Source organism: Pseudomonas sp. GD04158 (assembly GCF_029834875.1).
In the GTDB taxonomy this organism is placed as follows: Bacteria; Pseudomonadota; Gammaproteobacteria; order Pseudomonadales; family Pseudomonadaceae; genus Aquipseudomonas; species Aquipseudomonas hydrolytica.
Map to the genome: position 1 here is coordinate 1 of NZ_JAODYT010000001.1, position 54,680 is coordinate 54,680.

General features: G+C 64.7%; 59 protein-coding genes, 2 tRNA genes and 1 pseudogene (1 of these 62 running past the window's edge). 43 read left to right on the plus strand and 19 right to left on the minus strand.

Going from position 1 to position 54,680, the window contains the following annotated elements; genetic code table 11:
• From N7333_RS00005 to N7333_RS00025, 5 genes and pseudogenes are all read right to left on the minus strand, one after another.
• Positions 1-415 (minus strand): annotated as a pseudogene (locus N7333_RS00005) (hypothetical protein); the annotation flags it as partial.
• 92 nt (positions 416-507) lie between these two features.
• A complete protein-coding gene (locus N7333_RS00010; protein ID WP_096825711.1) occupies positions 508-1,272 on the minus strand; it encodes a transporter substrate-binding domain-containing protein in 765 nt (254 codons plus the stop codon).
• Between the two features lie 154 nt (positions 1,273-1,426).
• Positions 1,427-2,767, minus strand: coding sequence for an OprD family porin (locus N7333_RS00015; RefSeq protein WP_012017779.1), 1,341 nt, complete (start codon positions 2,765-2,767; stop codon positions 1,427-1,429).
• Between the two features lie 62 nt (positions 2,768-2,829).
• Positions 2,830-3,150 (minus strand): hypothetical protein, encoded by a 321-nt coding sequence (locus N7333_RS00020; RefSeq protein ID WP_003246324.1) that lies wholly within the window; start codon positions 3,148-3,150, stop codon positions 2,830-2,832.
• A 78-nt stretch (positions 3,151-3,228) separates the two neighbouring features.
• On the minus strand, positions 3,229-4,992 hold the full coding sequence (locus tag N7333_RS00025; protein ID WP_129481772.1) for a cyanophycinase: 1,764 nt from the start codon (positions 4,990-4,992) through the stop codon (positions 3,229-3,231).
• A gap of 376 nt (positions 4,993-5,368) precedes the next feature.
• On the opposite strand from N7333_RS00025, the gene N7333_RS00030 reads away from it, so the two are divergent.
• The 9 genes from N7333_RS00030 to N7333_RS00070 all read left to right on the plus strand — a co-directional run bounded on the left by N7333_RS00030 (position 5,369) and on the right by N7333_RS00070 (position 12,843).
• Positions 5,369-6,145: an ABC transporter substrate-binding protein gene (locus N7333_RS00030; RefSeq protein ID WP_129481773.1), complete on the plus strand. Its 777-nt coding sequence runs from the start codon at positions 5,369-5,371 to the stop codon at positions 6,143-6,145.
• A gap of 65 nt (positions 6,146-6,210) precedes the next feature.
• A complete protein-coding gene (locus N7333_RS00035) occupies positions 6,211-6,900 on the plus strand; it encodes an ABC transporter permease (RefSeq protein ID WP_012017777.1) in 690 nt (229 codons plus the stop codon).
• Positions 6,901-6,911: 11 nt separating this feature from the next.
• Positions 6,912-7,607: an ABC transporter permease gene (locus N7333_RS00040; protein WP_003246332.1), complete on the plus strand. Its 696-nt coding sequence runs from the start codon at positions 6,912-6,914 to the stop codon at positions 7,605-7,607.
• A 12-nt stretch (positions 7,608-7,619) separates the two neighbouring features.
• Positions 7,620-8,732 carry a succinylglutamate desuccinylase/aspartoacylase family protein gene (locus N7333_RS00045; protein ID WP_012017776.1) on the plus strand — a complete coding sequence of 371 codons (1,113 nt, stop codon included), beginning with the start codon at positions 7,620-7,622 and terminating at the stop codon, positions 8,730-8,732.
• Positions 8,733-8,756: 24 nt separating this feature from the next.
• Positions 8,757-9,521, plus strand: coding sequence for an ATP-binding cassette domain-containing protein (locus N7333_RS00050; protein WP_011921146.1), 765 nt, complete (start codon positions 8,757-8,759; stop codon positions 9,519-9,521).
• 68 nt (positions 9,522-9,589) lie between these two features.
• Positions 9,590-10,519 carry a MurR/RpiR family transcriptional regulator gene (locus tag N7333_RS00055; RefSeq protein ID WP_003246955.1) on the plus strand — a complete coding sequence of 310 codons (930 nt, stop codon included), beginning with the start codon at positions 9,590-9,592 and terminating at the stop codon, positions 10,517-10,519.
• A gap of 99 nt (positions 10,520-10,618) precedes the next feature.
• The gene (locus tag N7333_RS00060; protein ID WP_129481774.1) at positions 10,619-11,383 is read left to right on the plus strand and encodes a phytanoyl-CoA dioxygenase family protein; all 765 of its coding nucleotides are present in this window, start codon (positions 10,619-10,621) and stop codon (positions 11,381-11,383) included.
• A gap of 86 nt (positions 11,384-11,469) precedes the next feature.
• Positions 11,470-12,315, plus strand: coding sequence for an EamA family transporter (locus N7333_RS00065; protein ID WP_129481775.1), 846 nt, complete (start codon positions 11,470-11,472; stop codon positions 12,313-12,315).
• 54 nt (positions 12,316-12,369) lie between these two features.
• Positions 12,370-12,843: an LEA type 2 family protein gene (locus N7333_RS00070; protein ID WP_129481776.1), complete on the plus strand. Its 474-nt coding sequence runs from the start codon at positions 12,370-12,372 to the stop codon at positions 12,841-12,843.
• Here the strand turns inward: N7333_RS00070 and N7333_RS00075 are convergent.
• A complete protein-coding gene (locus tag N7333_RS00075; RefSeq protein WP_129481777.1) occupies positions 12,837-14,264 on the minus strand; it encodes a PLP-dependent aminotransferase family protein in 1,428 nt (475 codons plus the stop codon). The genes N7333_RS00070 and N7333_RS00075 overlap by 7 nt on opposite strands.
• A 140-nt stretch (positions 14,265-14,404) precedes the next feature.
• On the opposite strand from N7333_RS00075, the gene N7333_RS00080 reads away from it, so the two are divergent.
• Positions 14,405-14,836, plus strand: coding sequence for a carboxymuconolactone decarboxylase family protein (locus N7333_RS00080; RefSeq protein WP_129481778.1), 432 nt, complete (start codon positions 14,405-14,407; stop codon positions 14,834-14,836).
• 23 nt (positions 14,837-14,859) lie between these two features.
• The gene (locus N7333_RS00085; RefSeq protein ID WP_129481779.1) at positions 14,860-15,813 is read left to right on the plus strand and encodes a DMT family transporter; all 954 of its coding nucleotides are present in this window, start codon (positions 14,860-14,862) and stop codon (positions 15,811-15,813) included.
• Between the two features lie 28 nt (positions 15,814-15,841).
• Here N7333_RS00085 and N7333_RS00090 read toward each other — a convergent pair whose 3' ends face one another.
• Complete coding sequence (locus tag N7333_RS00090) at positions 15,842-16,621, minus strand: type 1 glutamine amidotransferase (RefSeq protein ID WP_011921140.1); 780 nt, start codon at positions 16,619-16,621, stop codon at positions 15,842-15,844.
• 468 nt (positions 16,622-17,089) lie between these two features.
• Here N7333_RS00090 and N7333_RS00095 point away from each other — a divergent pair, with 468 nt between their 5' ends.
• Both N7333_RS00095 and N7333_RS00100 read left to right on the plus strand, forming a co-directional pair.
• A complete protein-coding gene (locus tag N7333_RS00095; protein ID WP_003246962.1) occupies positions 17,090-17,431 on the plus strand; it encodes a zinc ribbon domain-containing protein YjdM in 342 nt (113 codons plus the stop codon).
• A gap of 79 nt (positions 17,432-17,510) precedes the next feature.
• The gene (locus N7333_RS00100; RefSeq protein WP_129481780.1) at positions 17,511-18,236 is read left to right on the plus strand and encodes a transporter substrate-binding domain-containing protein; all 726 of its coding nucleotides are present in this window, start codon (positions 17,511-17,513) and stop codon (positions 18,234-18,236) included.
• Positions 18,237-18,242: 6 nt separating this feature from the next.
• Here the strand turns inward: N7333_RS00100 and N7333_RS00105 are convergent, their stop codons facing one another.
• From N7333_RS00105 to N7333_RS00120, 4 genes are all read right to left on the minus strand, one after another.
• Positions 18,243-18,935: a hypothetical protein gene (locus N7333_RS00105; protein ID WP_100219185.1), complete on the minus strand. Its 693-nt coding sequence runs from the start codon at positions 18,933-18,935 to the stop codon at positions 18,243-18,245.
• 209 nt (positions 18,936-19,144) lie between these two features.
• Complete coding sequence (locus N7333_RS00110) at positions 19,145-20,476, minus strand: MFS transporter (RefSeq protein ID WP_003246965.1); 1,332 nt, start codon at positions 20,474-20,476, stop codon at positions 19,145-19,147.
• A gap of 164 nt (positions 20,477-20,640) precedes the next feature.
• Positions 20,641-21,663 carry a ferrochelatase gene (gene hemH, locus N7333_RS00115; protein WP_129481781.1) on the minus strand — a complete coding sequence of 341 codons (1,023 nt, stop codon included), beginning with the start codon at positions 21,661-21,663 and terminating at the stop codon, positions 20,641-20,643.
• A 12-nt stretch (positions 21,664-21,675) separates the two neighbouring features.
• Positions 21,676-22,578, minus strand: coding sequence for a TIGR01777 family oxidoreductase (locus N7333_RS00120; RefSeq protein WP_003246967.1), 903 nt, complete (start codon positions 22,576-22,578; stop codon positions 21,676-21,678).
• Positions 22,579-22,781: 203 nt separating this feature from the next.
• Here N7333_RS00120 and N7333_RS00125 point away from each other — a divergent pair, with 203 nt between their 5' ends.
• The 11 genes from N7333_RS00125 to N7333_RS00175 all read left to right on the plus strand — a co-directional run bounded on the left by N7333_RS00125 (position 22,782) and on the right by N7333_RS00175 (position 32,567).
• A complete protein-coding gene (locus N7333_RS00125; RefSeq protein ID WP_129481782.1) occupies positions 22,782-23,768 on the plus strand; it encodes an NAD(P)/FAD-dependent oxidoreductase in 987 nt (328 codons plus the stop codon).
• A complete protein-coding gene (locus N7333_RS00130) occupies positions 23,765-23,995 on the plus strand; it encodes a TIGR02450 family Trp-rich protein (RefSeq protein ID WP_003246969.1) in 231 nt (76 codons plus the stop codon). Before N7333_RS00125 ends, N7333_RS00130 begins: the two co-directional genes overlap by 4 nt.
• 245 nt (positions 23,996-24,240) lie before the next feature.
• Complete coding sequence (locus tag N7333_RS00135; RefSeq protein ID WP_003246970.1) at positions 24,241-25,191, plus strand: DUF523 and DUF1722 domain-containing protein; 951 nt, start codon at positions 24,241-24,243, stop codon at positions 25,189-25,191.
• Between the two features lie 5 nt (positions 25,192-25,196).
• On the plus strand, positions 25,197-26,153 hold the full coding sequence (locus N7333_RS00140; RefSeq protein ID WP_129481783.1) for a MerR family transcriptional regulator: 957 nt from the start codon (positions 25,197-25,199) through the stop codon (positions 26,151-26,153).
• Complete coding sequence (phrB, locus tag N7333_RS00145; protein WP_129481784.1) at positions 26,141-27,574, plus strand: deoxyribodipyrimidine photo-lyase; 1,434 nt, start codon at positions 26,141-26,143, stop codon at positions 27,572-27,574. The genes N7333_RS00140 and phrB overlap by 13 nt, the downstream gene beginning before the upstream one ends.
• A complete protein-coding gene (locus N7333_RS00150; RefSeq protein WP_003246973.1) occupies positions 27,571-27,993 on the plus strand; it encodes a nuclear transport factor 2 family protein in 423 nt (140 codons plus the stop codon). Before phrB ends, N7333_RS00150 begins: the two co-directional genes overlap by 4 nt.
• The gene (locus tag N7333_RS00155) at positions 27,990-28,745 is read left to right on the plus strand and encodes an SDR family NAD(P)-dependent oxidoreductase (protein ID WP_129481785.1); all 756 of its coding nucleotides are present in this window, start codon (positions 27,990-27,992) and stop codon (positions 28,743-28,745) included. Before N7333_RS00150 ends, N7333_RS00155 begins: the two co-directional genes overlap by 4 nt.
• Positions 28,742-29,989 (plus strand): FAD-dependent oxidoreductase, encoded by a 1,248-nt coding sequence (locus tag N7333_RS00160; protein WP_129481786.1) that lies wholly within the window; start codon positions 28,742-28,744, stop codon positions 29,987-29,989. Before N7333_RS00155 ends, N7333_RS00160 begins: the two co-directional genes overlap by 4 nt.
• Entirely contained in the window at positions 29,989-30,789 is an 801-nt protein-coding gene (locus tag N7333_RS00165) for a DUF1365 domain-containing protein (protein ID WP_129481787.1), read from the plus strand. Before N7333_RS00160 ends, N7333_RS00165 begins: the two co-directional genes overlap by 1 nt.
• Positions 30,776-32,050: a cyclopropane-fatty-acyl-phospholipid synthase family protein gene (locus N7333_RS00170; RefSeq protein ID WP_003246977.1), complete on the plus strand. Its 1,275-nt coding sequence runs from the start codon at positions 30,776-30,778 to the stop codon at positions 32,048-32,050. The genes N7333_RS00165 and N7333_RS00170 overlap by 14 nt, the downstream gene beginning before the upstream one ends.
• Entirely contained in the window at positions 32,043-32,567 is a 525-nt protein-coding gene (locus N7333_RS00175; RefSeq protein ID WP_011921128.1) for a DUF2878 domain-containing protein, read from the plus strand. Before N7333_RS00170 ends, N7333_RS00175 begins: the two co-directional genes overlap by 8 nt.
• 81 nt (positions 32,568-32,648) lie before the next feature.
• Here the strand turns inward: N7333_RS00175 and N7333_RS00180 are convergent, their stop codons facing one another.
• From N7333_RS00180 to hemA, 6 genes are all read right to left on the minus strand, one after another.
• Positions 32,649-33,164: an acyloxyacyl hydrolase gene (locus N7333_RS00180; protein WP_003246979.1), complete on the minus strand. Its 516-nt coding sequence runs from the start codon at positions 33,162-33,164 to the stop codon at positions 32,649-32,651.
• A gap of 102 nt (positions 33,165-33,266) precedes the next feature.
• A complete protein-coding gene (murI, locus tag N7333_RS00185; protein WP_129481788.1) occupies positions 33,267-34,058 on the minus strand; it encodes a glutamate racemase in 792 nt (263 codons plus the stop codon).
• Between the two features lie 33 nt (positions 34,059-34,091).
• Positions 34,092-34,841 (minus strand): molybdopterin-synthase adenylyltransferase MoeB, encoded by a 750-nt coding sequence (locus tag N7333_RS00190; protein WP_129481827.1) that lies wholly within the window; start codon positions 34,839-34,841, stop codon positions 34,092-34,094.
• 4 nt (positions 34,842-34,845) lie between these two features.
• Entirely contained in the window at positions 34,846-35,679 is an 834-nt protein-coding gene (gene prmC, locus N7333_RS00195) for a peptide chain release factor N(5)-glutamine methyltransferase (protein ID WP_129481789.1), read from the minus strand.
• A gap of 292 nt (positions 35,680-35,971) precedes the next feature.
• Positions 35,972-37,054, minus strand: coding sequence for a peptide chain release factor 1 (prfA, locus tag N7333_RS00200; protein WP_129481790.1), 1,083 nt, complete (start codon positions 37,052-37,054; stop codon positions 35,972-35,974).
• Positions 37,051-38,331 carry a glutamyl-tRNA reductase gene (gene hemA / locus N7333_RS00205; RefSeq protein ID WP_129481791.1) on the minus strand — a complete coding sequence of 427 codons (1,281 nt, stop codon included), beginning with the start codon at positions 38,329-38,331 and terminating at the stop codon, positions 37,051-37,053. The genes prfA and hemA overlap by 4 nt, the downstream gene beginning before the upstream one ends.
• A 209-nt stretch (positions 38,332-38,540) precedes the next feature.
• Here hemA and N7333_RS00210 point away from each other — a divergent pair, with 209 nt between their 5' ends.
• The 10 genes from N7333_RS00210 to N7333_RS00255 all read left to right on the plus strand — a co-directional run bounded on the left by N7333_RS00210 (position 38,541) and on the right by N7333_RS00255 (position 46,576).
• The gene (locus N7333_RS00210) at positions 38,541-40,268 is read left to right on the plus strand and encodes a tetratricopeptide repeat protein (RefSeq protein WP_129481792.1); all 1,728 of its coding nucleotides are present in this window, start codon (positions 38,541-38,543) and stop codon (positions 40,266-40,268) included.
• Positions 40,268-40,882 carry a lipoprotein insertase outer membrane protein LolB gene (lolB, locus tag N7333_RS00215; RefSeq protein ID WP_177491016.1) on the plus strand — a complete coding sequence of 205 codons (615 nt, stop codon included), beginning with the start codon at positions 40,268-40,270 and terminating at the stop codon, positions 40,880-40,882. Before N7333_RS00210 ends, lolB begins: the two co-directional genes overlap by 1 nt.
• A 246-nt stretch (positions 40,883-41,128) precedes the next feature.
• Positions 41,129-42,004 carry a 4-(cytidine 5'-diphospho)-2-C-methyl-D-erythritol kinase gene (gene ispE, locus N7333_RS00220; protein WP_129481828.1) on the plus strand — a complete coding sequence of 292 codons (876 nt, stop codon included), beginning with the start codon at positions 41,129-41,131 and terminating at the stop codon, positions 42,002-42,004.
• A 26-nt stretch (positions 42,005-42,030) separates the two neighbouring features.
• A tRNA-Gln gene (locus tag N7333_RS00225) sits at positions 42,031-42,105 on the plus strand.
• A gap of 56 nt (positions 42,106-42,161) precedes the next feature.
• Positions 42,162-42,236 (plus strand) — tRNA-Gln (locus tag N7333_RS00230).
• A gap of 45 nt (positions 42,237-42,281) precedes the next feature.
• On the plus strand, positions 42,282-43,223 hold the full coding sequence (locus tag N7333_RS00235; RefSeq protein ID WP_003244667.1) for a ribose-phosphate pyrophosphokinase: 942 nt from the start codon (positions 42,282-42,284) through the stop codon (positions 43,221-43,223).
• Positions 43,224-43,328: 105 nt separating this feature from the next.
• Complete coding sequence (locus tag N7333_RS00240; protein WP_003244665.1) at positions 43,329-43,934, plus strand: 50S ribosomal protein L25/general stress protein Ctc; 606 nt, start codon at positions 43,329-43,331, stop codon at positions 43,932-43,934.
• Positions 43,935-43,997: 63 nt separating this feature from the next.
• Positions 43,998-44,588, plus strand: a complete 591-nt coding sequence (gene pth / locus N7333_RS00245; RefSeq protein WP_129481794.1) for an aminoacyl-tRNA hydrolase — start codon at positions 43,998-44,000, stop codon at positions 44,586-44,588.
• A 25-nt stretch (positions 44,589-44,613) separates the two neighbouring features.
• Complete coding sequence (gene ychF, locus N7333_RS00250; RefSeq protein ID WP_129481795.1) at positions 44,614-45,714, plus strand: redox-regulated ATPase YchF; 1,101 nt, start codon at positions 44,614-44,616, stop codon at positions 45,712-45,714.
• 217 nt (positions 45,715-45,931) lie between these two features.
• Positions 45,932-46,576 carry an MBL fold metallo-hydrolase gene (locus tag N7333_RS00255; protein ID WP_129481796.1) on the plus strand — a complete coding sequence of 215 codons (645 nt, stop codon included), beginning with the start codon at positions 45,932-45,934 and terminating at the stop codon, positions 46,574-46,576.
• A 261-nt stretch (positions 46,577-46,837) separates the two neighbouring features.
• Here N7333_RS00255 and N7333_RS00260 read toward each other — a convergent pair whose 3' ends face one another.
• Complete coding sequence (locus N7333_RS00260; RefSeq protein WP_279857996.1) at positions 46,838-48,577, minus strand: ATP-binding protein; 1,740 nt, start codon at positions 48,575-48,577, stop codon at positions 46,838-46,840.
• A 15-nt stretch (positions 48,578-48,592) separates the two neighbouring features.
• Positions 48,593-49,738: a DNA cytosine methyltransferase gene (locus tag N7333_RS00265; RefSeq protein ID WP_279857998.1), complete on the minus strand. Its 1,146-nt coding sequence runs from the start codon at positions 49,736-49,738 to the stop codon at positions 48,593-48,595.
• Between the two features lie 517 nt (positions 49,739-50,255).
• On the opposite strand from N7333_RS00265, the gene N7333_RS00275 reads away from it, so the two are divergent.
• From N7333_RS00275 to N7333_RS00315, 9 genes are all read left to right on the plus strand, one after another.
• Positions 50,256-50,528: a DNA-binding protein gene (locus N7333_RS00275; RefSeq protein WP_279858001.1), complete on the plus strand. Its 273-nt coding sequence runs from the start codon at positions 50,256-50,258 to the stop codon at positions 50,526-50,528.
• A gap of 89 nt (positions 50,529-50,617) precedes the next feature.
• Positions 50,618-50,833, plus strand: coding sequence for a DUF5447 family protein (locus N7333_RS00280; RefSeq protein WP_347815281.1), 216 nt, complete (start codon positions 50,618-50,620; stop codon positions 50,831-50,833).
• A gap of 4 nt (positions 50,834-50,837) precedes the next feature.
• Positions 50,838-51,479: a DNA cytosine methyltransferase gene (locus tag N7333_RS00285; protein ID WP_279858003.1), complete on the plus strand. Its 642-nt coding sequence runs from the start codon at positions 50,838-50,840 to the stop codon at positions 51,477-51,479.
• On the plus strand, positions 51,476-51,787 hold the full coding sequence (locus N7333_RS00290; RefSeq protein ID WP_279858004.1) for a hypothetical protein: 312 nt from the start codon (positions 51,476-51,478) through the stop codon (positions 51,785-51,787). Before N7333_RS00285 ends, N7333_RS00290 begins: the two co-directional genes overlap by 4 nt.
• A gap of 252 nt (positions 51,788-52,039) precedes the next feature.
• A complete protein-coding gene (locus N7333_RS00295) occupies positions 52,040-52,408 on the plus strand; it encodes a hypothetical protein (protein WP_279858006.1) in 369 nt (122 codons plus the stop codon).
• Positions 52,409-52,423: 15 nt separating this feature from the next.
• Positions 52,424-52,603, plus strand: coding sequence for a hypothetical protein (locus N7333_RS00300; protein WP_090433365.1), 180 nt, complete (start codon positions 52,424-52,426; stop codon positions 52,601-52,603).
• 9 nt (positions 52,604-52,612) lie between these two features.
• Positions 52,613-52,861 carry a hypothetical protein gene (locus tag N7333_RS00305; protein WP_090426982.1) on the plus strand — a complete coding sequence of 83 codons (249 nt, stop codon included), beginning with the start codon at positions 52,613-52,615 and terminating at the stop codon, positions 52,859-52,861.
• A gap of 5 nt (positions 52,862-52,866) precedes the next feature.
• Positions 52,867-53,127 carry a capsid protein gene (locus tag N7333_RS00310; protein WP_279858010.1) on the plus strand — a complete coding sequence of 87 codons (261 nt, stop codon included), beginning with the start codon at positions 52,867-52,869 and terminating at the stop codon, positions 53,125-53,127.
• 149 nt (positions 53,128-53,276) lie between these two features.
• Positions 53,277-54,680 carry the 5' portion of a hypothetical protein gene (locus N7333_RS00315; RefSeq protein WP_279858012.1) on the plus strand. It continues 126 nt past the right edge of the window, so only the first 1,404 of its 1,530 coding nucleotides appear in the window; the start codon lies at positions 53,277-53,279; its stop codon lies off the right edge, out of view.

Below are 54,680 nucleotides of genomic sequence, written 5' to 3' on the forward strand. Positions count from 1 at the left end.
TCTGGGTCAGGCGCGCCTGGTCGCCGCCGCCGAAGAAGAAGCCGGTCATGCCGTTGATCTGCGCGATCACCTGCGGGTTGCTGTTGTTGCCGATGCTGTCCAGGTCGATGGGGATCCACTGGGCATCCTGGGCGCCGTAGGTCTTCAGCAGCTGCGCGTAGAACTCGCCATTGGACTTGGAGTTGCGCGCGTTGGCCGTGCCGGCGTCGGGGTCCTGGCTCGGTGGAATCGAGGCGGCGGTGATCACGCCGATGCGCGCCTGACTGCCGCCGGCCAGCTGCACCAGACGTTGGTAGATGACCGCGTTGTCGTCCTTGAGCCCGCCGCCCACCAGCAGCAGCGGGCCGGCCGCCAGGGCCGGCAGCGGTAACAGAAGAGCCAGCATGAGGGTGTAACGAATAACCGATCCGATCATTTCGATTTCTCCGCAGGTGCCGCACGGGCACGGTTGGTGACGCTGGTTGGGGAACGGTGATTGGGAGCCAGAGCGCAGTCGGCGGGCCGGCCTCAGTAAACGGAAAACTGTTTGAAGTAGCGTTTCTCGATGCGCTTGTGGGTGCCGTCGGCAAGGATCGCGGCCAGCGCCCGATCGAGCTGTTCGCGCAGCTCGTCGTCGCCCTTGCGCACGGCGATGCCCTGCCCCTGGCCGAAGAACTGCGGCGCCACCACGGGGCCGCCGACCTGCTCGAAGTCGCGGCCCAGTTCGGTCAGGAGGAAACCGAAGTAACCGGAAACGGCGTCGTCGAGCACCAGATCCAGCTCGCCGCCGGCGAGCGCCCGGTAGGCCTGGGCGGCACTGGGATAGCGCAGCAGCTGCACATGCTCGGCGAAGCGGGCCTCGAGAAAGCGCTCGTAGGTGGTGCCCTGCTGCACGCCGACGCGCTTGCCGGCGATGCGCCGCGGGGTGATCAGCATCTGATTGATATGGCCCTTGCGGGCAAAGAAAAAGGCCGGGGTCTGCGCATAGCGGGCGGTGAAGTCCACCCGTTCGGCGCGCGCCGCGGTGATCGACATGGACGCCAGGATCAGGTCCGTGCGTCCCGCGTCGAGTGCCGGGATCAGGTCATCCCAGGCGAAGCGCTGCAGTTCGCATTCGCGCTGCATGCGCTGACACAGGGCATTGGCGATGTCGACGTTGAAGCCGACCAGATTGCCCTGCGCATCGAGTTCTTCGAAAGGCGGGAACTGTCCCTCCATGGCGACCCGCAACGGTCCTGCCGTGCCCGGTTGGGCGAGCAGCACAGCGAACAGACACAACAGCATGCGTAGCATTTCGACTCCTTGCCCGCGCGGGGCCAGGGGGTCAGGTCTCCTGGCGGAAAAGAAGGCGCCGCTGGCGACGCCTTAAGGCCAAAGGAGCGTGGGAGCTGACCTTGAAGAAAAAGCTCCGGACGGCCCGGGATCTGTCGCCGCCCGGAGAATGCCGTTACAGGATGCTCAGCGGGTACTCGATGATCAGGCGCACCTCGTCGAGGTCGTCGTCGAATGCCGTGGAGCGGTGAGTGGCGTGACGCAGACGCAGCGACAGGTCCTTGGCCGCGCCTTCCTGGAACACGTAGCGCGCTTCCAGATCGCGTTCCCAATGCTTCTCGTCGTCACCGGCCCAGCCGGCGAAGGCGCCATTCGGATCGGCCTTGGTGCCGTCGATGTCGTCGCCCTTGATGTAGCGCGCCATGAAGGTCAGGCCGGGAACGCCGTAGTGCTTCATGTTCAGGTCGTAGCGGATCTGCACCGAGCGCTCGTTGGGGGCGTTGAAGTCGGAGTACTGCACCGAGTTGGCCAGCCAGATGGAGTCGCCGCCGATGTAGTCGAAGAACTCGTCGCCACGCACCTTCTGATAGGCCAGGCTGAGCTTGTGCGCGCCGAAGCTGTAGGCACCCTTGAGCGACCAGGTCAGGGTGTCCAGCTCGCCGGCACGCGCCTCGCCCTCGTCGCGGGTCTTGTACGCCACCAGGTCGAAGTTCAGCGCCTGGCTATCGGCCAGCGGGATGTTGTAGTTCAGGTTGGCGAAGTACTGACGCCAGACGTCCTTGGCCTCGCTGGCATAGAACATCAGGCTCAGATCGTCATTGACCGCGTAGCTGAGGCCGGCGAAGTCGACGCTGCGCGCCTCCACCTCGGCGTATTCGCTGGTCATGTCGTCATCGGAGTTGGTGGAGTTGCGGCGGTTGATCGAGGTGAAGTGGCCGGCCTCGAAGGACAGCGCGTCGAACTCGTTGCTGGAAATCTGGAAGCCGGTGGCGGTCTCCGGCAGCAGACGCGAATCGCCGGTGGCGAACACCGGTGCGGTCGGGCGCATCTCGCCGTACTTCAGCTCGGTGGAAGAGGCGCGCATCTTCACCGCACCGCCGATCTGGCCGTAGCTGTCCGGCACCTCGGCATCGGCGGTGCGGTTGTTGCTGATCGGCAGCAGGCCGTTGCCCACGCGACCGCGGCCGGTATCGAGCTTGACGCCGCCATAGGCGAAGGCATCGGCGCCGACACCGACGGTACCCTGGGTGAAACCGGAGCTGAAGTTCAGTTGCGCACCGTGTGCCCACTCTTCGCGATAGCCATTACGCTCGTTGGCCGGCTTGGCGCGGTTGATGCCCTGGCTGTTGCTGCCGCCATGACGGTAGTCGCGGTTCATGTAGAAGTTGCGGTTGATCAGCTGCAGGCTGCTGTCCTCGATGAACCCCTTGGCTTCCTGCTGCTGACCAGCGACGGCAGCCTGCGAGGCCACGGCACCGATGGCCAGGGCGAGACAGCTGAGTTTGAGAATGTTCATGCCTTACTCCATTGGTTTTATTGGTATGGGTTGCCCGCAGTGCGGGCGGTGTTCGCAGCCGCTCAGGTGAACAGCTCGGGAACCAGATCGGCGGGGCATTCGCCGCGTTCGATGACGGCCTCGAGGCACAGCGAACTGTCCTCCAGCCAGCACACGAAGTAGCCGGCGCCGCGCCGGCGCTTGAGGCGAAACGGCCAGCGCCGCTCGCGCAGCTCGCTGCTCACCTCCAGCCGGCGCGGCAGACGAATCACCGAGAAGAAGCCGGCGCCGGTCTGCACCCGCTCCAGCACCCGCACGCTCGGTGCGGTCGCGGTCAGCGCCACCTGGGCGTTGCCCTGCAGCAGCTTGTGCAGGGCGAAGACTTCCACTCGGTTCAATTGCATGGCTCGTTTCTCCGGCGCAGCCGTACCCACCCCGCCTGAACGCTGCAGGCGGGCTGGGGGTAGAGGTAGAAAAAGGCTCTAGAGGCCGATGATGCGCGCCAGGGTCTCGGCGACCTCGGCGCGCTTGACCGGCGCAGCGGGCTCGAAGCGTCCCTGGTTGGCGCTCAGCCAACCTTCGGCCACGGTCTGCGCGGCAGCCTCGGCGTTCGGCGCAGCGAGGCCGGCGACGTCCTGCAGCGCCACGGTCTTGTTCAGCGTGGTCCCGCTGAAGCGCTCGACCAGCGTCTTGCAGGCCAGCGCCCAGTCCGCGCGGCTGGCCGGCCGCTGGGCATCGAAGCGCTCGGCACCATCCATCCAGCCGTTGGAAACCACCACCTCGATATGCTCGCGCAGCGGATGCTCGGCCGGTACGTCGCTCAGCGTCGGCAGGGCCTTGAGGTTGGGCTCCGCAGCCAGGGTCATCTGCAGGGCATTGGCCAGCTCGCCGCGGGTGATCGGGCGCTCCGCCTCGAAGGCGCCCTCGGCGTTGAGGGTCATCAGGCCGCGGAAGGTCACCGCACGAATGGCGTCGCCGCGGCGGCCGTTGCCGGCATCACGCGGGGCGCCGGCGGCCGGCTCGCGCAGATCGGCGGTCACCGGACGGATGTCCAGGCGCACGCCGCTGACGCTGTAGTTGGTCTGCGAATCGTGGAAGCGGCTGTGGGCGGCAAAGTCCGCACGCTTGCTGAACTCGAAGCGATAGCCGTAGTGGTAGCCGTTGGCCGGGTTGTAGCGGGTCATCAGCCCGAGCTGACGGCTCGCCGTGTTGTCGGCCAGGCCATAGAGCACCGCCCGGTTGATCGCCGACACGGCCGACAGGTCGGTGAGCAGGCGGTTGCCCACCAGGTACTCGTTGCCAGGCTCGATCGGCTGCTTGCCGGCATCCGGCCGGATCTCGCCCGAGGCCAGGTCGTAGCGATCGCCATGACCGAGCATGGCCAGGCGCATGTCGTCGATGCGCGTGCCGTAGAGCCCGAAGCTCTTCTTCGCCGCGGCAGGGTCCATGATGGTCAGGTAGCCCTCGCCCAGTACCTCCAGCTCGCCACTGGGCTTGATCCACATGGCGGTGTTGGTATCCAGACCGAAGCCCTTGCCCGGAGCCGGCTGCTCCAGCAGGTAGCTGGCCATGCGCGCCGCGCGCCCGCTGCTGGTTTCCTCGATCTTGTCGAAGTGCTGGTCGATCACGCCGGCCTTGAACAGGCCAGCGCCCCTGAGCAGGGCGGTGCCGCGTCGCCCCTCGGCAGTGGCCACGCCGAAATCCAGGGTATCCATGACCACCCCGTAGGCGGTGGGCATGCGCGCACCGAGGATGCTGGCCCCGGCGCTGGTACCGGCCACCACGCCGCCCTTGTCGTAGATCGCCTGCACGGCCTGCATGGCCAGCGACGGACTGCCGTCGGCGTTGAACAGCGCGCGGGCGATGCGCGCCTGATCACCGCCGACGAACCACACCGCACTGGCCTCGCGCAGCGGCGCGACCACGGCAGGGTCGTTCATGGTGTCCTGATAGTTGTGGCGGTCGATGCCGACGATGCGGATGTGCTCGGCGGGCACGCCCAGGGCTTCCAGTTCGGCCTGAAAGCGCTTGCTGGAGCCCAGGCTGCCGCTGGCGGTGGGCATGATGGCGATGCGCGCCTGCTCGGCGCCGCCCGCCAGTTCGATGAGTTTCTCGTAGACCAGGCTGTTGCTGGCTCGCAGCATGCCGCCGACCGCGAGGAGATTGCCGTCGGCCAGTACCTGCTCGGCACTGCCGCAGAGGATGAGCGCGGCGAGAAGGCCACGAAGGTTGCGCTGCTTGTTCATTGTTATTGCTCTTATTAGAAGTCGAAAGCGGTGTGCCCTGCTCGCCGGCCAACTGAAACGGGGTGACAGCAGGCGCAGCGGGATGAAATGTTTTTTTCACTATCGAGCCACGTGAAAATTTATATACCAGGCATAATCGAGGCACAAGCACCTCAAGCCAGGTTTGACAGAAATATTTCTTAAACGTAGATTCGTGAAAAAAAACACGTCAAAGGTATTCATGCATCTGCCCGGGCGTTCTACCCCATCGCCCACCGGTCAAGGCTCACAAGGCCTTGCCGGCGCCGCCTGGCAACAGTCGGCGTAACGTTCAACCAGCCGCCGCCTGTCGCGACGGAAGCTGTCTCAACCAACCGCCATCCACTGGAGTAACAAGATGAACAAGATCGCTCTATTCGGCGCCCTGGCGCTGTCCACCTTCGGCACCTTCGCCGTCGCCGCCGAGCCGGCGCTGCGCATCGGTATCGAAGCGGCCTACCCGCCCTTCGCGTTCAAGACCGCCGACGGCAAGATCGCCGGCTTCGACTACGACATCGGCAACGAGCTGTGCGCGCAGATGCAGGTCAAATGCCAGTGGGTCGAGCAGGAGTTCGACGGTCTGATTCCCTCGCTCAAGGTGCGCAAGGTCGACGCCGTGCTGTCCTCCATGTCCATCACCGAAGACCGCCTGAAGTCGGTGGACTTCTCCAAGAAGTACTACCACACCCCCGGCAAGCTGGTGATGAAGGAAGACAGCCAGATCCAGGACCCGAGCGTCGACCTCAAGGACAAGAAGGTCGCCGTGCAGCGCGCCTCCACCTACGATCGCTACGCCACCGCCGAACTGACCCCGGCCGGCGTCAACGTGGTGCGCTACGGTTCCAACAACGAAGCCTTCCTCGACCTGCTGGCAGGCCGTGTGGACGCGGTGCTGGCCGATGTGGTGAACATTGACGAGGGCTTCCTGAAAACCGACGGCGGCAAGGGTTTCGCCCTGGTCGGCCCGGACTTCAATGACCCGCGCTACTTCGGTCGCGGCGCCGGCATCGCCGTGCGCAAGGGCGATGCCGCCACCGCCGAGAAGCTCAACGCCGCCATCGACGCCATCCGCAGCAACGGCAAGTACGCCGAGGTACAAGCCAAGTACTTCGACTACGACATCTACGGCCGCTAATCCGCCGCTCTCACCGGCGCCCGCCTCGGGCGCCGGCTTTCCTGCGCTCCACGAGGTTTCCCACCATGCTGCAAGGCTACGGCCCGATCATTGTCGAGGGCGCCTGGCTGACCCTGACCCTGGCTCTGTGTTCCATGGCGCTGGCCATCCTGCTCGGCCTCACCGGCGCGGCGCTGCGCCTCTCGCCACTGCGCTGGCTGGCCAATCTGGGCGACGCCTACGCCACGCTGATCCGGGGCATTCCCGACCTGGTGCTGATTCTGCTGATCTTCTACGGCGGTCAGGACCTGGTGAACCGCATCGCGCCCAGTCTGGGCTACACCGCCTACATCGACATCAACCCCTTCGTCGCCGGCGTGTTCACCATGGGCTTCATCTTCGGCGCCTACCTGTCGGAGACCTTCCGCGGCGCCTTCATGGCCATCGCGAAAGGTCAAGCGGAGGCTGGTGCGGCGTACGGCATGAGCAGCGCCCAGGTGTTCTTTCGCATCCTGGTGCCACAGATGATCCGCTTCGCCATTCCCGGCTTCACCAACAACTGGCTGGTGCTGACCAAGGCCACCGCGCTGATCTCGGTGGTCGGCCTGCAGGACATGATGTTCAAGGCCAAGAACGCCGCCGATGCCACCCGTGAACCCTTCACGTTCTACCTCGCCGTCGCCGCCCTCTACCTGCTGCTGACCAGCGTTTCGCTGCTGGCGCTCAGGGCCGTCGAACGACGCTATTCGGTCGGCACCCGCCTGGCCGAACTCTGAAGGACTGCCCCATGCTCGACTTCAACCTGATCCTCTCCAGCCTGCCGCTGTATGCCAGCGGCCTGCTGGTCACCTTCGAGCTGCTGCTGATCGCCCTCGCCCTGGGCCTGCTGCTGGCTCTGCCGCTGGCCCTGATGCGGGTATCGCGCTCGCCGCTGGTGAACTTCCCGGCCTGGCTCTATACCTATGTGATTCGCGGCACGCCGATGCTGGTGCAGCTGTTTCTGCTCTACTACGGCCTGGCCCAGTTCGACGTCATCCGCGACAGCTTCATGTGGCCGTACTTTTCCAGCGCCACCTTCTGCGCCTGCCTGGCCTTCGCCATCAACACCAGCGCCTACACGGCGGAGATTCTGGCCGGCAGCCTCAAGGCCACACCGCCCGGCGAGATCGAGGCGGCCAGGGCCATGGGCATGTCGCGCGCTCAGCTCTACCGGCGCATCCTGCTGCCTTCGGCCATGCGCCGCGCGCTGCCGCAATACAGCAACGAGGTGATCATGATGCTGCACACCACCTCGCTGGCCTCGCTGGTGACGCTCATCGACCTCACCGGCGCAGCCCGCACCATCAGCTCGCAGTACTACATGCCGTTCGAAGCCTTCATCACCGCCGGCCTGTTCTATCTGGTGCTGACGGTGGGCCTGGTGCGTCTGTTCAAATACGCCGAACTGCGCTGGCTGGCCCACCTGACCCCACGCAAGCATTAACAAGGAAGCCCTATGCAACGTATCGACCACCCACTGCCCTGGAGCCCGACCGGAACCAGCCGTCACCTCAGCGTGCTGCGTTACGGCAGCGGCCCGTGCAAGGCCTACATCCAGGCCAGCCTGCATGCCGACGAGCTGCCGGGCATGCGCGTGGCGGTGGAGCTCAGGCGTCGCCTGCAGCAGCTGGAAAGCGCCGGACGCCTGACCGGCGTGATCGAGCTGGTACCGGTGGCCAACCCCATCGGCCTGAGCCAGCTGTTCCAGGCGGCGGTCCAGGGCCGCTTCGAATTCGCCAGCGGCAGAAACTTCAATCGCGACTTCGTCGATCTGGCCGCCGCGGTCGCCGCGCATGTGGAAGGCCACCTGGGCAGCGACGGGCCGAGCAACGTACGCCTGATTCGCCGCGCCATGATCGAGGCGCTGGACGCCCTGCCCGCGCCGGCCTCGGAGCTGGAAGGCATGCAGCGTCTGCTGCTGCGTCACGCCTGCGATGCCGACGTCGTGCTCGACCTGCACTGCGACTTCGAGGCCGCGGTGCACCTGTACAGCGCGCCGCAGCACTGGCAGGCGCTGCGCCCTCTGGCGGCGCGCCTGCAGGCCGGTGCGGTGCTGCTGGCCGAGGATTCCGGCGGCAGCTCGTTCGACGAGGCCTGCGCCATGCCCTGGCAGCGCCTGCGCCAGCGTTTTCCCGAAGCCGAAATTCCCCTGGCCTGCCTGGCCACCACCGTGGAGCTGGGCGGCATGGCCGACACCGAAGCCGAACGCGCGGTAGCCAGCGCCGAGGCGATTCTGGCCTTCCTCGCCGAGCAGGGACTGATCGCCGGCGACTGGCCGGCAGCGCCGGAACGCTGCTGCGAGGCCACGCCCTTTGCCGGCGCGCAGTACGCCCTCGCCCCGCATCCGGGCGTGGTCAGCTTCTTCAAGCAGCCGGGCGAGTGGGTCGAACGCGGCGAGGCGCTGTTCGAGGTGATCGACCCCTTGAGCGAGCAGCACAGCATCGTCCGCGCCGAAACCTGCGGCGTGCTCTATGCCCGCGAGCGCATGCGCTTCGCCCGCCCCGGCCTGTGGCTGGCCAAGGTCGCCGGGGCAACGCCCATTCGCCAGGGTCGCCTGCTCAGCGACTGATTCATGCCTTAAGAGAACAACAACATGTACAAACTCGAAGTTCAGGATCTGCACAAACGCTACGGTAGCCACGAGGTGATCCGCGGCGTATCGATGGCTGCCAAGGCCGGCGACGTGATCAGCATCATCGGCTCCAGCGGCTCGGGCAAGAGCACCTTCCTGCGCTGCATCAACCTGCTGGAGCAGCCGCATGCCGGCCGCATCCAGCTCAATGGCGAAGAGCTCAGGCTGGTCGCCAATCGCGGCGGCGCGCTCAAGGCCGCCGACGCCAAGCAGCTGCAGCGTATGCGCTCGCGCCTGTCGATGGTGTTCCAGAACTTCAACCTGTGGTCGCACATGAGCGCCCTGGACAACGTCATGGAAGCGCCGGTGCACGTACTCGGCCAGAGCAAGGCCGAGGCGCGCGACAGGGCCGAGCACTACCTGGCCAAGGTCGGCGTGGCGCACCGCAAGGACGCCTACCCGGCGCACATGTCCGGCGGCGAGCAGCAGCGCGTGGCCATCGCCCGCGCCCTGGCCATGGAGCCGGAGGTGATGCTGTTCGACGAGCCCACCTCGGCCCTCGACCCGGAGCTGGTCGGCGAGGTGCTCAAGGTGATGCAGGACCTGGCCAGCGAAGGCCGCACCATGGTGGTGGTGACCCACGAGATGGGCTTTGCCCGCGAGGTGTCCAACCAGCTGGTGTTCCTCCACAAGGGCCTGGTGGAAGAACAGGGCCACCCGCGCGAGGTGTTGGCCAACCCGCAGTCCGAGCGCCTGCAGCAGTTCCTCTGCGGCAGCCTCAAGTAAGCGAAACAGCGCACGGCGGGCGGCTTCGGATACACTGCGCGCCATCGCCAGACCGGATCAGCCCAGCCATGCCGAGCAGCTCGTCGTCTTCCGCCACCGTTTACAGCGCCCCCATCCTGCGCAAGCTGGCCGAGGTCGCGCCACAGCTGCAGCCCTCGCTGCGCAAGGTGGCCGACTTCATCCTGCGCCATCCGCTGAAGGCCGCAACCCTGACCATCGAAGAGCTGGCGCAGGCCACGCACACCTCGCCGGCGGCGGTCAATCGCCTGGCCAAGGCCATGGAGCTGCGCGGCTACATCAGCCTGAAGGCCGAGCTGGTCGCCACCCTGCAGGACATGGTGTCGCCGGTGGACAAGCTGCGCGACGAGCTGGCGCAGCGCCCGGACGGGGCCTTCGGCCTGCACGAACAGCTGCAGATCGCCAGCAGCAATCTCGGTGCGGCGGCCAGCAACAATGACGCCGCCGTGTTCGAGGCGGTGATCGGACGCCTGCTCGGGGCGCGCCGCATCTACATTCTCGGCTTCGGCAACAGCGCCTACATGGCCGGCCTGGCTGCGGCCAACCTGGTGCCCTTCTGCGATGACGCCACCGCCATCAGCATGGAAGGCGGCAACGAAAACGCCGCCTACCGCCTGGCCGCCATCACCGAGCGCGACGTGCTGCTGACCATCTCCCTGCCGCGCTATTCGCTGGACACCCTGCAGCTGGCGCGTTTTGCCCGCGAACGCGGCGCCTGCGTGCTGGCCATCACCGACTCGCCCGCCTCGCCGCTGGTGGAGATCGCCGAGTACAGCCTGTTCGCCCCCGCCGAACACCCGGTGCTGATCAGCTCCAATGCCGCCGTGCTGGCCCTGATCGAAGCCCTGGTGGCAGGTGTCATGGCGCGCAACAAGGAGGCGGTGAGCCTGGCTCAGGAACTGACCGAGAGCGTCATGGCCTACCTGCACGTCCCGGGCACCGAGCGCGCGCCGCGTCGCCCACGCAAACGCCGCCCCTGAGCCGCGCCGCACCGCCAGTCGAATCGCAGACAGCGGCACGGGCTTGCAGCGCCGCCACACGGATGCCAGCCTGGACGGGCCAGATGCCGGAGCGCTGCGATGAGCGAAACCACCGACAGCCAGACCGCCGAACGACTGCAGGCCCTGCACCAGCAGGGCTTCGTGCTGTTGCCCGGCGTGCTGGATGCGCCGCGCGTCGCGGCAGTGCGCGCCGCCATCGACGCCCTGCGCCCCATCCACTGGGACTACCAGGGCAGCCTCGATCACTACAAGTGCGTGTTCAACCGCAACCCGTTCTGGCTGCCCTACCTCGACCTGCCGCCGGTGATCGAGCTGGCCGAAGCGGCGCTGGGCGACGACTGCCACGTGATCGGTCAGACCGCCTGGCGCTGTCATCCGGGCTTCGTCGGCAGCGAGCTGCATCTGGACCATCTGCCCATGGCGTTGCCACCAAGCCTGCTGGACGACCCGGCCTTCGAGCTGCCGATGCAGATCTGCACCGCCCAGCTCTACCTGAACGACATCGACGCCGAGCTCGCCCCCACCCGGGTGATTCCCGGCAGCCACCGCGCCGGACGACCGCCCGTGGCCGGCGAGCGTGACTGGCGCGGCCGCGAGCCCGAGCCGATCTTCTGCCGCGCCGGCGACCTGCTGTTCTTTCGCAGCGAGCTGTGGCATGCCGGCAGCCCCAACCTGAGCCCCACGCGCAGCCGCTACATGCTGCAGATCCACTATGGCCGGCGCATGGTGGCGCAGAAGTTCTCGCCCTATCTCGCGTTTCGCTTCGACCCGGCGGTGCTGGCCGCCTGCACGCCGCGCCAGCGGCGCCTGCTGGGCGAACATGCCGAGGCCGAGTACGACTGATCGCCGTCACGTTTGCGACCTTCGGCCAATCCCAGCCGGCCCAGCGCTGTGTTTAGCTGACCGCCATCCCCACACAAGGACGGTCGATGTCGCCGCGCATACTGCTGCTCACTGCCCTGGCCATGCTGGCCTTCGCCGGCAACTCGCTGCTGTGCCGCCTGGCCCTGCGCGAGACGGCCATCGACGCCGCCAGCTTCACCGCCCTTCGCCTGGTCTCCGGCGCCCTGGTGCTATGGCTGCTGCTGCGCCTGCGCAACCCAAGGCCGGCGCTGGCGGGCAACTGGGCGGGCGCGCTGGCCCTGTTCACCTACGCCGCGGCGTTCTCCTTCGCCTACCTGCAGCTGGAAACCGGCGTGGGCGCCCTGCTGCTGTTCGGTGCCGTGCAGCTGAGCATGCTGGCCTGGGGCCTGTGGCGCGGAGAACGCCTCGGCCTTGCCGCCGCGCTGGGTACCGCCCTGGCAGCAGGCGGCCTGCTCGCCCTGTTGCTGCCAGGTGCCAGCGCACCGCCGCTGACGGCCGCGCTGCTGATGCTGCTGGCCGGTGTCGCCTGGGGTGGCTACTCGCTGCTTGGCCGTGGCCAGGGCGACGCGCTGGCGATGACCGCCGGCAACTTCCTGCGCGCCGCACCGCTGGCCGCGCCGCTGGTGCTGGCGCTGCTGCCGCAGCTGAACTGGGATGCCCCGGGCCTGCTCTACGCGCTGCTGTCCGGCGCGGTCACCTCGGGCGTCGGCTACGCCATCTGGTACAGCGCCCTGCCCGGTCTGCGCGCCAGCCAGGCTGCCACCGTCCAGCTCAGCGTGCCGATCCTGGCGGCGCTCGGCGGCAGCCTGCTGCTGGGCGAGAGCCTGACGCTGCGCCTGACGCTCAGCGCCGCCGCGGTGCTCGGCGGCATCGCCCTGGTGCTCGGCAGCCGGCAACGCGCCGGGAGCTAAAGCGGCTGACCGCGGTCTTCTATGCTGTAGTCCAATCCGCCAGGGAAGATCGCCATGCCTCGCCTGCTTCGTCTGTGTTTCGTCGTCCTGCTCGCCGCTGCGCTGGGTGCCTGCGCCAGTTTCACCGAGCGCGACCCGCTGCGTATCGACCTGGTCGGCCTTGAGCCCCTGCCCGGCCAGGGCCTGGAGGTACGCTTCGCGGTCAAGCTGCGGGTGCAGAACCCCAACGACCGTGCAGTGGACTTCAACGGCGTGGCGCTGGATCTGGAGGTCAACGGCCGGCCGCTGGCCAGCGGGGTGAGCGACCAGCGTGGCAGCGTGCCGCGTTTCGGCGAAACCCTGGTCAGCGTGCCGGTGAGCATTTCCGCCTTCTCGGCCATGCGCCAGGCCTGGGGCGCCAGCGGCTACCAGCCGGGCCAGGGCCTACCTTACGTGCTGCGCGGCAAGCTGGCCGGCGGCCTGTTCGGCACCCGCCGCTTCAGCGACAGCGGCACCCTGGACTGGCCGGAGCCGCCGCGCGGCTACTGACAGGCCGCCTGCAGCGCCAGACGCAGCTCGTCCAGCCCGGCCTGCAGGTCGTCGAGTTCGATGCAGCCGAAACCGAACAGCAGTCCGGCCTGCGCCGGCCCCTGATAGAAGGCGGCCAGCGAATCCAGGCCAATGCTGCGGCTGCGCATCTCGCTCGCCAGCCGCTCGGGATCGACACCTGGACGCAGCAGCGCCGCCAGATGGATGCCGGCCATCGGTACTATGGGCTGCAGCCAGGTCGCCAGATCGCCCTGCAGACGCAGCAGCAGATGCTCGCGGCGCTCGGCATACAGCCGCTGCATGCGTCGGGTATGCCGGGCGAACTCGCCACGTTCCATGAAATGCGCCAGCGCCAGTTGCTGCAGGCTGTCGCCGTGCCGGTCGCCAAGCAGTTTGGCCTGCACCAGCGCCTCGTGCAGCCCGGGCGGCATCAGCAGATAGCCGACCCGCTGCTGGGGATAGAGGGTCTTGGAGAAGGTCCCCAGATAGGCCACCAGTCCGTGACGATCCAGGCTCTGCAGCGCCTCCAGCGGCCGCCCCTGAAAGCGGAACTCGCCGTCGTAGTCGTCCTCGATGATCAGCACCCGGTGCTCGCGCGCCCACTCCAGCAACGCCAGGCGCCGCGCCAGGCTCATCGGCATGCCCAGCGGAAACTGATGCGAAGGTGTGACGTAGACCAGGCGCACGTTGGCCGGCAGCAGGTCCACGCGCAGCCCCTCGTCATCCACCGGCACGCCGATCACCTCGGCCCCGGCACTCTGGAAACAGCTGCGCGCAGGGGTGTAACCGGGTTCCTCCATGGCCACCCGATCGCCGGGCTCGAGCATCACCTGGGCCAGCAGGCTGAGGCCCTGCTGCGCGCCCTGGGTCACCAGCAGATCCTGCCAGTCGCAGCGCACCGCGCGGTTGAGCGCCAGATAGCGGGCAATGGCCTGGCGCAGCGCCGGCTGGCCCTGCACGCCGGCATAGAAGCCGCTGCCCTGGCTCATCTGGCGCAGCGCGTACTGCAGGCTGGTGCGCCAGGCAGCGAGGGGAAAGCGGCGCATGCTCACCGTGCCGCCGGCGAAGTTGTAGCGCCAGCCCTGCACCGGGCTGTCGAACGGCGCCACGGGCAGACGCCGCCAGCGCGCCGCGGGTTGCAGCAGGCTGGTGGCGGCACTGCGCGTGGGTGCGGCCGACTGCGCCAGGCTGCTGACGAAGGTGCCACTGCCGACCCGGGTGCTGGTGAAACCCTCGGCAAGCAGCTGCTCGTATGCCTCGCTGACCGTCTTGCGCGACACCTGCAGGCGCTCGGCCAGGTAGCGGCTCGGCGGCAGGCGTTCCCCCGCCTGCAGGCGGCCGCCAAGAATGGCCTCGCGCAACTGGCGATACAGCTGGGCGGCGAGGGGCTGGTCAGGGTCGATGCTCAGGTGCAGGTCCATGTCGGGCTCCGGTGTGACGGCCCTAGCACAACAGATTGGCCTCCTGAATTTCAACGAAATTGGCTATTTCTGCAGTCCGTAGCGCCCACTACCCTGGCTGCAGTGCTCGCATGGCGCGAGCGGGATCAAGGAGACAGCTGATGCGACTGAACTGGAGCAAGGCCTCGCCCCAGGCCTACAAGGCCATGCTTGGCCTGGAAGCGGTGCTCGAACAGAGCGGCCTCGAACTGCCCCTGCTGGAGCTGGTGCGTCTGCGCGCCTCGCAGCTCAACGGCTGCGCCTACTGCGTGCAGATGCATGCCAATGACGCCCGTCGCGGTGGCGCCAGCGAGGCGCGTCTGCAGACGGTTTGCGTGTGGCGCGAAAGCGCGCACTTCACCGCTCGCGAACGAGCGGCATTGGCCTGGACCGAGAGCCTCACCCGCCTCAGCAGCCAGCACCCGAGCGACGCCGAATATGCCGAGCTGGGTGAGCATTTCGACGACGCCGAGATCGCCAACCTGACCCTGGCGGTGGCCACCATCAACGCCTGGAACCGCTTCGGCGTCGGTTTCGCACTCAAGGCCGAATGACTCATCAGGCAAGGATGCACAGCATGCCCGCGGCACTCGCCTACACCTGCCTGGCCCTGTCGATGCTGCTGGTCGGCGGCAACATCGCCGTCGGCAAGGCGATACTCGATGAGCTGCCGGTGTTTCTCTTCGCCCTGCTGCGTTTCGCCATCGCCTGCCTGGTGCTGGCCCCCGGCATGCTGCTGCCCGCCGTACGGCGGCAACTGGATCGCCAGGCGGCGGGCGGCCTGTTCCTGCAGGCGTTCTTCGGCTGCTTCCTGTTCAGCCTGTTCATCCTCCACGGGGTACGGCTGACCTCGGCCACCAGTGCCGGCATCGTGCTGAGCATCACCCCCAGCCTGGTGGCGTTGCTGGCGTGGCTGCTGCTGGGCGAACGCATCGCCGCGCGCAACAGCCTGGCCATCGGCCTGGCGATAGCCGGCATGGCCTTGCTCAATCTGCTCGAGAGCAGCCAGGGCGGCAGCGCCAGCCTGCTGGGCAACGCACTGGTGCTGGGGGCGGTGCTGTCCGAGGCGCTGTTCGCCATCTACTCGCGGCGCCTGTCGCTGAGCCTGCATCCCTGGGCCATGGCCTTTGGCGTCAATCTGGCGGGGCTGCTGCTGTTTCTGCCGCTGGCCTGGCCACAGGCGATGAGCTTCGACTGGCAGGCCCCGAGTTCCACCACCTGGCAGCTGCTGGGCTTCTACAGCCTCAGCGCCAGCGTGCTGTCGTTCCTGCTGTGGTACACCGGCATCAGCCGGGTAGCGGCCAATGTCGCCGGCCTGTTCATCGGCCTGATGCCGCTGAGCGCGGCGCTGGTAGGGGTATTCGCACTGGGCGAGCGCTTCGCCGCCAGCCACGCCCTGGGCATGGTGCTGGTGCTCGGCGCGATTGCGCTGGGTGCGTGGCCGGGGCGGCGCCCGTCCGGGTCAGCGATGGGAAGTCGGTTGCAGGCGCGCCAGGACAGCGCGCCCGTTGCGGACACCCCGGGCCGCTGAATCAGCAGTCCCGGACGCCCTGCGCCGCTCAGCCGTGTTCGGCTACGCGGCGGCGGCAGGCTTCGCCGAAGGCCTGGAAGATCTTCACCGAATCCGGGTTGCTCGCCGCCTGCCATTCCGGGTGCCATTGCACGGCGAACAGGAACGGCGACAGGCTGGGGGCGTGAATGGCCTCGATCAGGCCGTCCTCGGCGCTGGCCAGCACCTCGAGGCCCTGGCCCAGATTGCGGATGGCCTGGCCATGCAGGGAATTCACGCGAATCTCCGGCTGGCCGAGCAACTCGGCGAACCAGCTGCCGGGCACCGGGTAAACCGCGTGGCGCGGTGCGTACTGCACCTCCACCGGGTCGTCCGGGTTTTCCCGATGGTCGTTGTAGCCGGGCTCGGCATAGACCTTCTGGAAGATGTCGCCGCCCAGGGCCACGTTGATCTCCTGCATGCCGCGGCAGATGCCGAAGATCGGCAGGCCACGGGCGATGGCCGCGCGGATCAGCGGCAGGTCGAACAGGTCGCGATCGCGATCCTGGCCCTTGTTCGGGGTTTCGTTCTCCTGGCCGTAGAGCGCCGGATCGATGTTGCTGCCGGCACCGGTCAGGTACACGCCGTCGGCCATGTCCAGATACTGCTCGAGGTCATCCGTACCGCAGCAGGTGGGTACCAGCACCGGCACGCAACCGGAGAGCTCGACCAGAGGGCGGATGTATTTGTGGGTCATTACCTGATAGTCGTGGCCCTTGCGCTCCTGAGCGCCCATGGACATCAACACGACGGGTTTGCGAGGGGTATTGCGGATCTTGTTGTCGGACATACGTCACCTTGGGACAGGCCGGGCCTGTCGTTGCTGTGCAGACCCGTGGCCAGCAGAACGTCGCTGCTGCCGCACTTGAGGCCTGTTTGGCTAACCCCGTGCACCGCAGCTCCTCCTGAGCCAGGGTGCCGCCTTCCGACGGCGGCTCGAACCGGGTCAGCTCCATCCAGAGAGGGGCCGCAGCAGGGCTGCCCGTTACCCGGTTCGGCAACGGAATCTGCTGCCAGTCTGCCCGAGCCGTAAAATATGTCAAACAAATAAGCAGGGTTTCGTTAAACAAACTTGCCGCACCGCTCAGCCTATAACCCCATGAAACGGCGCACACAGCGGACAGGGCGGCATAAGCGCCCCGCCTGAAAGTCCAATATTTTTAACAATGCAGACCGGCATCCCTCACGGCAGCGCGGGCGGCCGAGGATAAAACCCTATACACTATGCGGTTTCTTAAAACGTCACCGAGGACACCCCTTGAGCACCCTGCCACCCTGCCCCAAGTGCAACTCCGAATACACCTACCAGGACGGCGACCAGCTGGTCTGCCCCGAATGCGCCCATGAGTGGCAAGCCGGCGACGGCACCGAAGCAGCCGACGAAAGCCGTGTGATCAAGGACTCGGTGGGCAATGCGCTGCAGGACGGCGACAGCGTGACCGTGATCAAGGACCTCAAGGTCAAGGGCTCGTCGCTGGTGGTCAAGGTTGGCACCAAGGTGAAGAACATCCGCCTGGTGGATGGCGATCACGACATCGACTGCAAGATCGATGGCATCGGCGCGATGAAGCTCAAGTCGGAGTTCGTGCGCAAGGTCTGACTCGCAAAGGGCGCATGCGGCCCCACACCCTCACGGAACTTGGCTAGCCTGAACACAGGCCATTCACGAGGGAACCGCCATGCGCCATCTGCTGCTCGCTCTGCTGCTGTCGACTACAACGCTGCCTGCCGCGCAACCCTGGCGGGTGGTGGGCGACGAACAGTTCGCGCCCTACAGCTTCGTCACCGACGCGGACGACACGCCGCACGGCCTGGACGTGGAACTGGTCGATGCGGTGCTGCGCGAGGCCGGGGTCGCCTACGAAATCCGCCTCTACCCCTGGGAACGGGTCAAGCGCATGCTCGATCGCGGCGAGGTGCAGATGGCCTTTCAGTTCGCCGGCACCCCGCAGCGTCAGGAACAGTACGAGCTGGTCGGCCCGCTGCGCAGCGGCTCGACCGTGTTCATGACCACCGCCAAGACCGCCATCAGCGACTGGCAGACGCTGGACGATTTCGCCCCCTATGTCATCGGCCAGGTCCGCGGCTATGTCTACGAAGAGCACTTCGACCGCGCCGACCTGGCGCGCGACACCAGCGCGCAGAATCCGCGCCAGCTGGTCTCGATGCTGCTGGCCGGCCGCATCGACATCATCGTCGGCGACCGCGTGCAGCTGCAGTATTTCGTGCATGAGCAGCGCGCCCAGGATCAGGTGCGCATCCTGCCTCGCCCGCTGATCCAGATGCCGCGCTTCGTCGCCTTCGCCAAGGGCGACATCGAACGTGCCCGGCAATTCTCCGAGGCGCTGGTACGCCTGCGCAATGCCGGCAAGCTGGATGAAATCCAGCAGCGCTGGGCGCCGTGAGCGCCGCTACTGCACCGGCAGGAAGTTCAGCAGGAACAGGCTCTGCGCATAATTGGCCCCCATGCGTCGATAGCGTTCTTCCAGCACGTGGGTGAGCAGGTCCAGACGCGCCACCATCTTGCCGAACTCCACCGCATAGCTGAGGTTGCTGCCCTGCTCGGACACTTCGTTGGAGAGCAGCAGCGGCTGGCCACTGGCGTCGCGGCGCTGGCCGAGCATCCAGGCGGCCTTTTCCAGATTGCGCGCGGCATTGTGGATGAACTGCGCATTGAAGCTGTCGGTCAGGTAGAACTCGGTGCGCCCGCCATGCGCCGTCACCAGCATGCTGCCGATGGCATAGGTGAAGGCCGCCACCCGGTCGCCCTGAAAGCCCGGGCTCAGGGCGTAGTCGAGCGCGGCGACGTCGCGCCGGCCGCCCAGGGTCGGCCAGTCCAGGTTGTGTTCGATGGCATGCTGGATGGCGCGCTCGGCGGCGGCGCTGTCGGGGTGCGCATTCTTGCGCCATTCGCGCGGGTTGCGCTGGTACAGCTTGTTCATCAGCCGGTACAGGCTGTTGAGGTTGTTGCGCATGGCCAGGGTGGCCATGCGGTCCACGTCGGTCTGCAGCAGCTCGGCCGGTTTCACCGGGCTGCGCGTATGCAGGATCGAGTCGTTGTCCAGGCGACCGCTGCAACCGCCGATCAGCAGGAGCAAAGCCAGCCCGGGCAAGCACCGTTGCCAATACGCAACCGCCTTCGCTTGCCCGCCCCAGACGGCAGGCCCAGGCCTCGCTCCCATCCTCTGGCTCCCTGGCTAGCCCGGGCCGGATTGGCGCGGGCATCACTCAGAAGCTCAGTAAAGCGCAAAATTTCCATCTGGCCCGTGCGGCAACGCATGAAAGCACCATCCGCCGCCGCGACCGGGCCGACTCAGGCCGGGCTCGCCGCCCACTGCTCCAGACGCGTCACGCTCTCGCGGTAGGGTTTCAGGCTCTTGGCCAACAGGATGATGGACATCAGCACCGCCAGGGTGGTGACGATCAGCAGCGAATAGCGCAGCGCGTTGTCGTCGGCGAAGACGAAGTCGGTGACCAGGGCCACGGCGGTCGGGCCTATTCCCAGGCCGATCAGGGTGATGACGAACAGGTAGATGGCCGAGGCCTGGCCGCGCATCGAGTTGGGCATGATCTCCTGGATCGCCGCCGGCGCCACGCCGAACGGCATGCTCAGGCAGAACACCGTGGGCGCCAGCAGCACGCTGGCCCACAGGGCGCTGTCCATCAGCGGGAACAGCAGCACCAGCGGCAGCGCGGCCAGGGCAGCGTAGAGACCGACGCGCATGTTCGCATCGCTGCGCCCGCGCTTGGCCATCCAGTCGGCCAGACGCCCGCCGAAGACGATGCCCAGGCAGCCGAACACCGCGACGATGCAGCCATAGACGATGCCCACCTGGCCGGCGTCCCACCCGTAGGTGCGGATGTAGAAGGTCGGCACCCAGGCGGCGCTGCCGTAGCCGGCGAAGGCCAGGCCGGCGAAACCGAAGTTGTGCAGCAGCACGGTGCGGCGGTTGGCGCGAATGTAGCGCCCCACTTCGCTGAGCGGTACCGCCACGCCGGCACCGGCGCCGCGGCGCGCGGGCTCCTTGACCGCCAGCATGAGCAGGGTGAAGAGCACGCCGGCGACGCCGAGAATCAGGAAGATCAGCTGCCAGGGACGCACTTCACCCAGCACCGGCAGGGTCACGTCGCCCTGCGCCGAGGCGAACTGGATGACCAGCCCACCGACCAGGAAGGCCAGCCCCGAGCCCAGGTAGACGCCCATGGAATAGACGCTGATGGCCGTGGCCCGGCGCTCGGCGGGAAAGCTGTCGGCGATCAGCGAATAGGCAGCCGGCGACAGCGCCGCCTCGCCCACACCGACGCCGATGCGGCAGAGCAGGAACTGCCAGTACATCTTGGCCATGCCGCAAGCGGCGGTGGCGGCGCTCCAGAACAGGATGCCCACGGCAATCAGCCCGCGCCGGCTGCGGGTGTCGGCGACGCGGCCAAGGGGAATGCCGCAGACGGTGTAGAACAGGGCGAAGGACAGGCCCATCAGCAGGCTCATCTGCGTGTCGCTGATCATCAGGTCGCGGCGGATGGGCTCGACCAGCAGGTTGAGAATCTGCCGATCGACGAAGGACAGCACGTAGGCCACCATCAGGATGGCGACAGTGACCCAGGCGCGGGCACTGGAGGGATAGCCGTTATTGTTGTTATGCACGGACGCTCTCCTCGGCACCGCTGACGCGGTGCGCGGCGGTTGAAAGTGGCGTCAGCTTAGGACGATATAAACGGCGCTGAGTATCGCTCGAAGGTGTTATCAGGCGGGCGAATGCTTCATACCCGCCGCAGCGAATGCTTCACCACGGCGGGCAGAGGCATGCATCAGAGGGCTTGCGGCGCCCGCTCGCAGAGGACCTTGAGTGCCGCCACCCAGTCCGGGTGGTCGTTCAGGCAGGGCACCAGCTGCAGGCTCTCGCCACCGGCCTCGACGAACTGCTCGCGGCCGCGGTCGCCGATCTCCTCCAGGGTCTCGATGCAATCGGCGACGAAGGCCGGGCACATCACCAGCAGCTTCTTCACCCCCTGCGCGGCGAGTTCGTCGAGGCGGGTCTCGGTGTAGGGCTCGATCCACTTGGCGCGCCCCAGACGCGACTGGAAGCTCACCGACCACTGCTCCGGGCGCAGGCCCATGCGCTCGGCGAACAGCTCGGCGCTGCGCAGGCACTGCGCGCGGTAACAGGTGGCGAGCACCGCAGGTGAGGCGGTGCGGCAGCAGTCGTCGCCCTTCAGGCAATGGCCGCTGGGGTCGAGCTTGTGCAGGTGGCGCTCCGGCAGGCCATGAAAGCTCAGCAACAGGTGGTCGAAGCCCTGCTCCAGATAGGGCTTGGCACTGGCCACCAGGGCATCGAGGTATTCCGGCTGGTCGTAGAACGGCGGCAGGACGGAGAAGCGCAGGTTCAGGCCGCGCTCACGCACCACGCGCTTGGCCTCCTCGATCACCGTGGTGGTGGTGCTGTCGGCGAACTGCGGGTAGAGCGGCGCCAGGGTCACCTGGCGAATGCCCTGGTCGGCCAGGCGTTGCAGGGTCGCCTCGATGGACGGCTCGCCATAACGCATGGCCAGCTCCACCGGGCCGTGCGACCAATGCGCCTTCATCGCCTCCTGCAGGCGGCGGCTGAGCACCACCAGCGGCGAGCCTTCATCCCACCAGATCGAGGCATAGGCATGCGCCGACGCTGCCGGACGCTTGATCAGGATCAGCGACACCAGCAGGCGGCGCAGCGGCCACGGCAGATCGATCACGTAGGGATCCATCAGGAACTGATTGAGGTAACGGCGGACATCGGCTACTTCGGTGGACGCGGGCGAACCCAGGTTAACCAGCAACAATGCGTGATCGGTCATGCGAAATCCTAGTCAGGGGTGGCCCAGCAGATCGGCCAGGGCCACATCCAGATGGGTGAAGCGGAAACTGAAACCGGCCTCGAGCAGACGCTTCGGCACGGCGCGCTGGCCGCCAAGCAGCAGCTCGGACAACTCGCCAAGACCGGCACGCAGGGCGAACGCCGGCACCGGCAGAATGGCCGGCCGGCTCAACGCCTGGCCCAGCGCCTTGGTGAACTCGGCGTTGCGCACCGGCAACGGCGCGCACGCATTATAGGGACCCTGGGCGGCCTCCTGCTGCAAGAGAAAATCCATCAGGCCGATTTGGTCGGCGATATGGATCCACGGCATCCACTGCCGGCCGTCGCCGAGACGCCCGCCCAGCCCGAGCCGGAACGGCAGCAGCAGACGCTTGAGCATGCCGCCGTCCGCGCTCAGCACCAGACCGGTACGCACCAGCACCACGCGCATACCCAGCTCCTCGGCGCGTTGTGCAGTTTCTTCCCAGGCGCCGCACAGCTGCGCGGCGAAATCGTCGGTGACCTGCGGCGTGTCCTCGTGCAGCTCACGCTCGCCGCCATCACCGTACCAGCCCACCGCCGAGCCCGACAGCAACAGCGCCGGACGCTGCTCGCGGCTCTTGAGCCAGTTCAGCAGCTGCTCGGTCAGGCCGATGCGGCTGGCCCACAGCAGCGCCTTGCGCTTGCTGCTCCAGGGGCGGTCGGCGATGGGCGCACCGGCCAGGTTGACCACCGCATCGAGCGGCTCCTCGGCCAGCTCCTCGAGCCGCCCGATCCCCCGCACCGTAGGCCCACACAGGCCGGCTACCTTGCCCGGCTCACGGCTCCAGACCGTCAGGCGATGGCCGTGCTCGACCCAGTGCGCGCAAAGCGCACGCCCAATCAGGCCGGTACCGCCGGTCAGTAGGATATGCATGGCATCGTCCTCGCATGGCAATTGATGAGACTTCACCTTTAGTCTGGTTTATGACAGGCATACGTGCCTTTATCGAACGCCGCGTTTGTCCTAAACCTAAAGAAAGAGGGAGCGCCGCTCACGACAGCTGTACATGAAAACATTCTTGTATAGCTCTTGTCCAAACCGTAGCCTGTAATGCATTCAGCGCTGACGAGGTAACCATGAACGCACCCATCGCCATCATCGGCACCGGCATCGCGGGACTTTCCGCCGCCCAGGCCCTGCACGCCGCCGGCCACGACGTCGAGCTGTTCGACAAGAGCCGCGGCAGCGGCGGGCGCATGGCCAGCAAGCGCAGCGATGCCGGGAGCCTGGATCTCGGCGCGCAATACTTCACCGCCCGCGACCGCCGCTTCGTCGAAGTGGTGCAGCAGTGGCAGAACCGCGGCTGGGCCGAAACCTGGGCGCCGGAGCTGTACAACAGCCAGGCCGGCCAACTCAGCCCCTCACCCGACGAGCAGGTCCGCTGGGTCGGCGCGCCGCGCATGAGCGCCATCAGCCGCGCCCTGCTCGGCGCCCTGCCGGTGCACTTCTCCTGCCGCATCACCGAGGTGTTCCGCGGCGGCAGCCACTGGAGCCTGCAGGACGCGGACGGCAACAGCCATGGCCCCTTCAGCCACGTGATAGTCGCCACCCCGGCGCCCCAGGCCAGTGCGCTGCTAGCTTGCGCGCCGAAGCTGGCAGGCGTGGCGGCCAGCGTGGTGATGGAACCGACCTGGGCGGTGGCCCTGGCCTTCGACACGCCGCTGGATACCCGCGTCGAGGGCTGCTTCATCCAGGACAGTCCGCTCGACTGGGTGGCGCGCAACCGCAGCAAGCCCGGCCGCGACAATCACCCGGACACCTGGGTGCTGCATGCCAGCAGCGCCTGGAGCCGGCAGCATCTGGACCTGGCCAAGGAGACGGTGATCGAGCATCTGCATGGCGCCTTCGCCGAGCTGATCGGCTGTGCGGTCCCGGCGCCGAGCTTCACCCTCGCCCACCGCTGGCTCTACGCCCGTCCGGCGCAGGCTCACCAGTGGGGGGCGCTGGCCGATGCCGACCTGGGCCTGTACGCCTGCGGCGACTGGTGCCTGTCGGGCCGGGTCGAGGGCGCCTGGCTCAGCGGCCAGGACGCCGCCCGCCGTCTGCTCGAACACCTGGCATGAGCGGCGCCGACAAGCGCCGCCTCAACCCGCGCAAGCTGCTGCTGTCGAAATGGACGGCAGCACGGCCGCAGAATCGTGAACGGCATTTTCTGGTCACCGAGCTGATCCGCGACGAAGAGGACAACATCCTCGCCGTGGAACTGCAGGCCGTGCTGACCCGGCGCAGCCAGCAGCTGGACTGGCGCCAGTTGCAGGACACCGAGCGCTGGCAGCAAGGCTGGCGCTGAGCACGTCTGCGCCGGCCCTGCTCTGCGCGCTCTGAGGTTCATCCCACCCCTTTCTCCGCCATAGCCCATCGCCTCCACCCTGCGGACGCGATGCGTCGCCTCGCGGCCGGTCGCAGGCAAAATCTCGCACCGAACAAAAGCGATACCAGACCTGTACAAATCATTTGACTTGTACAGCTACACACCTATGATGGACTGAAATTGTACATGCACCAACAAATGTACAAGTTCATCGAGGTCGAACCATGCCTGCGAACAAAGCCAAACTGGGCATCAGTGCCTGCCTGCTGGGCGCCGAGGTACGCTACAACGGCGGTCACAAGCTGTCGCGGCTGTGCAGCCGCAGCCTGGCCGAGCATTTCGATTTCGTCGCGGTCTGCCCGGAAGTCGGCATCGGCATGTCGGTGCCACGCGAGCCGATCCGCCTGGTAGGCGACCCGCAGGCGCCGCGCGCCGTCGGCACGGTCGATCGCTCGCGCGATGTCACCGATGCCCTGGCCGCCTACGGCGAGCGCATGGCCGCGGAGCTGCAGGGCATCAGCGGCTTCATCTTCATGCAGCAGTCGCCGTCCTGCGGCCTGGAGCGGGTCAAGGTCTACCAGGACGGCGGCCGGCCCAGCGAGCCGGGGCGCGGCATCTTCGCCGCCGCCTTCTGCGCCCGCCACCCCGATCTGCCCGTCGAGGAAGACGGCCGCCTCAACGACCCGGTGCTGCGAGAGAACTTCATCACCCGCGTCTATGCCCATGCCGAGTGGCAGCAACTGCTGCAGCAGGGCCTCAGCCGCCACGCGCTGATCGCCTTCCACTCACGCTACAAGTACCTGCTGATGGCCACCGACCCGGTGCGCTACAAGACGCTCGGCCGCCTGCTCGGCGAGCTGCACCAGCATGACCTGGCCGAACTGGCGCCGCGCTATTTCAGCGAGCTGATGAGCGCGCTGAAGAAGTGCGCCACCCGCGGCACCCACAGCAACGTGCTGCAGCACCTGAGCGGCTATCTCAAGCATGCGCTGTCCGCCGACGACAAACGGGAAATGCAGCAGCTGATCGGTCAGTACCGCCAGGGCATCGTGCCGCTGGTGGTGCCGCTGACCCTGCTCAAGCATCACTTCCGCCGCCATCCGCATCGCTACATCGCCGAACAGGCGTACCTGCAGCCGCATCCGGAACCACTCAGCCTGCGCAACGCCCTGTAATGCCCATGACGACCGAAAGCATGGCCGGCGAAGAAGCCGGCAACGACTACCGGCAGATCCTCGACCAGGGCTACCTGCCCATCCGCGAGGTGGCGCGCAGCACCGGCATCAATGCCGTCACCCTGCGCGCTTGGGAACGCCGCTACGGCCTGATCGTGCCGTACCGCACGCCCAAGGGGCACCGCCTCTACTCACCGGCCAACCTCGAGCGCATCCACGCCATCCTCGCCTGGCTGGCGCGGGGCGTGGCGGTGGGCCAGGTCAAGGCCCTGCTCGACCACGGCCATACGCCGCAGGCGCCGAGCACCGACAACTGGAGCCGCCAGCGCAACGAGCTGCTGGAGTGCATCACCGAGCTCAACGAGCGGCGTCTGGACGAGCGCTTCAATGCCGCGCTGGCGCTGTATCCGGCCAGCACCCTGGCCGAACAGCTGCTCTGGCCGCTGTTCGGCGATCTGCGCCAGCGCTGGCAGGGCCAGTTCGGTGCACGGCTGGAGCAGGTGTTCTTCTTCTCCTGGCTGCGCAGCAAGCTGGCCACCCGCATCTACCACGGCAACCGTCAGCTCGGCGGGGCGCCGCTGCTGCTGATCAACCTCGGCGAGGCGCCGATGGAGCCGGGGCTGTGGCTCAGCGCCTGGCTGGCCAGCGCCAGCGATTGCCCGGTGGAGGTGTTCGACTGGCCGCTGCCGCCTGGCGAACTGCTGACCGCCGTCGAGCAGATCGCCCCGCGCGCGCTGCTGCTGTACGCCGAGCAGACGCTGGACGGCGCTCTGCTGCGCCGCCACCTGCCACGCCTGGCCGCACAGAGCCCGGTACCGGTGCTGATCGCCGGCCCGTCGGCCCACATTCACCGCGACGCGTTGGCCGACCTGCAGTCGGCGGTCGACCCGCTCGCCGCGCACGCCTGGCTGCAGCGTCACGGCCTGCTCGGCGCCCGAGAGGTAAACTCATGCAGCAACTGATGTGGTTCCGCAGCGACCTGCGGATCGATGACAACACCGCGCTGAGCCAGGCCATGAGCAGGGGCTCGACCATAGCGCTGTACCTGGTCACCCCCGGCCAGTGGCAGCGCCATGACGATGCCCCGTGCAAGGTCGACTTCTGGCTGCGCAACCTGGCCCAGCTGAGCCGGGCGCTGGCCGCCCTCAACGTGCCGTTGCTGATTCGTCAGTGCGAGGACTGGAACCAGGCGCCGGCCGTGATCGCCGAGGTCTGCCACCAGCACAACGTCTGCGCGGTGCATGCCAACGAGGAGTACGGCATCAACGAAAGCCTGCGCGACCGCTGCGTGGCCGCCTACCTGGCCCAGCAGGACATCGCCTGGCACAGCCATCTCGACCAGCTGCTGTTCAAGCCCGGCAGCATCCTGACCCGCTCCGGCGGCTACTTCCAGGTCTACAGCCAGTTCCGCAAGGTCTGCTACGAGCACCTGCACATGGCCCTGCCCGGCCGGGTCGCCCGGCCCGTGGCGCAGGCGCCCACGCCCCTCGCCAGCGACGCGATTCCCCAGGCCGTGGACGGCTTCGCGATGCCCAGCGAGCAGCTGCGCAGCCTCTGGCCGGCCGGCGAAGAGGCCGCCCGCCAGCGCCTGGAGCGCTTCGCCGACGAGCAGATCGGCTACTACAAGGATGAACGCGACTTCCCCGCGCTGCCCGGCACCAGCCAGCTGTCGCCCTACCTGGCAGCCGGCGTGCTGTCGCCGCGTCAATGCCTGCACGCCGCACTGGCCGCCAACCGCGGCGAGTTCGACAGCGGCAATGCGGGCGTCGTCACCTGGGTCAACGAACTGCTCTGGCGCGAGTTCTACAAGCACATCCTGGTGGGCTACCCGCGCGTCTCGCGGCATCGCGCCTTCCGCCCGGAAACCGAGGCCGTGGCCTGGCGCCGCGCGCCCGAGGAACTGGCCGCCTGGCAGCAGGGCCGCACCGGCCTGCCGATCATCGATGCCGCCATGCGCCAGCTGCTCGAGACCGGCTGGATGCACAACCGCCTGCGCATGATCGTCGCTATGTTCCTGACCAAGAACCTGCTGATCGACTGGCGCGAGGGCGAGCGCTTCTTCATGCGCCACCTGATCGACGGCGACCTGGCGGCGAACAATGGCGGCTGGCAGTGGAGCGCCTCCACCGGTACCGATGCGGCGCCCTACTTCCGCATCTTCAACCCCATCAGCCAGTCGCAGAAGTTCGACCCCGAGGGACGCTTCATCCGCCACTGGCTGCCGGAGCTGGCCGGCCTGAACAAGCGCGACATCCATGACCCGGCCAGCCTCGGCGGGCTGTTCGCCCCGGCCGGCTATCCACGGCCGATCGTCGATCTGTCGCGCTCGCGCGAACGCGCCCTGGCGGCGTTCAGAAACCTCGGCCAGGAGGTGCCCGCATGAGCGACTTCCTGGCCAGCTTCGCCACGCGCTTCGCCGCGCTGAACAAGGACAACCTCGAGTTGCTCGGCGAGCTGTACAGCGACGACGTGCTGTTTCGCGATCCGCTGCATGAGGTGCACGGCCTCACCGCCGTGCGCCGCTACTTCGCCGAGCTGTACGCCAATGTCGAGGCGCTGCGCTTCGAGTTCCACGGTTACGACCAGGTGGCGGAAGGCGAAGGCTACCTACGCTGGACCATGCGCTACCGCCATCCGCGTCTGCGCGGCGGCGCCGAGATCGCGGTGGAGGGTTGCTCGCACCTGCTCTGGCGCGACCGCGTCTATCGGCACCGCGACTACTTCGACGCCGGTGCCCTGCTCTACGAGCACCTGCCCGTACTCGGCAGCGTGATCGCCTGGCTGAAACGGAGGCTGGCATGAAACGTATCTGGCTGACCGGCGCCAGCAGCGGCATCGGTGCCGCACTGGCGGAAGAACTGCTGCGCGCCGGCCACCGCCTGGCGCTCAGCGCGCGCAGCAGCGGCCCGCTGCAGGCGTTCGCCGCCCGCTATGGCGAGCGGGTGCTGGTGGCCCCGGGCGACCTGACCGACGCCGAGCAGGTGCGCGCCATCGGCGAGCGCATCGAGCAGGTGTGGGGCGCCCTGGATTGCGTGATCCTCAATGCCGGCACCTGCGAGTACGTCGAGGTGCGCCAGTTCGAGGCCGCGATGATCGAGCGGGTGATGCGCGCCAACCTGTTCTCCGCCGGCTACTGCATCGAGGCCGCCCTGCCCCTGCTGCGCCGCGGCGAAGGCCCGCATCTGGTCGGCGTCGGCAGCTCGGTGACCTTCATGCCGCTGCCCCGTGCCGAAGCCTACGGCGCCTCCAAGGCAGCCATGCGCTACCTGCTGCAGACCCTGCGCATCGACCTGGCGGCCGAGGGCATCGACGTTACCCTGGTCAGCCCCGGTTTCGTCGACACGCCGCTGACGCAGAAGAACGACTTCCCCATGCCCATGCGCTGGCCGGTGGAGCGCGCCGCACGGTACATCGCCGAACGCCTGGACAAGCGCCCGCACGAAATCGCCTTCCCTACTCCCTTCATCGCCGTACTGAAACTGCTCGGCAGCCTGCCCAGCAGGCTGCAACTGGCCATCGGCCGTCGCCTGGCGCGTAACGAGGACACTCCATGAAGATCGCCATCATCGGCAGCGGCATCGCCGGGCTCACCTGCGCCTACCTGCTCAATCGCAAGCACGACATCCAGGTGTTCGAGGCCAGCGACTGGGTCGGCGGCCATACCCACACCGTGGACGTCGAGGTGAATGGCCAGCGCTACGCCATCGACACCGGTTTCATCGTGTTCAACGACTGGACCTACCCCAACTTCATCCGCCTGCTGGAACAGATCGGGGTCGGCTACAAGCCCACCGAGATGAGCTTCTCGGTCAGCGATCCGGCCAGCGGCGTGGAGTACAACGGGCACAGCCTCAATACCCTGTTCGCCCAGCGCAGCAACCTGCTGTCGCCGGCCTTCTGGGGCATGCTGCGCGACATCCTGCGCTTCAACCGCGAAACCCAGGACGACCTCGCCAGCGGGCGCATCGGCAGCGATCTGACGCTGGGCGCGTACCTGGAGCGCAACGGCTACGGGCGCCGCTTCATCGAGCATTACGTGGTGCCGATGGGCTCGGCCATCTGGTCGATGTCGCTGCAGGACATGCTCGGGTTTCCCCTGCAGTTCTTCGTGCGCTTCTGCAAGAACCACGGCCTGCTGTCGGTCAACGACCGGCCGCAATGGCAGGTGATCGAAGGTGGCTCGCGCAGCTACGTGGCGCCGCTGAGTGCCAGCTTCGCCGAACGCATCCGCCTGAACTGCCCGGTGACGCGAGTCGAGCGTGACCAGAGTGGGGTGACGCTGCACAGCGCCGCCGGCAGCGAACGCTTCGACAAGGTGGTGTTTGCCTGCCACAGCGATCAGGCCCTGGCCCTGCTGGACAAGCCCAGCCAGGACGAGCAGGACATCCTCGGCGCCCTGCCCTACGCCGACAACGACGTGGTGCTGCACACCGACACGCGCCTGCTGCCGAGCCGCAAGCTGGCCTGGGCCAGCTGGAACTATCGCCTCGGCGGTCCCAGCAGCCAGCCGGCCGCGGTCACCTACAACATGAACATCCTGCAGGGCATCGCGGCGGATACCACCTTCTGCGTCAGCCTCAACCAGACCGCCGCCATCGACCCGAGCAAGATTCTCGCGCGCTTCCAGTATGCCCATCCGCAATACAGCCTGGCCGGCACCGCCGCCCAGGCGCGCTGGGAAGAATTGCTCGGCGCCCAGCACAGCTACTACTGCGGCGCCTACTGGGCCAACGGCTTTCACGAGGACGGGGTGATCAGTGCGCTGCGCGTGGCCCGCGCCTTCGGTGAGGCGCTGTGATGCACAGCGCCCTGTACAGCGGCTGGGTGCAGCATCGCCGCTTCGCCCCGCGCGCCCATGCCTTTCGCTATCGCATGGGTCTGTTGTACCTCGACCTGAGCGAACAGGCGCAGCTGTTCGCCCTCTCCAAGCTGGCCGGCGCCGGCCGCTTCGCGCCATTCGCCTTCCGTGAAACCGACTACCTGCCCGAGTCCACCCGCCAGGGCATGGCGCTGCACGAGGCCGTGCGCAATCGGGTAGAGCAGGCACTGGGCACGCGCCCGCAAGGTCGCATCTGCGTGCTGACGCAGCCGCGCAGCTGGGGCCTGGCCTTCAACCCGGTGAGCATCTTCTACTGTCACGACGCCGCAGAGCGCCTGGTGGCCATCCTCTGCGAAGTCAGCAATACGCCATGGCGCGAGCGTTATCACTACGTGCTGCCGGCCGATGGTGAGGGGCGCCACCAGGTCAGCGTGGACAAGGCCTTCCACGTTTCGCCCTTTCTGCCGCGTGAGCTGGAGTACCGCATGAGCTTCAGCGCGGTGGGCGAACGCCTCGGCGTGCACATGGCCGACTGGCAGGGTGCGACCAAGCTGTTCGACGCCAGCCTCAGCCTGCACCGCCAGCCTCTGGATCGCGCCAGCCTGCACCGCTATCTGCTCAGCTTTCCCTGGATGACCGGCAAGACCCTGGCGGCCATCTACTGGCAGGCGCTGCGCCTGCTGTTCAAGCGCATACCGATCTTCGACCACTCCCCCGCGGAAGGCAGCTTCCGCGTTGCCCGCCCGCACGTGAAGGACTCGCCCCATGAAGAGCTCTAGTCTGACCCCCACCAGAAGCCTGGTACGCAGTGGCAACGGCATTGGTGCCAGCCTGCTGCGGCGTGCCGTCCTGCGCCAGCTGGAAAACCTGCACCACGGCCAGCTGCTGATTCAGGAAGGCAGCGAAACTCTGCATTTCGGCACGCCGCAGAGCGAGCTGCGTGCCGAGATCAGGGTGAACGACCCGGCCGTCTGGGGCCTGGTGGCCGGCAATGGCTCCATCGGCGCGGGCGAGGCCTATATCCACGGCTACTGGAGCACGCCGGAGCTGACCGCGGTAATCCGCGTGTTCGTTGCCAACCTCGATGTGCTGGACGCCATGGAAGGCGGCCTGGCCCGCCTCGGCCGCCCGCTGATTCGCGGCCTGCACTGGCTCAACCGCAACACGCGCCAGGGCTCGCGGCGCAACATCGCCGCTCACTACGATCTGGGCAACGAGCTGTTCGAGCAGTTTCTCGACCCCACCATGATGTACTCGGCGGCCATGTTCCGCGGCGCGGACGACAGCCTGGAGCAGGCGCAGCTCAACAAGCTCGAACGCATCTGCCAGAAGCTCGACCTCAAGCCCACCGACCACCTGCTGGAGATCGGCACCGGCTGGGGCAGCATGGCCATCCATGCCGCCACCCGCTACGGCTGCCGGGTGACCACCACCACACTGTCGCGCGAGCAGCACGCGCATACCCACAAGCGCATCCGCGAGCTGGGCCTGGAAGACCGCATCACCCTGCTGCTGGAGGACTATCGCGACCTCGAGGGTCAGTACGACAAGCTGGTCTCCATCGAAATGATCGAGGCGGTCGGCCACCGCTTCCTGCCCACCTATTTCCAGCAGTGCGCGCGCCTGCTCAAGCCCCAGGGGCTGATGCTGCTGCAGGCCATCACCATCCGCGATCAGCGCTACGAGCAGGCGTGCAGGTCGGTGGACTTCATCCAGCGCTACATCTTCCCCGGCGGCGCGCTGCCCTCGGTGCACAAGATGCTGGAAGTGGTGACCCGGCATACCGACCTCAACCTGCACCACATGGAGGACTTCGGTCTGCACTACGCGCGCACCCTGCGCCAGTGGCACGACAACCTGCGCAACGCCAGGCAGCGTCTGGAGCAGCTGGGCTACGACGATTACTTCTACCGGCTATGGGAGTTCTACCTGTGCTATTGCGAGGGAGGCTTCCTCGAACGCACCATTGGCACCGCCCAACTGCTGCTGGCCAAGCCGGCGGCTCGCCCTGCTCCCCTGTTAGGAAACTTCGATGCCTAAGCTGATCGCCAATGCCCTCCTGTTCCAGCTCGGCTGGCTGATCTGCGTGTTTGCCGGCGACAGCCTGTGGCTGCTGCCGGTGGCGGCGATCGTTGCCGTGCACCTGCTGTGGGTCAGTAGCTGGGCGGCCGAGGGCAAGCTGCTGCTCAGCGTGTTTCTCGCCGGTAGCGCGCTGGACAGCTTCCTGCTCAACCTCGGCGTGTTCGATTTCGGCGAGCCGCGCCAGCTGATCCCGCTGTGGCTGGCCCTGCTCTGGCTGCTGCTGGCCACCACCCTGAATCATTGCCTGGCCTGGACCGCGCAGCCCTGGTGGCGCGGCAGCCTGCTCGGCGCCGTCGCCGCGCCACTGGCCTACTACGGTGGCGCGCAGATCGCCGGGGTCACCCTGCCGCTCGGCACCTGGCCGACCCTGGCCATTCTGGCCGCGGTCTGGGCGGTGGTGATGCCGGTGCTGCACGGCTTCGCCAAGCTGTATCGCGCGCAGTACGAACAGCGCCTGCGCCTGCAGCAGAGGTGATGCCAGCGTCGCCGGGCTGACGAACGCCGAACGAAAAAGGCCGGGCATCGCTGCCCGGCCTTTTTTGTCTGCCGAAACGGATCAGAAACTGGTGCGGTAGTGCAGGGTGTACGCTTCGGCACCGTCGTTGGGGTTCTTCAGGCCGGCGTTGGAATAGTGCACGGCGCGCAGGCCGATCTCCTGGCCAGCGAAACGCAGGCCGACGCCGATGCGATCCTCGAACTGGAACGAAGAGCCCAGTTTGTTGCTTTCCAGCTCGGTGCTGGAGAAGGCGGCAACACCGATGCCCGCTTCGATGTACGGGCGCACGTTCTGCCCGGCGAATTCGTAGACGAACACCGGGGAGAACGACAGGCTGTGGTTGCTCGCCGTCTCGTCACCGTCCCAGTAGGTATACCCCAGGTCCCAATAACCGGTGAGGCGGCCATAGCTGCTCTGCAGCCAGCTGCTGTCCCAGTCCCACTGAGCCCCCAGGCGATACACCATGGTGGAATCGCCGCTCTGGCCGATGGCAGCGGTCACGTCCGCAGCCTGTACTGCCCCCAACTGCCCCACGGTCAAAGCTGCAAAGGCAGCCACAGCGCATAGCTTCTTCATGAACTATTCCTTCTCGAGAAGTGAGCTTGAACGAGTGTTCCAGATTGCAATCATAGAGACCGCTGTTGTTAGCAAAGGTCCCAATAAAACTAGTTCGCATATTTAAAATACGTGAACTTGCGCCTGTTCGCCCAGTAGCAGCGGCAATACCGCCTGCATGCGCTGTATATCGCCACTGCTCCAGTAGCGGGTCGCCTGCGCCGGCGGCGTGGCCAGCAGCTCGTGCTGCCCGAGCAGGCGCTGCAACTGGCGCGCCACCGCCGCACCGGTGTCGATCAGGCTCACCGAGTCCGGCACCAGGCTGTGCAGCAGCGGCTTGAGGAAGGGGTAATGGGTGCACCCCAGAATGAGCGTGTCGCAGCCCTCGGCCAGCAGCGGCTCGACATAGCCCTGCAGCAGCTCGCGGGTGGCCGGCGCCTGCAGCGCACCAGCCTCGATGCACTCCACCAACCCCGGGCAAGGCTGGGTGATCACTCGCACGTCGCTGGCGAAACGGTCGAGCAGCGCGGCGAACTTGGCGCTTTTCAAGGTACCGGTGGTGGCCAGCACCCCGACCACGCCGCTGCGCGTCGCCGCCGCCGCCGGTTTTACCGCCGGCTCCATGCCGACGATGGGCAACTGCGGATAACGCTCGCGCAGCTCGGCAGCCGCCGCCGCGGTGGCGGTATTGCAGGCCAGCACCAGCGCCTTGGCGCCCTGCGCCAGCAGGTGCTCGGTGATCAGCACGCAGCGCTCGCGAATGTACTCCGCGCTCTTCTCGCCATAGGGCACGTGGCCGCTGTCGGCGACATAGAGCAGCGACTCATTGGGCAGCAGCTGGCGAATCTCGCGCAGCACCGACAGGCCGCCGACCCCCGAATCGAAAACGCCGACCGGCGCCTGCGACTGATTCATTTCAAATCATCCCCACGACTACGCAGCCTTTCCTTAGCGCCCACCGCACACCTCGCAGACTGGGTCGCGCTTGACCCGCAACTCGCGAAAGCGCGTACCCAGCGCATCGATCAGCAGCAGGCGCCCCACCAGCGGCTCGCCGAAACCGGCCAGCAGCTTGAGTGCCTCCAGCGCCTGCAGGCTGCCCACCAGGCCCACCAGCGGGCCGACCACGCCGGCCTCGCTGCAGGTCAGCTCGGCTTCGCTGCCATGACCGTACAAGCAGTGATAGCAGGGGCTGGCGGCGTTGCGCGGATCGAACACCGAGAGCTGCCCCTCAAGGCGAATCGCCGCGCCGGATACCAGCGGCTTGCCGGCTGCGACGCAAGCAGCGTTGACCGCCTCGCGGGTGGAAAAGTTGTCCGAGCAGTCCAGCACCAGATCGACGCCACTCACCGCGGCGGCCAGCGAGTCGGCGTCCAGCGCCTGACGATGCGGCACCAGCGTGATCTGCGGGTTGATCGCGGCCAGGCGCGCCATGGCCGAGTCCACCTTGGCCTGGCCAACGCTGGCGGTGTCGTGGGCGATCTGCCGCTGCAGGTTGGTCAGGTCCACCGTATCGAAGTCGGCCAGGTGCAGCTCGCCGACTCCGGCCGCGGCCAGGTACAGCGCCACCGGCGAGCCGAGACCGCCCATGCCGACGATCAGCACGCGGCCGTGTTTCAGGCGCAACTGGCCGTCCACATCGATCTGTTTCAGCAGGATCTGCCGGCTGTAGCGCAGCAGTTCGTCATCGCTCAGCATATCGTCACTCATGGTCGAAACGTCCCAGACTGATGCGCTCATGGCCGCCCAGGTCACGCCGGCTGTGCACCTCGGCGAAGCCGGCGGCGGCAACTAGCCCGCGCACCGCCTCGGCCTGGTCGAAACCGTGCTCCAGCAGCAACCAGCCCCCCGTCAGCAGGTGCGCCGGCGCGGCCTGGATGATGGCACGAATGTCATCCAACCCGTCGCTGCCGGCCACCAGGGCACTGCTCGGCTCGAAGCGCACGTCGCCTTCGTTCAGGTGGCGGTCGTCGGCGCGGATATAGGGCGGGTTGCTCAGAATCAGACCGTAGCGCTGCCCGCTCAGGGCAGAGAACCAATGGCTATGCACGAACGCAGCGTTGTCCAGTTGCAGGCGCTGACGGTTGCGCTCTGCCAGGGCCACGGCGTCCTCGACGCGGTCCACGCCGGTCACCTGCCAGGTCGGACGTTCGCTGGCCAGGGCCAGGGCGATGGCGCCGGTGCCGGTGCCCAGGTCCAGCACGGTCAAAGGTGTCGCCGGCAGCAGCTCGAGCGCGGTTTCCACCAGCAGCTCGGTGTCAGGGCGCGGGATCAGGGTATGCGGCGCCACCTCCAGCTCCAGGCTCCAGAAACCCTGGTGGCCGAGGATATAGGCCACCGGTTCGCCCTGACGGCGACGCATTAGATTCGCCTGGAATAGCGCCTGCTGCTCATCATCCAGCTCGCGCTCCGGCCAGGTGCGCAGGTAGCTGCGCGGTTTGCCCAGCGCGGCCGCCAGCAGCAACTCGGCGTCCAGCCGCGGGGTGGGCGAGTCGGGCAGGTCGGCGTTGTCGAGCAGGGATTCGATGGTGGCCATGGTTCATCCTGACTGCTTTTCTCCCCTCTCCCGCTTGCGGGGCTTGAGCGGAAATAGCGAAGCATCGCTTCGCCCGCTCAAGCGCCCTGAGCTCTGCGAGGGGCTGGGGCGCAGAGCGGGGGCCGGGGGAGAGGGTGTGCCGTTGCGCCCCCTCTCCCTAACCCTCTCCCCGAGGGGAGAGGGGACTGTTCGGCGCTACGTTGGCGCTTGCTGTCAGCTCTTCCCGGATTACATCCGGGCTACGGTGCGCACGGCGCACCCTACGCGGCGCGAGCCATGCGCACCGCGGCAATCAATCGCCCAGCGCCGCCAGCTGGTCGGCCTGGTACTCGGCCAGCAACGGCTCGATCACTGCCTCCACGCCGCCGGCCATGACTTCGCTCAGCGAATACAGGGTCAGGTTGATGCGGTGATCGGTGACCCGGCCCTGCGGGAAGTTGTAGGTGCGGATGCGCTCGGAGCGATCGCCCGAGCCCACCAGCAGCTTGCGCGTCTCGGAGATTTCCTTGTGCGCCGCCGCTTCCTGCTGGTCCTGCAGCTTGGCCGCCAGCCAGGCCATGGCCTTGGCGCGGTTCTTGTGCTGCGAGCGTTCTTCCTGGCATTCCACCACGGTCCCGGTGGGAATGTGGGTGATGCGGATCGCCGAGTCGGTGGTGTTGACGTGCTGGCCGCCAGCGCCGGAGCTGCGGTAGGTATCGACGCGCAGATCGGCCGGGTTGATCTCGATGGCGGCCTGCTCATCCGGCTCCGGCAGCACCGCCACGGTGCAGGCGGAGGTATGGATGCGGCCCTGGGATTCGGTTTCCGGCACGCGCTGCACGCGATGGGCGCCGGACTCGAACTTGAGCTTGGCGTAGACGTTCTCACCCTCGACGCGAGCGATGACCTCCTTGAAGCCGCCGTGCTCGCCCTCGTTGGCCGACAGCACCTCGACGCGCCAACCCTGCTTCTCGGCGTAGCGCGAGTACATGCGGAACAGGTCGCCGGAGAAGATCGCCGCCTCGTCGCCGCCGGTGCCGGCGCGCACTTCCAGGTAGACGTTGCGGCCGTCGTTGGGGTCCTTGGGCAGCAGCATGCGCTGCAGCTTGTCTTCCAGGGTGGTCAGCGCTTCCTTGGCCTGGGCCACTTCTTCTTCGGCCATCTCGCGCAGGTCCGGGTCGCTTTCCTTGAGCAGCGCCTGGGCCCCTTCGAGGTCGCTCTGCACCTTGCGCAGCTCGCGGAAGGTGGCGATCACCGGCTCGATCTCGGCGTATTCCTTGGAATAGGCGCGAAACTGGGTCTGCTTGGAGATCACCTCGGCATCGCCAAGCAGCGCCGTGAGTTCCTCGAAGCGGTCGCTGAGGTTGTCCAGCTTGTTCAACAGTGAAGCTTTCATTGCAGACCCTTGTCCTGCGGCGCGCCCTCGTCGAGGGCGAATAATTCCTGGGCCAGGCTGAGCGCGTCGATGCGCCCCTCGGCGGTGAGTTTCTTCATGCGCACGCTGGGCGCATGCAGCAGCTTGTTGGTCAGGCCGCGGGCCAGTTGCGCCAGTACGTCTTCGGCATTGGCACCGTTGACCAGCATGCGCTGGGCCTTGGCCAGTTCCTCGTCGCGCAGCCGCTCGGCCTGCTGGCGGTAGGCCTTGAGCACGTCGACCGCGGCCAGCTCGCGCAGGCGCTGCATGAAATCTTCGGTGCCGGCGGCCACCAGCTCCTCGGCGGCCTGCGCCGCGCCCTGGCGGCTCTTGAGGTTTTCCTCGATGACTTCGTGCAGGTCATCGACGGTATAGAGATAGACGTCATCCAGCTCGCCCACCTGTGGCTCGATATCGCGCGGCACGGCGATGTCGACCATGAAGATCGGCTTGTGCTTGCGCTTTTTCAGCGCACTTTCCACCGCGCCCTTGCCGAGAATCGGCAGTTGGCTGGCAGTGGAGCTGATGACGATGTCACTGTGCGCCAATTCGTCGGGAATGTCCGAGAGCAGCACGGCATGAGCGCCGAACTGCTCGGCCAGCTGACTGGCGCGCTCCAGGGTACGGTTGGCGACGACGATGCGCTTGATGCCCTGATCGTGCAGGTGACGCGCCACCAGGCTGATGGTTTCGCCGGCGCCGATCAGCAGCGCCTGGCTGCGGTGCAGGTCGGCGAAGATCTGCTTGGCCAGGCTGACCGCGGCGAAGGCCACGGAAACCGGGTTCTCGCCGATGGCGGTGTCGGTGCGCACGGTCTTGGCGGTACTGAAGGTGGCCTGGAACAGCCGGCCGAGCAGCGGGCCGACGGTGCCGGCCTCACGCGCCACGGCATAGGCGGACTTGAGCTGGCCGAGAATCTGCGGCTCGCCGAGCACCATGGAATCCAGACCACAGGCCACGCGCATCATATGGCGCACCGCGTCCTGCTCGCTGTGCACGTAGGCACAGGCGCGCAGCTCGTCCAGGCTCAGGCGGTGATAGTCGGCCAGCCACTTGAGCACTTCGTCGCTGCTCAGCTGGTCCTGTTCCAGGTACAGCTCGCTGCGATTGCAGGTGGAGAGGATCGCCGCTTCGCGACTGGGGGTGAGCCGGCACAGCTGCTGCAACGCCTCGACCAGCTGCTCCGGGGTGAAGGCAACGCGCTCGCGCACCTCTACCGAGGCGGTCTTGTGGTTGATACCGAGGGCGATAAAGGCCATGCAGGGTCGCTGAGGGGCAGTACGGAAGCCGGCAATTGTCCTACTTCGCCCCGGCGAGAACAACTCCCGCGACCTATTGTCCCAATAGACGGTTCGCCGCATCGTCCTGGCCTGTGGGCTTGCTCCGAGGCTTGTGTCATGATGCCGCGAACGTCGCAGGGCAGGCGCCTACCTGGCCGCCGCCCGGAAATAACGCAGCACAAGGCACTATGAACAGACCCCTCGCGCTAGTCACCGCACTCGCCTTCCTCAGCGGCTGCCAAACCTTCGCCCCCAGCGAGCCGGACGGTACGCCGCCGGTGCAGGAAGCCGACCAGACCACCCAACTGGAACCGAGCGAATACGGCTCGTTCAGCCAGGAAACCCTGTTCGCCCTGCTCACCGCCGAACTGGCCGGGCAGCGCAACCGCTTCGACATCGCCCTCGGCAACTACGTGCAGCAGGCCCAGGCCACCGGCGATGCCGGTGTCGCCGAGCGCGCCTTCCGCATCGCCGAATACCTCGGTGCCGAACAGGCAGCGCTGGACACCGCGCTGATCTGGGCCGAGAACGCGCCGAGCAACATCGACGCGCAGCGCGCCGCCGCCGTGCAGTTGGCCCGTGCCAGTCGCTATGACGAATCCATGGTGTTCATGGAAAGCGTGCTCAAGCGCCAGGGCGACACCCATTTCGATTTCCTCGCACTGTCCGCCGCGGAAACCGACCCGGACACCCGCGCCGGCCTGCTGCAAGGGTTCGACCGCCTGCTGACCAAGCACCCGGACAACAGCCAGCTGCTGTTCGGCAAGGCCATTCTGCTGCAGCAGGACGGCCGCGCCGAAGAGGCCCTGGAGCTGCTCGAAGCGCAACCGGCCAGCCAGACCGAGGTGTCGCCGCTGCTGCTGCGCGCACGCCTGCTGCAAAGCCTGAAACGTGGCGACGAAGCCCTGCCCCTGCTGCAGAAAGGCATTCGCAAACACCCGGACGACAAGCGCCTGCGCCTGACCTACGCCCGCCTGCTGGTCGAGCAGGACCGTCTCGACGACGCCAAGGGCGAGTTCTCCAAACTGGTGCAGGAAAACCCCAACGACGACGACCTGCGTTTCTCCCTGGCCCTGGTGTGCCTGGAGGCCGAGGCCTGGGAAGAGGCCATCGTCTACCTGGAAGAACTGATCGAGCGCCGCAGCCACGTCGACGCCGCGCATTTCAACCTCGGCCGCGCCTACGAGGCGCTGGAAGACATCAACAGTGCGCTGCAGGAATACAGCCTGGTCGGCCCGAGCAACGATTACCTGCCAGCCCAGCAGCGCCAGGCCGAACTGCTGCTGCGCCAGCAGCGTACCGAGGAAGCCCGCGCACGTCTGGCCAAAGCCCGCGATGCCCAGCCCGACTACGCCATCCAGCTGTACCTGATCGAGGCCGAAGGCCTGAGCAACAGGCGCCAGATCGAACCGGCCTGGAGCGCGATCAACCAGGGCCTGGAACAGTTCCCCAACGACCTGAACCTGCTCTATACCCGCGCCATGCTGGCGGAAAAACGCGACGATCTGGGCCAGCTGGAAACCGATCTGCGCTACATCCTCGAGCGCGAGCCGGACCACGCCATGGCGCTGAACGCGCTGGGCTATACCCTGGCCGACCGCACCACGCGCTACGAGGAAGCCCGTGAACTGATCGAAAAGGCGCACCAGCTTAGCCCGCAGGACCCGGCCATTCTCGACAGCCTGGGTTGGGTCAACTACCGCCTGGGCAACCTGGAAGAAGCCGAGCGCCTGCTGCGCCAGGCCCTGGAGAAATTCCCCGACCATGAGGTGGCGGCCCACCTCGGCGAGGTGCTCTGGGCCCAGGGCAAGCAGCGCGAAGCCCGCCGCGTCTGGCGCGACGCCCTCGCCGAAACGCCCGACAGCACCATTCTGCGCGACACGCTGTTGCGCCTGACCGGCTCCGAGACCCTTTGATGCTTCGTCACCTCCTAGTTTTCAGTCTCATCGCCCTGCTCGCCGGTTGCGCCGGCCTTACCTCGCGCGAAGCGCTGGAAGGCCAGGGCAACCCCGCCCAGTGGCAAGTCCACAAACAGCAGATCAGCCAGCTCGACGGCTGGCAGATCAACGGCAAGATCGGCATTCGCGCCCCGCAGGACTCCGGCAGCGCCACCCTGTTCTGGCTGCAGCGTCAGGACTACTACGACATTCGCCTCTCCGGCCCGCTCGGAGGCGGTGCCGCCCGCCTGACCGGCCGTCCCGGCGACATCCTGCTGGAAGTGTCCAACCGCGGCCGCTTCAAGGCCGAGTCCCCGGAGGCCCTGCTGCGCGAGCAACTGCGCCTGGACCTGCCGGTGTCCAACCTGCTCTGGTGGATTCGCGGCCTGCCCGCCCCCGACAGCCGCAGCCGCCTGACCCTCGACGCCGACAGCCACCTGGCGCGCCTGGAGCAGGACGGCTGGCAGGTGGAGTACCAGCGCTATGTCGAACAGAACGGCTACGCCCTGCCGGAGCGCCTGAAGCTCTATGGCCAGGACCTGGAAGTGACCCTGGTGATCAAAGACTGGCAGCCGCGTCAGTTGGGGCAGTAGGCCGGATTCAACCCGGGAAAGACGCCTCGATGCCGCTCACCTAGGGACATACGCGCCCTGCTCCCCTCTCCCATTTATGGGAGAGGGGTTGGGGGAGAGGGTCAAACACTCCGCGCCACTGAAAGCCCCCTCTCCCCAAAGGGGCGAGGGGATTGATTGCGCTTGGCAGACGATTATGTGAAAAGCATTACCCCCTACAACACCCGGATTTCATCACGGCTACGAACGCCCACCAACGACATCGCCATGACCAGCACCGCCGTTCCCGCCCACGCCGAACTGATCCTGCCCGCCCCGGCCAAGCTCAACCTGATGCTGCATATCCTTGGCCGCCGTGCCGATGGCTATCACCAGCTGCAGACCCTGTTCCAGTTCCTCGACCACGGCGACGAGCTCGGCTTCAGCGTTCGCCAGGACGGCGAGATTCGCCTGCATACACCCATCGACGGCATACCGCACGACAGCAACCTGATCGTGCGCGCGGCCAAAAGACTGCAGGAAGCGTCCGGCACAGCACTGGGCGCCGATATCTGGCTGGACAAGCGCCTGCCCATGGGCGGCGGCATCGGCGGCGGCAGCTCGGACGCCGCCACCACCCTGCTCGGCCTCGACCACCTGTGGCACACCCGCCTGGGCGAAGAGCGCCTGGCCGAACTGGGCCTGGCCCTGGGCGCCGACGTGCCGGTATTCGTGCGTGGCCGCGCGGCCTTCGCCGAGGGCGTCGGCGAGCTTCTGACACCGGTGGAACTGGAGGAACCCTGGTTCCTCGTCGCCGTACCGCAAGTCTTTGTAAGCACAGCAGAAGTTTTCGGCGCGCCCGAGTTGACACGCGATACGCCGCCCATTAAAGTTCGCAGCCTTCTTGCGGGGGGTGGTCGAAACGACTGCCAACCGGTGGTCGAGAAGCGTTATCCAGAGGTTCGTAACGCTTTGATCTTGTTGAACAAATTTGTTTCAGCTAGATTGACCGGCACTGGAGCTTGCATATTTGGGAGCTTCCCAAATCGGGACGATGCTGATAAAGTCGCCCGCCAACTTCCAGGCACTCTGCCGAGCTTTGTCGCTCAAGGTCGCAACATCTCGATGCTGCACCGCAGGCTCCAAGCATTGGCCAAGAAGTGAATGCTCAGCATTCGGTTATACGATACAGGGGCGTCGCCAAGCGGTAAGGCAGCAGGTTTTGATCCTGCCATGCGTTGGTTCGAATCCAGCCGCCCCTGCCATAACCTCCCTCGGGAGGCATCGCAAACCGGGTCAAACAGCATTCGACACAGAATATAGGGGCGTCGCCAAGCGGTAAGGCAGCAGGTTTTGATCCTGCCATGCGTTGGTTCGAATCCAGCCGCCCCTGCCATTTTCCATACCCATCCAGGTATACCCCAGCCGGCAGGTACTGCGCGTGTCCAAGATGATGGTCTTCACGGGGAACGCAAACCCCGATCTGGCGCGACGGATCGTTCGTCAGCTGCACATCCCCCTCGGCGATGCTTCGGTCGGTAAGTTCTCCGACGGCGAAGTCATGATCGAAATCAACGAAAACGTCCGCGGCAAGGACGTGTTCCTGATTCAGCCGACCTGTGCACCCACCAACGACAACCTGATGGAGCTGGTAGTGATGGCCGACGCCTTCCGCCGTTCCTCGGCTACCCGCATCACCGCGGTCATCCCCTACTTCGGTTACGCCCGCCAGGATCGCCGTCCGCGTTCCGCTCGCGTGGCGATCAGCGCCAAAGTCGTGGCCGACATGCTCACCGTGGTCGGTATCGACCGCGTGCTGACCGTCGACCTGCACGCTGACCAGATCCAGGGCTTCTTCGACATTCCGGTGGACAACATCTACGGCTCCCCGGTCCTGGTCGACGACATCGAAGACCAGCGCTTCGACAACCTGATGATCGTCTCCCCCGATATCGGCGGCGTCGTTCGTGCCCGCGCCGTGGCCAAGAGCCTGGGCGTCGACCTGGCGATCATCGACAAGCGTCGCGAGAAGGCCAACCAGTCCGAAGTGATGCACATCATCGGTGACGTGGAAGGCCGTACCTGCATCCTGGTCGACGACATGGTCGACACCGCCGGTACCCTGTGCCACGCCGCCAAGGCGCTGAAAGAGCGCGGCGCCGCCAAGGTCTACGCCTACTGCACCCACCCGGTGCTGTCCGGCCGTGCCATCGAGAACATCGAGAATTCCGTCCTGGACGAGCTGGTGGTCACCAACACCATCCCGCTGTCCGCTGCGGCGCAGTCCTGCTCGCGCATTCGCCAGCTCGACATCGCCCCGGTCGTCGCCGAAGCGGTTCGCCGCATCAGCAACGAAGAATCGATCAGCGCGATGTTCCGTTAAGGAACCCGCTGACGTAATGCGCCCCGCCTCGTGCGGGGCTTTTTGCCCTACCGCCCGAGGCTGGTCGCAAGCCATAAGGCGGTTTGGTTATTTTGGAGAAATGAAATGACTGATTTTGCCCTGAATGCCGAAGTGCGTTCCGACCTGGGGAAAGGTGCGAGCCGCCGCCTGCGTCGTAACGTGTCCATGGTTCCTGCCGTGATCTACGGTGGCGACAAGGCCCCGCAATCCATCAGCCTGCTGGCCAAAGACCTGGCCAAGCTGCTGGAAAACGAAGCCGCTTTCAGCCACGTTCTGGCTGTCAACGTTGCCGGTGCTACCGAAAACGTCGTGATCAAGGCCCTGCAGCGCCACCCGGCCAAAGGCTTCGTCCTGCACGCTGACTTCCAGCGCGTCGTTGCCGGCCAGAAGCTGACCGCCCACGTACCGCTGCACTTCATCAACGAAGCAACCGCCGTTGGCGTGAAGCAGCAGGGTGGCGAGATCTCCCACACCATCAACGAAGTCGAAGTTTCCTGCCTGCCGAAAGACCTGCCGGAATTCATCGAAGTCGACATGGCTGCCGTAGAAGTTGGCCAGACCGTCCACATGTCCGACCTGAAGCTGCCGAAAGGCGTTGAGCTGGTTGCTCTGGCTCACGGTAACGACCTGGCTGTCTCCAACATTCACGCTTCCCGCGTGAAGGCTGAAGACGAAGGCGCTGCCGAGTAATCGCAGCGCGGAACCCGCCCGGCAGGCGATCACGCCGGGCGATTTCCTCGAAAGGGCTCCTGTATGACTGCCGTACAACTGATCGTTGGCCTGGGTAACCCCGGCCCCGAATACGACCAGACCCGGCACAATGCAGGGGCCCTTTTCGTTGAGCGCGTGGCCGAGAGCCAGCGCGTCAACCTTGCTGTCGATCGCAAGTATTTCGGCCTGGTGGGCAAGTTCAACCACCAGGGGCGCGAAGTTCGTCTGCTCATCCCCACCACCTACATGAACCGCAGCGGCCAGTCCGTGGCGGCCTTGGCCAATTTCTTCAAGATCAAACCCGAAGAGATCCTGGTGGCCCACGACGAACTCGACATGCCACCCGGCATCGCCAAGCTCAAGCAGGGCGGCGGCCACGGCGGGCACAACGGCCTGCGCGACATCATCGCCCAGCTCGGCAACCAGAATAACTTCCATCGCCTGCGGCTCGGCATCGGCCATCCGGGGCACGCCAGCCTGGTCTCCGGCTACGTGCTCGGACGCGCCCCACGCAGCGAACAGGAACTGCTTGATCAGAGCATCGACTTCGCCTTGGACGTCCTGCCGGAAATACTCGCCGGCGACTGGACCGTGGCCATGCGCAAACTGCATAGCCAGAAGGCCACCAAGTAACCACCTTTCCCCCGAGGGACACATCATGGGATTCAACTGCGGCATCGTCGGCCTGCCCAACGTCGGCAAGTCCACCCTGTTCAACGCCCTCACCAAATCCGGCATCGCCGCAGAAAACTTCCCCTTCTGCACCATCGAGCCGAACAGCGGCATCGTGCCCATGCCCGACCCGCGCCTGGATGCCCTGGCCGAGATCGTCAAGCCCGAGAAGGTCATCCCCACCACCATGGAATTCGTCGACATTGCCGGCCTGGTGGCGGGCGCGTCGAAAGGTGAAGGCCTGGGCAACAAGTTCCTCGCCAACATCCGCGAGACGGATGCGATTGCGCATGTGGTGCGCTGCTTCGAAGACGAGAACGTCATTCACGTCGCTAACAGCGTCGACCCCAAGCGCGACATCGAGATCATCGACCTGGAACTGATCATGGCCGACCTCGACAGCTGCGAGAAGCAACTGCAGCGCGTCGCTCGTACCGCCAAGGGTGGCGACAAGGAATCCGTAGCGCAGAAGGCCCTGCTGGAAAAGCTCATCCCCCACCTCACCGAAGGCAAGCCGGCGCGCAGCCTGCTCAAGGACCTGGGTGACGACGAGAAGCGCCTGGCCAGGACCTTCCACCTGCTCACCACCAAGCCGGTGATGTACATCGCCAACGTCGCCGAAGACGGCTTCGAGAACAACCCGCACCTCGACGTGGTGAATGCCATCGCCAAGGAAGAAGGCGCCATCGTCGTGCCGGTGTGCAACAAGATCGAAGCCGAGATCGCCGAACTGGACGATCTCGAAGAGATGCAGATGTTCCTCGAAACCATGGGCATGGAAGAGCCGGGCCTGAACCGCGTGATCCGCGCCGGTTACTCGCTGCTCAACCTGCAGACCTACTTCACCGCCGGCGTGAAGGAAGTGCGCGCCTGGACCGTGCGCGTCGGCGCCACCGCCCCGCAGGCTGCTGCCGTGATCCACACCGACTTCGAGAAAGGCTTCATCCGCGCCGAAGTGGTCGCCTACGACGACTTCATCGCCTACAAGGGCGAAGGCGGTGCCAAGGAAGCCGGCAAATGGCGCCTGGAAGGCAAGGACTACATCGTCAAGGACGGCGACGTAATGCACTTCCGCTTCAACGTCTGATCTAGTCAGCGCATAAAAACCCCGCCTCGGCGGGGTTTTTCTTTGCCTGTTACCCAGGTAGGAGCCACACCTGTGGTGGAAGCGGCTATGGTCGACGACACCAAAGCGCAGGAAACGAACGCGCCCCTGTCGCCATCGCCCTGCCCGTTCCCTTGACCTCAACCTAACCTGAGGTCCCAGGCTGGCCTGCATCCCTCCCAAGACCAAGGAGCCAGCCATGCAACAGATTCGTCCCGACCTCTGGGAAACCGCGACCGAGAACCCCGCCCCGGGCCTGAAAACCCACGCCTACCTGCTGACCCGCGAGAGCGGCAACCTGCTGTTCTACAACACCAGCCTGCGCCGGGAGATCGAGCAGATGACCGAGCTGGGCGGTGTTGCCTACCAGTTCCTCAGCCACCGCGACGAACTCGGCGACTCGCTGCTGCAGATACGCCAGCGCTTCGGCACCCGGCTTGGCGGCCACCGAGAAGAGCAGGAAGACTTCAGCCGACAGGCCCCGGTGGATATTCTCTTCACCGAACGCCAGACGCTGTTCGGCAATATCGACGTGATTCCCAGCCCGGGCCATAGCCCCGGCAGCACCTGCTTTCTGGTACACAGCCCGACCGGCCAGCGCTACCTATTCACCGGCGACACCCTCTACCGCAGCGCGGACGGCAGCTGGAAAGCCGGCTTCATCCCCGGCCACAACAGCCCCGAAGACCGCCAGACCATGGCCACCAGCATCGCCGGCCTACGCGATCTGCAGCCCGATCTGGTGATCGGCAGCGCCTTCTCTGGCAGTAGCGGCTTTCAGGAAATGAGACGCGGGGAATGGCAGGAGCATGTGGACAGTGCGCTGGAGCGGCTGCTGGGTTAAGGGGCCGGCCCAGCCTCGCTGAGAACGTTTTTCGCACGCAAACAAAAAGGGGTTAGCTTGCGCTAACCCCTTGAATTTATGGTGGCTACACCGAGACTTGAACCTGGGACATCAGCATTATGAATCCGCTACGAACCGCCCCGCTGAGCCAGAGAGCCCCATAAAACGGGGCATCCATCCCTCTCCTACATCGGTTGTGCCAGTTTTTTCCAGAGCTTTTTATCGATGTAGTCACCGGCTCACGCAGGCGACGCTCAAAGCTTACTCTTCAATCAAATACCTTAGCGCAGGAAGAATATCGTCTCTAATTTCAAACGCCACCACTTTATTTATCGTTTGAAACGTATTATGAGCTGCACTATTAAGCAATTTCTTATGAGCCAAGAATTTTCTCAGGCAGTGTTGTATCTTATTTTTTCGCGCCCCATCCCATACCTCATCATGAGAAATCAAGAAATTAATTAACTCTTCTAGGTCAGGTTCTAGATTAGCGATCTCTCTGGAGCTCAGCTGGGGCTGTTTTTTCTTTTCCCTTGCAGCATTCCGATCTTTTACAACCTCACCCAAAAGATCGTCATACTTTTCCTTTCTCATTAAGAACTTGGTAGTGCTTGCCTCAAAAAGCATACGAATAAGAACAAGTGCAGTGTATGTCATTACATTTATATCAAGTCGCTTTCCCTCATGCACCAAAGCCAAGTGCTTATCGTCGCAATGAAGTTCATCGACATCTTGAGGCAACACTGTTGAAAAAGTATTGTGGTCCACCTTTGTGATCGGGGGTTTCTTTACTGGAGAGGTACTAGGCTTGCCACCCGCTGCTTGCCCGGCCGCGGGTTTCTTTACACCTCCCTTGCCACCCTCCTGAGCACTGCCACCATCCCCCCCTGGCTGTGGAACTACTAAAGGCTCGTCCTTGATTTTCCTTCTCTTCGCGTCGCCCGCGTTAGCACGCCATTTATCAACAAACTTTCTCATATCATCCAGCGCATACTGATATGCTGGATTATTTAGATCAACGTCCGTCTTTGTTGTATTCCACGGAAGCTCAGAGGGGTTGGGGTTAGTAAAATATACATTACCTACAAAGCCATAGAACTCCGTGTGGAATTTTTTCACCCACCCCGTCTTCCATGACTTATCCGATATAACTATAGCCCTTTCATTACAATATATAGTCCAACCATACTCATTGGTCAGGCCTGCATTCGCATCTTTGTCGTAACCAGGCTCAGCTGAAAATCTATGCCTCTTATGCTGACCAGCCTCAATATAAACCGTAGTATTAGAAACCCTAAAGAACTTTGACTCGCTGCCATAAGGGCTATCTTGCCGAAGTTCTACAACGTGCGAATCAATGATTTCATCATTGATTACAACCTCAAGCCCTTTAGCTATGAGCTTACCGTATCTAACTCCCGTTTCCCTTCTTAACTTTTCCAGCCAATCACCATCAGAAAATAAGTGAGAGGTCTCGTTTGACAACTCCGTAGTTTTAATTACGGTACCAACCCTTCCTTGCGATGGCATTTTAAGAGCAGGAAGCGACCAGTCCGAAGACTTCAGATAATCATCCGTTTTGATTTCTAAATAACACCGCTCAGTCCCGGTATCGGTTTCAATTTCTGTGAACTGACCTATTTTAAATATAGCTCGATTGAGCCCGACACCAAAAACACCTATACCGAGATTATGTGAAGACTTTTCCCCGAAACGAAGAGCTGAAGCCTTTAAATGCTCCGAAGAAATCCCACCGCAATTATCCGATATACGCAGACTAGTTCCATCCATATCTATCTTTATTTTATAGCCTTCATAGCTCTCTGGCGGAGCTTTTCTATCCATATCAGGATTAAGCTTAAAGATAGTATCCCTAGCAGCGTCGATTGAGTTATCTATCAGATCAAATATACAAGCATCTATAGCAATATCCCTAGTGAGGCTATTTACTACAACCTCTTTGCTTGGCCTGGTATCTACAGAAAGCTCTTCTGATTTCATTACCACCTCCCCTCCCTATGCAACCGATAGGACTACTTCTTCCATTAAAGATTTTTTAATCTGGCTCAATATCGCGCGCGAAACGATGGGAGACACACTATTCCCGATCATTCGGAAACTGTGCCACTTTGTTGGGTGGAATGTAAACCAATCCGGAAAGCCCTGTATCCTTGCAGCTTCCCGAACAGTTATAACCCTACCCTCTTCAGGATGTAAGGGGCGAACGGCTTGAAATGAGCCCTTATCAGACCCTGTACCGGCTCTCAATGTGGGACTTACACCACTCCAACTAAGTTTGTAGGATTTACTTACTAAATCAACTTTCCCATTCACTGTGTTTTTATATCTTTCAGCTACAGCTTCTGTGTGCTTCGTCTCCAGCAAGCCCGATACATAACCCTGCTTTAAATAGTCAATAGCCTCCCGACCACCAAGTCCTTTAGGAGGGAGCTTACGCATAGCTTTAGCATATTGACTGAGGGTATTTTTCAACTCAGGATACCGGGCCCATCCAAAACTCAATGAATCTTTCAAATCAGGAATGGGAGAAGGAAGATCAGAGATGGCGTCCGCAATAGTAGATGGCTTCTTTGTGCCAACAAGGTCTTCAATAACAATCTTATTGACATCCTCTTTGTCATAGCCAACAACAATAACACGCAATCTATTTGTCGCTGCACCATAGCTCGCCGCATTAATCACAAATGGCCCAAGTATTGTGTATCTATCGGAGACCTGATCAATACCTGTCATCAACGTTTCAATATTCTCTTCGTCCAGCAGACCTTGCACATTCTCCATAACAAAAAATTTTGGACGCAACTCTCTTACATGTCGATAAAAATGATGCACGAGATTATTTCTCGGATCATCTTTCTGCCTTTTCCCTATACGACTGAATCCTTGGCATGGTGGCCCACCAATGATACCTGCCGGTCTAACAGAGCCTATTAGCTGGCGCCAGTCACTAACTTGAATTTCAGAAACATTCCCCTCCACAGCTTTAGTGCCTGGAAAGTTTCTTTTATATGCCGACTGCAGAGTCGGGTCGATGTCTATAGCCGCTATTGAATGAAACCCAGCCAGCTCCGCCCCTAAAGAGAAACCACCACACCCACAAAACAAATCCAGAATAAGTGGTTTCGTATTCACTGATTCCATTCTTTCTCTTCTTCTCAATAGCTCTAAATTAAAAAACTTTCATTTTAGCATGCGGATTTTAATGTAATCAGCCACTACAAATGCTCATTCGCGGTTCGGGCATACCAACGCTTAGCTACCTTTATAGTTATCGCTATCCCACGTTTGGACTGGGCAAGTTTCGGTTGGCTTCGTCGTAGTCGGGGCTTGTCTGGCCATTCTCTGGTATCACTTCGCCAGTAAGCAACCACCACCTATAGCTAGGGTATAGCTTCCCTAGTATCTCGATTTCATCCGCACCGACACGCGCCCTCCCCCGCTTGATGTTCACCCAGCGCGGGTAGTCGGTCTCACCAGCCTTTGAAAGCTCGACCAAGCTCGCAGCGTTGATCAGTTGAAGGGCTCTATCAGACAGCTTGTCCGTCATTACAAATACTCATGGCATGTCATATGTACAAAATGACAAATTGCCCTTATGGTTTGCACATATGGCAAATTCATATGATTTGCCGTCATTGGTGAAACATAAGGTACAGCTATGGAACAGTCTGGTGTAGTGGGGCTTTCGATTTCGGGAGACGCCCAACGCGTAACGGATTTCCGCGACGCACCGTTCTGCACGAAATACGTGCTGGCTCAGCTCTTGGGCATGGAGCAAATCACCGAAGACGTGGTGCGCGGCTGGATCGAAAGCAACACCGTGCCGACCGTGAAAATCGGTCGTCACCGCGTCATCAACCTGCACCGCATCCGCCGCGACCTCGACCGAGGCAAAACCATCTTCTGCGCGGGGGATTACGCCGATGAGTAAGCAGGTGCCCGCCCATGAACCTCTCCCGCTACCTGCACCAGCCGCACCCCGGCGACTGCGATTGCTCTGTGTGCTGGTCCCGTCGCGCGATGGCTCAACCCGTAGCCTGCCCGTCCACACCCTGCACCGAGTGCCGCCCCGTGTCGCTGTTCAAGGTCGATGGGTTCTGGAAGGTGACGCCTGCCTCCATCTGCGCGAAACACACCCCAAGCAACCGGCCGCCCAGGTACTGGCACGTTGTGCACGACACCGGCAAACCAACGCCCTTCGTGCCGCTGCGCGAACCGTTCGACCTAGTGGGGTGAACGCATGAGACAGCCAACCGCTCTGGTCGCCTGCGAGTTCTCCGGCCGCGTCCGTGATGCCCTGACCCGCGTCGGTTTCTATGCCGTGAGCTGCGACCTGATGCCCTCCGAAACCGAGGGTGAACACATCCAGGGCGACGTCCTGGACGTGCTCGACTGGGGTTGGGACCTGCTGATTGCCCATCCGCCTTGCACCGATCTGGCCACCTCCGGCGCCCGGTGGTTCCCGGAGAAGATCGCGGACGGTCGTCAGGCCCGCGCTCTGGACTTCGTCCGAGCCCTGCTGGCTGCGCCAATCCGCTTCAAGGCCCTGGAGAACCCGAAGTCGGTTATCTCCGGCCAGATTCGCAAGCCGGACCAGATCGTTCAGCCCTGGATGTTCGGCCATGGCGAGCGCAAGGAAACCCATTTCTGGCTCCAGAACCTGCCGCTGCTCCAGCCCACCGAAATCGTGGATGGCCGTGCCCCGGTGGTTCACCGCATGGCACCCGGCCCGGACCGCTGGAAGAACCGTTCCCGCACCTATCAGGGCATTGCCGATGCCATCGCCGATCAGTGGGGCCGACACGTCATCAACGTACTGAACGGTGCTGCTCCGGCGGCGGCTCCACGTCAGACCGTCCTGGAGCTGGGGGTGAGCGCATGACCGTCTCTTTCCACCTCGGCCGCTATCTGGTCGCTCTGCTCTGGCACTGGATCACCCCGTTCCTGTTCGGCGCCATCGCCGCCACGGTCGTGACCCTGTTCGGCCTACAGGAAAGCGTCCAGAGCATCGGCAACGCCTTCGAAACCGCCATCGCCAACGTGGCCGAACAATGCACTACCAGCGATCCGGCCAACGCCACCGATGCTGAACCGGTCAAGGGCCGCGCTCCCGGCTCGTCGGATTACGCTTCACCGATCCGGCGAACGGAAGCACGGGCGGAGCGCACCCTTGAACGCCCGCCACCCTAAATAGCCTTCGCTCGAGAGTGTGGGGCAGCTCCACCGCCCCGCGCTCCCGAGCCCTCGGCGGCAAGAGTGGGATGACAAGGGCAAAGCCCTTGGTGTTGAACCAAACCCGCTGCACCAGCGGCGCTAACTGAAAACCTCGGCAAGTCGAGAACCCCACCTGGGCAAAAACGCGAAGTTTGCCCGTGTGGACCCGCTCGGCCTGCTGAAAGGCAAACCCGCGCAATAAGGCGCAACCAAGCGAGGAAACACAACATGGCACGCACCACTATGGAACTGGCATTCATCAGCGCTGAGCGCGTGAAGTTCGACAACGTTGACCTGATCAAACTCTATTTCGGCGATGAACCGGACGGCGAAAAGGACCTGGGCGTTTCCCTGCTCTCGATGCAGGTATCCGAAGACGTCCGCGAAGAAGTATGGGGCGCCTGCAAAGGCCTCGACGTGCTCGAAACCGTCCGCGTAACCGTGGAAATCGAACGCGGCTCCAAGAACGCCGGCAAGTTCATCGTCCTGCACGTCGAGTCGGCCAAGCCGGCTCAGGCCACCAAGCCTGCCGCCCCGCAAGGCGCCCAACAACAGCCCAAGCCGACCGGCACCCAGCCGGACCCGGCCAAGGCCTGACGGGAGGGCGCCGCCGTGCTGATCGTTGATCGCGTGCTGTGCGACTGCTGCGGGCAGCCCATGGGCCAGCTCTACCAGCAGCCGGCACCGCAAGCCGACCTGCTGCCCGATCTGCGCACGGCGCCCCACCAAACCATCTGCCCCGACTGCCAGGACATGGCAGAGGTCGTCCGCGACCCCAGCCTGGCCGAGTAAGGGGGCTGTATGTCGGTCGTTGCCGTTCAAGTGTGCATGCAGTGGACCACCAACGCAGATGCGTCGGTGTCCTGCTCGCAGTACGGATGGCAACAGGCCTACCTGATCCCTCCCGAGGCCGCTGGCTATGTAGACATCTTGGTCTCAGGGGGATTTTCGCCAGAGGCGTTCGGCATTGGTTTTGGCGGAACGCTCATGGCGTTTGCAATCGGCCTTTCCGGTGGATTGGTCGCATCCGTTCTACGACGCATGAGGTAACAACCATGAAACAACTGAAAACCCAGCTGCAAAACGGCGCCACCGCTTTTGGTCGTGCTCGTCGCTTCGCCCGCAACGCCTGCATTGGCGCTGTCGTCTCCGTCGCCACCGTCCCGGCCTTCGCCGCTGTGGTCGATACCGCAGCCATCCAGGCGCAGATCCAGGAAGGCCAAGGCGATGCCAGCACCATCGCCGGCTACATCGCTCTGGCACTGGCCGTTCTGGCCTGCGTCGGCGTGGTGTTCTCCATGCTGCGCAAAGCCTAAGGGCCTGCGCCAATGCTCTGGTCAGTGATGCTCGGCGCATTCATCGCCGGTGCCTTCATCACCGGCTTTCGAATCGGCGAGTTCTTCTGACCAGCAGAGCCGTTGCAACAGACCCCGCTTCGGCGGGGTTTTCTTCGAATGGGTTGGATATGTCTGAGCGCGAACGCAATAGCCTAATCATTGCACTGCTGGTGTTTTTGATCGGTGCTTTATCCACCTCACACGTCAAGGCAGACCCTTTTTACTGGTCAAATGCTGATGGGGCAGTGTCCGGCCCCGCTCCCGAAGATGTTTGCAAGCGAACACTTGATCATGAGCGCGGAAGTCACTGGCCAAGCCAAGGCGTTATGCTGTTTTCTTTGGCCGCCGATGGCCTTACCGCAAGCTGTCGGTTCAGCTCCAACGCCGGGTCTGTAAACAGCCATCCGATCTATCTACGAGGCACCGGATGCGAGGGCAGTACTTTTAACCCGCAAACAGGTCGATGCGAGAAGCCTGGTGGTGAAAAGTGCGGCGAAGAGGTCATCGGCGGCGCGACCATTCCCAAGATCACCAACGCACAGAGCGAGTGTGTTGCTTTTTACGACGCCGACAAGCCGTCTCAGTGCGCTCACTTTGCCGAGTCAACACGCTTCACCAGCATCTACGTCTCCGTAGATAGCCAAGGTAATCCGATCCAGCCTCCTACCGTCACTGAACAAGGCTGCGTCGCCAACGTCCTCGACTATAGCCATTGCAAAGCCCCGGCACCCAAAAGCATTGGCGGCGTCAGCCTTGGACCTGCTCCGGTGAAATGTCGTGTCGCACTCAACTTTACCGGCGCAGTTGCAAACGGTGATGCCCCGCAATGGACCGCGCCGCCCGCTGAGCCCGGTGATATTTGCGAGCCTGGTGCCGACTGCGTTCCCTCAGATGAACCGTTGATCAACGAAAAGGAACCCTGCGTTTACGTGCCGGACGGCGAAGGCCGCATGGTTTGTTCTTCCTCCGAATACACCGGAAAGCCCGGCGATTACACCAACTGCGGGACCGTGAATAACGGCCCGTTCAAGTGCTACGGCAAAAATCCCAGCTCCACGGGGACGATGACCGACACCAAGGTAGAAACCAAGCAGAACGCCGACGGCTCCACCACGACCACCAAGACCGACAAGCAAACCAAAGTCGTCTGTTCCGGTGTGGGCTCCTGCACGACGCAAGTGACCACCAACGTCAGCAACACCACCAAAGACGCCAACGGTAACGTCACCTCGGAAAGCTCCAAATGCACTGGTCCCAACTGCAAGGGCACGGGGGGCATCAAGGAAGGTGACGGTAAGGGTGATGGCCAGGACGAGGAAGAAGAGCAAGAAGGCCCGCCCGGCCCCTCGCGCAACCTCCAGCAGGGTGAACAGGGCAGCTTTGCCGAAGGGCTCAGCGAATGGGATGAACGCATTGCTGAGGCACGCGCCGAACTCGACCAAAAGCTCGATGAATACGGCGCCCTGTTCAAAGGCGTGTTCGATCTGAACTTGGGCGCTGGTGGCGGCTCGCTCCCCTGCGAAACCTTCTCC

What these genes read in the sequence shown, in the direction of transcription:
- N7333_RS00160 (WP_129481786.1), top strand. Translation starts at nt 28,742, where the DNA reads ATGAAGATCGCCATCATCGGCAGCGGCATCGCCGGGCTCACCTGCGCC.
- N7333_RS00025 (WP_129481772.1), bottom strand. Translation starts at nt 4,992, where the DNA reads ATGAACAAGCAGCGCAACCTTCGTGGCCTTCTCGCCGCGCTCATCCTC.
- N7333_RS00135 (WP_003246970.1), top strand. Translation starts at nt 24,241, where the DNA reads ATGCCTGCGAACAAAGCCAAACTGGGCATCAGTGCCTGCCTGCTGGGC.
- N7333_RS00260 (WP_279857996.1), bottom strand. Translation starts at nt 48,577, where the DNA reads ATGAAATCAGAAGAGCTTTCTGTAGATACCAGGCCAAGCAAAGAGGTT.
- N7333_RS00180 (WP_003246979.1), bottom strand. Translation starts at nt 33,164, where the DNA reads ATGAAGAAGCTATGCGCTGTGGCTGCCTTTGCAGCTTTGACCGTGGGG.
- N7333_RS00285 (WP_279858003.1), top strand. Translation starts at nt 50,838, where the DNA reads ATGAGACAGCCAACCGCTCTGGTCGCCTGCGAGTTCTCCGGCCGCGTC.
- N7333_RS00305 (WP_090426982.1), top strand. Translation starts at nt 52,613, where the DNA reads ATGTCGGTCGTTGCCGTTCAAGTGTGCATGCAGTGGACCACCAACGCA.
- N7333_RS00065 (WP_129481775.1), top strand. Translation starts at nt 11,470, where the DNA reads ATGTCGCCGCGCATACTGCTGCTCACTGCCCTGGCCATGCTGGCCTTC.
- N7333_RS00240 (WP_003244665.1), top strand. Translation starts at nt 43,329, where the DNA reads ATGACTGATTTTGCCCTGAATGCCGAAGTGCGTTCCGACCTGGGGAAA.
- N7333_RS00210 (WP_129481792.1), top strand. Translation starts at nt 38,541, where the DNA reads ATGAACAGACCCCTCGCGCTAGTCACCGCACTCGCCTTCCTCAGCGGC.
- N7333_RS00125 (WP_129481782.1), top strand. Translation starts at nt 22,782, where the DNA reads ATGAACGCACCCATCGCCATCATCGGCACCGGCATCGCGGGACTTTCC.
- N7333_RS00130 (WP_003246969.1), top strand. Translation starts at nt 23,765, where the DNA reads ATGAGCGGCGCCGACAAGCGCCGCCTCAACCCGCGCAAGCTGCTGCTG.
- N7333_RS00120 (WP_003246967.1), bottom strand. Translation starts at nt 22,578, where the DNA reads ATGCATATCCTACTGACCGGCGGTACCGGCCTGATTGGGCGTGCGCTT.
- ychF (WP_129481795.1), top strand. Translation starts at nt 44,614, where the DNA reads ATGGGATTCAACTGCGGCATCGTCGGCCTGCCCAACGTCGGCAAGTCC.
- N7333_RS00045 (WP_012017776.1), top strand. Translation starts at nt 7,620, where the DNA reads ATGCAACGTATCGACCACCCACTGCCCTGGAGCCCGACCGGAACCAGC.
- N7333_RS00080 (WP_129481778.1), top strand. Translation starts at nt 14,405, where the DNA reads ATGCGACTGAACTGGAGCAAGGCCTCGCCCCAGGCCTACAAGGCCATG.
- pth (WP_129481794.1), top strand. Translation starts at nt 43,998, where the DNA reads ATGACTGCCGTACAACTGATCGTTGGCCTGGGTAACCCCGGCCCCGAA.
- N7333_RS00175 (WP_011921128.1), top strand. Translation starts at nt 32,043, where the DNA reads ATGCCTAAGCTGATCGCCAATGCCCTCCTGTTCCAGCTCGGCTGGCTG.
- N7333_RS00170 (WP_003246977.1), top strand. Translation starts at nt 30,776, where the DNA reads ATGAAGAGCTCTAGTCTGACCCCCACCAGAAGCCTGGTACGCAGTGGC.
- prmC (WP_129481789.1), bottom strand. Translation starts at nt 35,679, where the DNA reads ATGGCCACCATCGAATCCCTGCTCGACAACGCCGACCTGCCCGACTCG.
- N7333_RS00050 (WP_011921146.1), top strand. Translation starts at nt 8,757, where the DNA reads ATGTACAAACTCGAAGTTCAGGATCTGCACAAACGCTACGGTAGCCAC.
- N7333_RS00265 (WP_279857998.1), bottom strand. Translation starts at nt 49,738, where the DNA reads ATGGAATCAGTGAATACGAAACCACTTATTCTGGATTTGTTTTGTGGG.
- N7333_RS00070 (WP_129481776.1), top strand. Translation starts at nt 12,370, where the DNA reads ATGCCTCGCCTGCTTCGTCTGTGTTTCGTCGTCCTGCTCGCCGCTGCG.
- N7333_RS00280 (WP_347815281.1), top strand. Translation starts at nt 50,618, where the DNA reads ATGGCTCAACCCGTAGCCTGCCCGTCCACACCCTGCACCGAGTGCCGC.
- N7333_RS00015 (WP_012017779.1), bottom strand. Translation starts at nt 2,767, where the DNA reads ATGAACATTCTCAAACTCAGCTGTCTCGCCCTGGCCATCGGTGCCGTG.
- murI (WP_129481788.1), bottom strand. Translation starts at nt 34,058, where the DNA reads ATGAATCAGTCGCAGGCGCCGGTCGGCGTTTTCGATTCGGGGGTCGGC.
- N7333_RS00085 (WP_129481779.1), top strand. Translation starts at nt 14,860, where the DNA reads ATGCCCGCGGCACTCGCCTACACCTGCCTGGCCCTGTCGATGCTGCTG.
- ispE (WP_129481828.1), top strand. Translation starts at nt 41,129, where the DNA reads ATGACCAGCACCGCCGTTCCCGCCCACGCCGAACTGATCCTGCCCGCC.
- N7333_RS00100 (WP_129481780.1), top strand. Translation starts at nt 17,511, where the DNA reads ATGCGCCATCTGCTGCTCGCTCTGCTGCTGTCGACTACAACGCTGCCT.
- hemH (WP_129481781.1), bottom strand. Translation starts at nt 21,663, where the DNA reads ATGACCGATCACGCATTGTTGCTGGTTAACCTGGGTTCGCCCGCGTCC.
- N7333_RS00165 (WP_129481787.1), top strand. Translation starts at nt 29,989, where the DNA reads ATGCACAGCGCCCTGTACAGCGGCTGGGTGCAGCATCGCCGCTTCGCC.
- hemA (WP_129481791.1), bottom strand. Translation starts at nt 38,331, where the DNA reads ATGGCCTTTATCGCCCTCGGTATCAACCACAAGACCGCCTCGGTAGAG.
- phrB (WP_129481784.1), top strand. Translation starts at nt 26,141, where the DNA reads ATGCAGCAACTGATGTGGTTCCGCAGCGACCTGCGGATCGATGACAAC.
- N7333_RS00295 (WP_279858006.1), top strand. Translation starts at nt 52,040, where the DNA reads ATGGCACGCACCACTATGGAACTGGCATTCATCAGCGCTGAGCGCGTG.
- N7333_RS00075 (WP_129481777.1), bottom strand. Translation starts at nt 14,264, where the DNA reads ATGGACCTGCACCTGAGCATCGACCCTGACCAGCCCCTCGCCGCCCAG.
- N7333_RS00055 (WP_003246955.1), top strand. Translation starts at nt 9,590, where the DNA reads ATGCCGAGCAGCTCGTCGTCTTCCGCCACCGTTTACAGCGCCCCCATC.
- N7333_RS00275 (WP_279858001.1), top strand. Translation starts at nt 50,256, where the DNA reads ATGGAACAGTCTGGTGTAGTGGGGCTTTCGATTTCGGGAGACGCCCAA.
- N7333_RS00155 (WP_129481785.1), top strand. Translation starts at nt 27,990, where the DNA reads ATGAAACGTATCTGGCTGACCGGCGCCAGCAGCGGCATCGGTGCCGCA.
- N7333_RS00090 (WP_011921140.1), bottom strand. Translation starts at nt 16,621, where the DNA reads ATGTCCGACAACAAGATCCGCAATACCCCTCGCAAACCCGTCGTGTTG.
- N7333_RS00035 (WP_012017777.1), top strand. Translation starts at nt 6,211, where the DNA reads ATGCTGCAAGGCTACGGCCCGATCATTGTCGAGGGCGCCTGGCTGACC.
- N7333_RS00190 (WP_129481827.1), bottom strand. Translation starts at nt 34,841, where the DNA reads ATGCTGAGCGATGACGAACTGCTGCGCTACAGCCGGCAGATCCTGCTG.
- N7333_RS00150 (WP_003246973.1), top strand. Translation starts at nt 27,571, where the DNA reads ATGAGCGACTTCCTGGCCAGCTTCGCCACGCGCTTCGCCGCGCTGAAC.
- N7333_RS00060 (WP_129481774.1), top strand. Translation starts at nt 10,619, where the DNA reads ATGAGCGAAACCACCGACAGCCAGACCGCCGAACGACTGCAGGCCCTG.
- N7333_RS00030 (WP_129481773.1), top strand. Translation starts at nt 5,369, where the DNA reads ATGAACAAGATCGCTCTATTCGGCGCCCTGGCGCTGTCCACCTTCGGC.
- N7333_RS00140 (WP_129481783.1), top strand. Translation starts at nt 25,197, where the DNA reads ATGACGACCGAAAGCATGGCCGGCGAAGAAGCCGGCAACGACTACCGG.
- N7333_RS00040 (WP_003246332.1), top strand. Translation starts at nt 6,912, where the DNA reads ATGCTCGACTTCAACCTGATCCTCTCCAGCCTGCCGCTGTATGCCAGC.
- N7333_RS00020 (WP_003246324.1), bottom strand. Translation starts at nt 3,150, where the DNA reads ATGCAATTGAACCGAGTGGAAGTCTTCGCCCTGCACAAGCTGCTGCAG.
- N7333_RS00310 (WP_279858010.1), top strand. Translation starts at nt 52,867, where the DNA reads ATGAAACAACTGAAAACCCAGCTGCAAAACGGCGCCACCGCTTTTGGT.
- prfA (WP_129481790.1), bottom strand. Translation starts at nt 37,054, where the DNA reads ATGAAAGCTTCACTGTTGAACAAGCTGGACAACCTCAGCGACCGCTTC.
- lolB (WP_177491016.1), top strand. Translation starts at nt 40,268, where the DNA reads ATGCTTCGTCACCTCCTAGTTTTCAGTCTCATCGCCCTGCTCGCCGGT.
- N7333_RS00010 (WP_096825711.1), bottom strand. Translation starts at nt 1,272, where the DNA reads ATGCTACGCATGCTGTTGTGTCTGTTCGCTGTGCTGCTCGCCCAACCG.
- N7333_RS00255 (WP_129481796.1), top strand. Translation starts at nt 45,932, where the DNA reads ATGCAACAGATTCGTCCCGACCTCTGGGAAACCGCGACCGAGAACCCC.
- N7333_RS00290 (WP_279858004.1), top strand. Translation starts at nt 51,476, where the DNA reads ATGACCGTCTCTTTCCACCTCGGCCGCTATCTGGTCGCTCTGCTCTGG.